Source organism: Secundilactobacillus sp. MJ173 (genome assembly GCF_059704265.1).
The window spans coordinates 1-57,671 of record NZ_BAAKGN010000058.1; the positions used below are offsets into that span (position 1 = coordinate 1).

The following is a 57,671-nucleotide window of genomic DNA, read 5'->3' on the forward strand; positions in this document are numbered from 1 at the left end:
TCAGGAACGCGTCCTGAGATTTCTGAGATCGAAAATTATCTATTTCTTACCATCCGGGGCTGCAACTTCACCAGCAGCTACACGATCTTCTTTGGTTAAGAAGAGTGCGGCGATGATTGTTGCCACAGCAACGATTGCGCCAAGAATGAAGTAAGTGTGTTGGAAACCAATTGAATCATACCAGTTACCAGCAACAGTAGAGAAGATGAAGACGGATATTTGCTTAGCAAAGTTAGAAGCTAGCGCATAAACCGTCGCGTAAACCCGGATATCGAAGGCTCCGGCAATGTACTTCATGATTGAAGTCAATACCAAAGGCATTTCGAAACCAGCTAACAAACGAAGGAAGATAACCCAACCAACACTAGGTGAAAGGGCACTACCAATGATCCGGATGGCCAAGATGCAACCATAAGCAATCAAACCATTACGTGAACCGATCTTGTTAATTAACCATGGCATTGGGAACATGAGTAAGAATTCCAAAGCGATTTGTGCAGTAGTCATATAACTGTATGCAGTAGTACCAGCTGAGGCACTGTTAAAGTAAGTCTTGAAGAAGATGATGAATTGTTGATCAAAAACATCATACAAAGCTGAAGTACCAATGTAGAAGATTGATAGAATCCAGAAGTTACGGATTTTGAAAATTTGACCAATTAAGCCCCAGTTAAGTGAGTCGCTGGTGTCACCTGCAGCAGCAGCGTTTTCCATGTGAATTTTATCACTGAAAACGATGGTGAAGGTTAAAATGGCACCCATAACAGTACATGCCCAGAAAATTGAGTTAGGGCTCCATAGGAAGAGCTTACCACCTAAGAATGAGGCGCAGGCACCGGCTAATGAACCACCCATACGTGAGTGAGCGTATTCAAAACCGTTGGCAAGACTGGCACGTTGAACGTATTGTTCAACAACCGAAACACCACCGTTGAATACGAAACTCAAGAAGATACCAGTTACGACGGCAACTAATGCAGCGTTCATGTGCACTAGTGGCAAGAATAACCATTGGAAATAAGGTCCAATTAAAATAGCAGCAATCGCAATTGTAACTAATAAGTTCTTTCTGAAGACCAATCTATCGGAAATAACCCCAAAGATTGGTTGGAATACTAAGGACATACCGGCCATCATTGAGAATACGAATCCGGCTGTGGTCCCGTTTAGATGGCCAACTTGTTCCATCCAAAGTGTTAAATAACCATTGATAATTTGCCACATGAAGAAGTAAGTAAAGTGGGTGACTGGGAAACCCCAGAAATCCTTCTTTTTACTTGTTTTAGCTGTGTTTTCCAAGATATTTCACTCCTATTCTATTCGTAATTATAAGGAACTGGCTTACCGAAGTTTGGTGTACCATCATCATTCCATGTAAATGGTTGTACCTTAGTATGACGGTTAGGATCGTAAAGCGGATCACCCTTGATTTCGGTATAGTCGCGACAGTGATAAACCATGATGTCAGTTTCGCCATCTTCAGCAACTGTAAATGAGTTATGTCCAGGACCATATTGATGCGTTTCGAGGTCACTTTGGAAAACGGGTTTCTCTGATTTTGACCAGTTAGAAGCGTCCAATAAATCAACGTCATCTTTAACAGTGAGCATACCCATTGCATAGTTTTCATCAGTAGCACTAGCAGAATAGGTTAAGAAATAACGACCATTTCTGTGAATAATAGCTGGTCCTTCGTTAACCCAGAATCCTTTGATTTCCCAATCGAATTCAGGCTTTGATAACATGACTGGATCAGTCTTTAAAGTCCAAGGATTTTCCATTTCGGCGATATATAAATTAGAATTACCGCGAATGGCCTTATCTTTTTGTGCCCAAACATAGTACAGTTTGCCATTTGCTTCAAAACAAGTGGCATCCAATGAAAACGTATCCATGTTTGTCTTCACTTGACCGCGTTCAATCCAGTTATCTTCACTGGTCATTGGATTTTCCTCATCGCATTCAATGCAGAACATCCGATGCTGGAACATCCCGTTTTCATCTAACGCCGTTGTCTCTGCAGCAGCAAAGTAAATGAACCACTTACCATCGATATAGTGGATTTCAGGTGCCCAAATCAATTGACTCATGGGACCGTTTTCATGTTTGCGCCAAATTGTCCGTGGAGCTGCATGTGCTAAACCAGCTAATGTTTTAGCCCGACGGATCTCAATCAAGTTATATGCAGGCACTGAAGCGGTAAAGTAATAATAACCATCAGTGTGTTTGTAAATATAGGGATCCGCACGTTGAATAATCAGCGGATTAATATATTGATTTGTATTCGCCATTTAGATACTCTCCTTAAACTTTTTACTACGTAGTTTGTTGCCCTCTTGTGCACGTGATTATCATATGATGAACGGAAAGCGATTACAATATGGTTTTGGATGTTTTTCCAAACTTTTTGCATTTTAAACAATGAAAATATTTCTTGAAATTCTTTTATCGGGTCATTGTATCCTAACAAAAAGTAATTTAGATATTTTTATACTGATAAATTCAATTTATTAGAAATTATTTATTGAATGATTTTTTCGATTATTCCCGGTATTTTTATTTAAAATGACCTTTAATAATCCCCTAATATTTGGCCGTACTAGATTAATATTCCAAGACAATAGCTATTTAACGGGTATTCAAGTGCAAAATATTCCTGCTTAATCTCAGAAATGGGACAGTTGCCTTAATTAATCACACAATTATTAGAATTATTTTATTTCAATTTATGGGGATGATTTAAAAACAATAAAAACATTGCTATAATGAATGAGGATTCAAATTTGTTCTTAAAGATAAACAAATTGATAATTTAATCACAATCTTTTAAAACATTGGAGGTTACGTTTATGGAATCTGATATCTCAGAAAGCTCACTCCCTGTTTATAAAGCCTTGGCAAGCCCTGTGCGCTTAAAAATCATTCAAGAACTTTCCGTTCGTAAAATGAGTGTCCGGGAACTGGCAGCCGAGCTTGACCTAAGTGGAACGATCGTTCTGCAACACCTTAATAAGCTTGCAGAAGCTGGCATCATTAAGTTCGAGCGGGTTGGCCATAATAAAGTCTCGCGGTTAACAGTTGATAAGATCAACGTCCACTTCCCACAAACCATTTACCCTGAATTCGAGTCCTACAATACACAAGTCCCCGTTGGCCACTTCACTAATTTTTCTGTGGAACCTTCCTGCGGCCTTGCCGGTAAAACAGATTACATCGGTAAGGTGGATAATCCCGCGTATTTTATGGATCCAGATAGAATTTCCGCTGGTATGGTTTGGTGGTGTAACGGTTTTGTTGAGTACCAATTCCCCGATTACCTCACTAAAGACAATAAGTTAGAGATGCTAGACCTATCCATGGAATTAGGCTCTGAATTTCCCTTCTCTAATAACGTTTGGCCTTCAGACATTACCTTCTATATCAATGGGACCGAAATCGGCACCTGGACGGCTCCTGGTGACTTCTCTGATACTCGTGGCAAATACACCCCTGAATGGGTCCCTGACAACGTTAATCAGTACGGTATCATGAAGACACTGCGTTTAACCCACGATGGCAGTTTCCTAGATGGCCAGCCATTTACCGATGTTTCGTTGGAGGATATTGATACCCATAAACAAACATTTGCGGTTCGCTATGGCATTAAAAAGAACGCTAAAAATAACGGTGGTTGCACAATTTTTGGCAAAGGATTTGGCAACTATAATCAAGATATTGAGATGAAACTGTTTTATAGTTAATTTTTCAAGTATCAATGAACCACAAAAACGCCGATAGACTTTCTCAACTCGAGAGTCTGTCGACGTTTTTCACGTTTAATCAATTATTCATTAACCAATTTGTCTTGAAAACTTCTTAAAACCAAACAACTTATCAATTCGTGGGTAAAATTCAGCCGGAATCTCTAAATCAATCGCTTTTAAATTATTTTTCAGTTGTTCGGGTTTGCTGGCACCGGTAATCAAACTGGAAATCCGAGGGTCTCGAAGCGCCCAGGCTAAGGCAAAGGTCGATAGATCCGTATCGAGTTCATCAGCCATCTTAATTAAGCCCTCAACCTTATCCAGGTTATCGTCCGTCAGCAATGCTTTAATCTGGCCTTGATACGTTGCTCGAGAGCCTGCAGGAATCGGCTGCCCCTTTCGATACTTACCCGTGAGCAACCCCTGAGAAAGGGGCGAAAATGGGACGACACCTAACCCTAGCTTACCGCAAACATCCAGTAATTCATGTTCAATATACCGATCAAACATATTGTATTGCGGTTGAACCACTGCCATTGGATGTAAACCACGTTCCTGAATAATTAACTGAGCTTCCAGGATTTGGACTGGGCGCCATTCACTGACACCGTAGTAGAGGATTTTGCCCTGGTCTACCAGATCACTCAACGCCTGCAACGTTTCTACTAAGGGTGTTTCTGGATCAAAGCGGTGCGCGAAGTAGAGGTCTAAATAATCGATTTGCATATTTGTTAAGGAAGTATCAATAGATTCCATGATATGTTTCCGTGACAATCCCCGATCATTCACACCCTTGTCAGTAGGGAAAAAGACCTTACTGGATAACACTAGTTCCTTACGCGGAAACTGTTTTAGTGTCTTACCAAGGAATTGTTCTGCCGCACCACCACTATAGGCGTCAGCGCAATCAAAATAATTAATCCCACTTTCGTACGCCAATTTTATACTCTGAGCAGCTAGCTCCTGTTTATCAGACGCACTAACATCGGTCATCCAGCTGCCTAATGCTAGCTCGCTGACCCGTAATCCTTGCTTGCCTAAATGTCGATATTTCATGTGATGACTCCTCCGATTCCTAAATTTGAATGACTGTACAGCAAAAGCACAGACAATCTCCAAACGGGGATAATGCTGTGCTTCTACTGTGTGTTTTCAAATCATATTATAAATCTCTTTAAGCGATTACTTGATGTTAATTAAATGCAAGTTAACCATCTTAGCGAAGTCTTCCATTTGTTGGGCAGTAATGCCGAATGAGAAGACAGTATGGTGACCACCACCATTTTCAATCCATTGAGTGGCGCCGTTCTTAAGACCGGCCTTTGGTGTCCATAATTGCTTAGCAACAGGCAGCTTTGGTGTTTCATCAGCCTTGTTACCAGCAACTTCGTACATGATCATCCGGTATTCGTCACCGAAGTCAGCTAAGGTAACGTCAATGGCGTCGCCTTCACCACCGGCAAAGACCAAACGAGCTGGGTCTTCCTTACCACCGATGTCCAATGGGTGAACTTCAATCTTAGGCTTGTCAGTAGCTAAGGTTGGGTCAACTTCCAACATATGTGAACCGAGGATTGCTTCGTGACCCTTACGTAAATCAAGGGTGTAATCTTCCATGAAGGCAGTCCGCTTGTTGTGGCTGATGATCTTCATCAAACGATCAAGAGCGGCAGTCTTCCAGTCACCTTCACCGGCGAAACCATAACCTTCAGCCATCAATAATTGAGTAGCCAAACCAGGTAATTCTTTCATACCATACAAGTCTTCAAAGTTATCTGAGAAGGCTGTGTAGCCATGGTCATCCATGAAGCGCTTCAAGCCGAAGTATTCGCGGATCTGGTACTTAACGTGGTCTTCGAAGTAAGCTTCATCGTTATCGCCAGGGTTCATGGTGTAAGTTTTAGCTAATTCATCGTACTTTTGGTCGATATCAGCATCGGAAACCTTGTCCATTTCAGCAACTAAATCACCAACAGCATAGTAGTCAGCGGTCCAGCCAAGTTGGATTTGAGCTTCAATCTTATCACCATCAGTTACGGCAACGTTACGCATCTTGTCACCAAAGAGAACAACTTTAAGCTTAAAGCTTTCGTTGTAAGCAACGGCAACGTCTTGCCAGTCAGCGATTTCTTTTTGAACGTCTTCATCGCCCCACCAGCCGTAAACAACTTTATTGTTTAAACGGAGACGCGCGTTGATAAAGCCGTATTCACGGTCACCATGAGCACTTTGGTTCAAGTTCATGTAGTCCATGTCAATGGTCTGGTATGGGATGTGATCCAAGTATTGAGTAGCCAAGTGTAATAATGGCTTCTGTAATAATTGAGTCCCACGGATCCACATCTTAGCAGGGCTAAAAGTATGCATCCAAGTGATCACACCAGCAACAGAGTCGTCATGGTTGGCATCCTTCATCAACTGAGTAATGTTGTCAGCCGTAGTGGCAGTTAACTTAAATTCAATTGGGTAAGGTAAGTTGCCAGACTTGTTTAACTTATCAACCATATCCTTAGCATCTTTTTCAACGGACTTTAATTGTTCGTCACCGTATAAGAATTGACTACCAGTAACAAACCAAAACTTGTAATCTGGGGTACTTAACATAATAAAAAATCTCCTCTTTTAATTTAGTAACCTGAATTTATGAACGGGCTGCATGGTCTTTTGAATGCGCATTGTTTTGACCATAGTAGGCATTAGAACCATGCTTACGGTAATAGTGCTTATCCAAAAGGTACTGTGGTAATGCAGAACTTTGATGAGTGAGCTGCATGGTATGGAAATCTTCTTCAGCAACGACTTCCAAGACCTTAGAGTTATAAACCGCTTTGGCTGGTGTTGGCCCCCAAGCAAATGGACCGTGTTGGCTAACTAAAGCAGCTGGAACGGCTTCGTAATCTAACCCGCGTTCTTCGAAGGTCTTAACGATCGTCTTACCAGTGTTGCCTTCGTAATCTTCTTCGATTTCTTCCTTGGTTAACGCATCAGCGGCTGGCACATCACCGAAGAACGTATCAGCATGAGTCGTGTTCATTGCTGGAATATCCATCTTAGCTGCGGCAAAAGAAACGGCCCAAGGTGAATGAGTATGAACGATCCCGCCAATCTTTGGAAAATGATTGTACAGGTACGTATGAGTTGGCGTATCACTAGATGGGTTCATGTCACCTTCAACAACTTCACCCTTCAAGTTCACAACAACTAAGTCTTCTGGCTTTAGCTTGTCGTATTCAACACCGGATGGCTTAATGACGAATAAGCCCTTTTCCCGGTCGATACCGGAAACGTTGCCCCAGGTAAAAGTAACTAATCCTAGTTCAGGAAGCTGCATATTAGCTTCATAAACTTCTTGCTTAAGATCTTCTAACATTTAAATTTCTCCTTTTTAAAGCTCGATTGCGTCAACGGCTGCTTTTTCGACTTCAAGGCCCTTCTTATAAGAATCGATGAACTCGTTGTAGCCTTTAACACCATCAGCGTTAGGTGCTATTGTTTCACTTTCTGAATTTGCAAAAACGTGCTTATCCAGGTAATCAGCCAAGCTTTCTGTGTTTGAATCAGTTGATTGCGCCAAAGTATACAATCCTAAGATAGCCATACCCCATGGACCACCCTCACCGGCGTTACTCATAACGGTAATTGGTGTATCCAGGGCATCTGCTAAGACTTGTTGACCGATCTTTGGTGTCTTAAACAAACCGCCTTGCGCAATGAACACATCCGCTTTGATATGTTCGTCGTTAGTCAAAATATCGTTACCGATCTTCAATGGTGCGAAGGCCGAATAGAGATGGGCCTTCATAAAGTTAGCTAAGTTAAAGTGACTGTTTGGCGTCCGAACAAACATTGGGCGTCCTTCTGGCATCTTAGTGATGTTTTCACCTGATAAGTAAGCGTAACTCAATAAGTCACCAGCGTTATCGTCAGCGCGTTCAGTACTGTTGAACAATGCACCATATAAGTCATCGGGTTTCAAATCAATCCCGATTTCCTTGGCAAATTCACCAAATAGCCCTACCCAAGCATTAATATCTGACGAGCAGTTATTGGTGTGAACCATAGCAACTGGTGCGCCATCTGGCGTGGTAACCATATCAATATCTTTATGAACACTATCCATTGGTTGATCCAGCACAATCATTGAAAAGGCCGAAGTCCCAGCTGAAATGTTCCCGGTACGTTCACGGACCGCGTTAGTGGATACCATCCCTGTTCCGGCGTCCCCTTCTGGCGGTGCCATCAATGAGCCAGCTTGAAGCGTACCATTTGGATCAAGCAAGTTAGCACCTTCAGCTGTCAGGTTTCCGGCTGCTTCACCCGCTACTTTAATCTCAGGTAAAATGTCCTTCAAGCTCCAGAAATACTGTTGAACATTACTTTGAGCTTCAAATTTATCAATCATTTTTGCCGAATAAGTTTTAGTATCGGCATCGATTGGGAAAATTCCTGATGCGTCACCAATACCCACTACCTTTTCGCCTGACAGCTTCCAGTGAACGTAGCCAGCCAAAGTGGTCATGAAATCAACGTTTTTAACGTGGGTTTCCTGATTCAAAATAGCTTGATATAAATGAGCAATACTCCAACGTTGTGGAATATTAAAATCAAATAGCTCGGTCAATTCGTCCGCAGCTTGTTCGGTAATGTTGTTGCGCCAAGTTCTGAAAGGCACTAACAGTTTGCCGTCTTTATCAAACGCCATGTAGCCGTGCATCATGGCACTAACGCCAATCACACCGATTTTGGTCAATTCAACACCATAATCGGCTTTGACTTTTTGAACCATTTTTTGATAGCTGGACTGAATACCCTTCCAGATGTTTGAAACCGAATAGGTCCAAATGTTGTTGACCAATTCGTTTTCCCAGGTAAAATCACCGCTAGCAATCGTTGTAAAATCGTCTGTAACAAGTACAGCCTTAATTCGTGTCGATCCTAGTTCGATTCCCAATGAAACCTGCCCATTAGAAATCTTTTCTTTGATCTGGCTCGTTTCCATATCTGATTCCTCCAGATAGTTACTAATTTGTTTAAATTCATTAATAGACTAAATCGCTTACAAATTGAATTTTATTATATTTATGCTAATAAATCAATATGTTTATTATTTATACGTATATAAAGTTCTAAAAAAAGAGCTGAAACGGCTTTAAATCAACGTTTCAACCATTTGACTATTTTTGTTACTTTTTAGTTTCAAACCGCTTTTGCGTCAGAAAATATATCTCATGCGTTGAATCTTAAAATACACAGTAAACACAAGTGTTTGCTTGACCAAACCTCGTTTTTCATGATGGTCATATAATAATGACAATTGACATTTATACGGATGATTACTATTGTTTTATTAGTGCATATCTATGCCAATTGCTTTTCATGCCTAAAAAGGAGTGTTTAATTTTGAAAGCTTATCAAACTGATTTTGACAGCTACAAGGATCAAAAGGTGACTGCTTTTCACCTTGAGAACGATAATGGTGTACGGGTTACAGTACTCAGCCAAGGTGGCATTATTGCCGAAATGAGCGTCCCTACAAAAGACGGTCAGCATAAAAACATGCTACTGGAGTATCCGCATACTGCCGACTATTATGCCAACCCCTTCTACGTTAACATGATGATTGGGACAGCAGCAGGTCGTATCAAAAAAGGCAAATTTACCATCGATGATGAAACCACTAAGGTCACACCAAATGAGGGTCAAAATACCCTTCACGGTGGCCCTAATGGCTTCCACTCAGTTAACTGGGATGGTGAACTTGAATCAAATAGCAGCGATGCCAGCCTTACTCTGACACACCACTTTGACTCAAAACCTGGTGATTTTCCGGCCATTTCTGTAACCGTTACCTATACTTTGAAGAACGATAATACACTGGGTGTTCAATTTACTGGTGAAGCAGACGAAGCCACTATTTTCAACCCAACTTATCATACGTACTTTAACGTTAGTGATGAAGCAACTATCAAAAATCAAACGTTGCAACTCAATAGCCATCGTCACATGGACGTTGACACCGAAAAGATTCCAACTGGTAAAATGCTTGATAACACCAACACTGCGTTTGATTTTACGACCCCACAGAAATTGGGCGTTGCTATCGATAAAATGCAGGATACCACTGAAAAAGGTTTTGACGATATTTTTGAAGTTGAACCTTCTTCAGAGGATCAAACCATTGCTAAGTTATCCGACGACGCTTCAAAACGTGCCGTTACATTACATTCAAGTCGTAATGGATTAGTTGTCTTTACCGCTAACTCATTTACACCAGATATGAACTTAACCCTTGGTAAGGGTGCACCATATATGGGCGTTGCACTGGAAGCACAAAACCTTTCTGACGCCACCCGTTTTGAGAACTTAGGTGACATCACGTTACAACCTGGTGTACCAAAGTCTTACGAAATCAAGTATCAGTTAACCTTCTAAAACAACGATTTTATCCACAACAAAAAAGTTTTGATACTAATTGGCAATAGCCATTAATATCAAAACTTTTTGTTTTAGACTGAATTTACAATCTAAGTGCAAACTTAATTAAAAAAAACACTCATAACCAAGCTCGTCTTAACACTGCTGCCTGTAGTTCTACCCATGTCGCTATTTAGATTTTTCTCAAAAAAGCAACTTACAAAAGTTAACATTTTTTTAGCTTAAACGTAATATCCAGTTAATTTTTAAAGCTTCCAAATTCTAATCTATAATAAGTTAATTCTCTCTTATTTAACGATTTGAAGAATATCATCAGTCTTGGCACGAGGATTCTTTTCAAATTCGTTAATACGATTAAGGTCTTCGTTTTCTTTTGCATAACCCATACCAATCCCCATGAAAATCGCTTCATCTTCAGGAATATCAAATACCTGATGAATTTCTTGTGGGTAGCGAATAAATTCGTAGGCTGGAATACAGTAAACGCCCTGTTCACGTGCAGCTAAGGTAATACCATAGCCAAATGCACCTGCATCGTAGGCAGAGAACATTGTGGCATTTTTAGGAATAGTGATATAGACAATTGCTGGTGCATGGAAATCCCAAGCACTTTCTTTATTGAAACCTAATTTATCAGTTGACCCGTCTTCTGGGAAAGGACTGACATCGCTTGCTTGCCAAAAGTCACGCATATTCGTCCATTCGGCTGCAGACCAGTCTTTATCTGTGAACTGTGGCGGTACAACTTCGGTCCAAGCTTTGGCCTTGTTAGCGACATTGCTGTGATGAGATTCATGCATTTTCTTAGCTGCCTCTCCAGTAACGACGTAGGCCTTCCAAGGTTGGCTATTACACCAAGAAGGTGCCCATTGAGCTTCAGAAATAATGTCTTTAATTAATTTTTCATCAATTTCTTGATCTTTGAATGATCGTGCAGAATGTCGTGCACGTAAAATACTTTCGCTCATGTTGATTTCTCCTTTATTTATAATAAGATGAAATAAATAACATGTTATTGTTTTCACAACTGTATAATATCACTATACAATAATATGTCAATATAAAAAATAACGTGTTACGGTTTTTGATAATTGAATTTTTTGAAATGGATTGTTATCATCACATCATAATAGTAATTAGAAAAAATAAGAGGAAACCTAAAAATGCCATCAATTAAAATAACCTTGAAAAGAAAACAAGCACAGCAAAAAATTTTACAGGCAGCCTTGCCATACATTGAATCTGGAAAATATAATCAACTTTCCATTCGTGAATTCTGTCATGAAATTGGTGTAACGACAGGTATGTTCTATAGATACTATCAAACTAAGTCTGATTTACTGGCTTTTTATGCGATTGACACTTCCAAGCTATTATTTGATTCTTTGAAAGACAACTTTTCAGCCATGTCTTTTCGTGAAAAGTTAATTTCTGTTTGTATGGCAAACATTAAACCACTCCAAACAATGGGACCGGAAAGTCTCTATGTATTCCTAAATGTTAAAAATCCGGAATGTAATTGTGATGTTAGCCGTCAGCTCTTTTGTGATCAGATTAGATATGCGTTTGATTCAACCTATAATGATCATCAGTATGCTGAGGAGGACCTGCTCGATATCAGCAATCAGCTAATTATTCTTGAAAAAGGCATTGTTTATGAATGGTACAGCCGTCAAGATGATCCTACATTTGAGTTAATGACTGTAGCTGAACATTGCTTTAACAAATCCTTGGATGCATACTCATTTTTGAATGATGAAAAATAATAGCATTTACAACAGTAATGTTAGACTTGACACTGTTTGAAATTAAGTAAAAGTAACCAACCCAGCTGCCCTTTTTTGCAAAAACAAAAAGAAGACCCACAACGAGTCTTCCCATTTCGCTTTAATTAATTTTCTTTACCGAGTCACGAACGACCATTTCCGGCTCATATAAAATCGATTCAGCCGGTTTCTTTGCAATGAGATTTACCAGTAACTGTGCGGCGTCATGCCCCATCCGTTCCTTTTCATGAACCATCGTGGTAATGGCAGGATTGATATAACGGACCACATTATAGTCATCAAACCCGGTAATTGAGATATCGTCCGGAATCGACAGGTTCATCGACTTCACCATATCAATCACTCGGATGGCTAACTGATCGTTATAACATACAATCGCTGTTGGCCGATTCTTCGATTGAATCTCATGCTCGATTTTAGTTAGCACCTGTTTAGTGGAATCCATTGACTGATACATAATAATATTACTTTTAAGCGCAATACTAGCATGCTCTTGGTAGGCTTTAATATAGCCGTTCATCCGGTTGACGCCTTGCATATCATCAACTTGAAAGACGCCCAAAATACGCTCGTGCCCTTGGTCGATGAGATAATTCGTTAGCCGTTCCAGCGCACCCTTATCATCAGTGGTTACCGAAGGCGCATGGAGGCTTGGCATATCATATGTCGCATTAATAAAGACCACCGGTAAACCCATCTCACCAATCTTTTCGTATAAATCACGATTAGTTGTGGGTAACGTGCTTTGAGTTGGCTCAATAATCAGTCCAGCCACATCGCTTTGTAACATCGTTGTGAGCGACCGTCGTTCTAATTTAGGATCATTGTGCGTATTCGCTAACAGGATTGAATAGCCGTTATCAGAAATAATCTGATCAGCACCGCTGACGATACTAGGGAAGATGTAATTGGCGATATGTGTCGCAATCACACCAATCATCCGGTTAGAATTTTTCCCTTTTGCGTGTGCGGTTTGCCAGTCGTTCACGTACATACCGCCGCCTTGGATTCGGTAAACGAAGTCTTCGTTCTCCAGATCACCAATCGCTCGACGAATCGTATATCGACTCACGTTAAATGCTTTCATTAATTCAGTTTCGGTCGGTAATTTTTCGCCAATCGGATAGACACCTGACAGGATTTTTTCCTTAACCCCATTTTCCACAATCTCATACTTTGCCGACATACTAAAAACTCCCATTTTAATCTCGCTAATCATCACTTACATTAACAAGTCTTCAATTATTGATTATCAGAAACAATGAACCATTGCTCCGAGTTACCTAAACACACATGATGTAGTATAACAATTTTCCAGTAAAAACACTCGACTTATCAGGTCATTTATCGAAAAATAAAGGGTTATTACTCATCCAAACAGATCGTGAATAATTAAAGAAACCTAGACAAAAATTTCGTCCAAGTTTCTTCGCGATACTATCCACTATGTTAGTTACTGATTTTTCTACGGTGCAGAATCAAAGAATCTACTAGTGTCACGATTCCTAGGATGATCATCGCAATGTCTAACCAGAAATAAATGTTTGTTATCGTCTCATGAATGAGTGTTGATGCAGCAAATCCCATCACAACGAGTGCAATCCAGAATTCAAAATCCTTATAGAACGTCGTATTAAATTTCAGTTGTTTATTATTCATGGTGTAGTAACCCCTTATTTAGACTCATTGAATGCGTTACCACTATTGTGCTTCATTTTTTATACGGACGCAAGTGATTTATTTGTTATGCTGTTACTTGTTAAATACATAAAGCACTGTTATTAAGGCGTTTAAGAGGGAAAATTTATTTGATAAATTCGTTATAATTAAAATTGTTTCAGTAAACTTACACAAAAAGCACAGCCATAAAATAGCTGTGCCATCAAAATCTTGTTGGTTCCAAAAATACTGAACTATTTTACAAATTCGCATTTTTTTGCAACCTAACTCATCTACGTAGTTACTAATCTTCAACCGTTCCGCGACGATTCTGAAGATCTTCTTTTACAGCTGTTTCTTTATTTTCAAATCGAATATAGAGAACCATGATAATCGCTCCGACAATGAAGAATATTGCTGGCAAATAGCTGATACTAAACTTAATCGCTGACAGCGAACTTGCACTTTGCGCTACCCCCGCTTTGTATCCTGCATGGTTGAGAATCATAGATGGTGCCCAACCACCAAGCCCTGAACCTATTTTAATTGCAAAAGAACTTCCAATTGCTGTCAGAAAACCACTAGCTCTGATACCATTTTTCCACTCACCATAATCGACAGTATCTGATAGCATTGCAAAAGGCATTGAAACAGCGATTCCTGTTCCAATTGACGCCACACTCCATGCAACTGCTAAAGCAATCATAGACTGCCCAGTAAATGAAATGAGAACCTGCCCTAGAGCGGCAATGCACATTCCCATGATCATCACATGAGACTTTTTAAACTTCTTAACTAGGAATGGGATTAAAACCATACCCAACATCTGAAACATTACTAATGCGTTTAAGATCGATGCAAATCCTTTGTGTCCCAGATTATATTGGGTGTAATAAACTACAACAGAAGTCCGAGAGGCATTACCCAACCAATAGAATACGAAAACAACGACTAGTATAAACCAAGGCCAGTTGCTTTTGGCAGCCTTAATTGAATCAACGATAGGAAGAGCCTTCTGTGTTGTCGTATTAATCTCACGAGTATCAAAAAAGGCAAAAAGTAATAGAGCAAAACCAGCAATTGCGAAGATAATGGCTGCATATCGCCAACCAGCCAATTCATCGTTCCCACCGAGAAAAGCGACAATGCCAAGAGTAAATGTTGCTGTAATTAAATATCCAATATTACCACCGATCATTCTAGTACTATTCAGCCGAATTCGTTGGTCAGAATCATTTGATAGGTTTGGTAAAATTGAAGTAATTGGTGTGGACATCCCAGTGTAGGAAATTCCAAACAGTAAATATGTGACTAGCGCCCACCAAAATTTTCCAGAAGCACTTAACTGTGGTGACCAGAACATTAAAACGAATAAGATTGCAAAAGGAAATGCCATCCACAAAAAGTAAGGTCGACTCTGTCCCCACTTGGTATGAGTATGATCAATGATGAAACCCCATACTGGTGCATCAAACGCGTCTAATATACGCGCTGCAAGCAAAATTGTACCAGCAGCGGCAACCGTTAATCCAAAGACGTCCGTGTAATAATACAAGATAAAAGTTGTTACCGTACAGTAAAGTAAATTACCTGCAGCATCTGTACTAGCGTATGACAATAATCGGTGAAACGGAATCTTTTCAGTCGATTTTAAAGCATCCGCAACTTTATTAGTCACAATAAACCCTCCATTCATATTTACAACAACATAATGTATTGTTGCTATCCAAACAGCTGAAATCGGTTTCATTCACACGTGTGTTATTCTCGAGATCTTGAGATAAACTAAAAGCTAATCCGCTTTCAACATTAATCTAATGCAATCTTGGATTTTTTTAAATCTAAAAGATGACAGAAAGTTTATAAAATTCAACACATGCCATTGTGGATATTCATTATGAGTCTATGCTAAAGGTAAATTGACCAAAGAAAGTTAGGTGAATAAAAATGAAAGAGTATATATCAATATCTTGTCTGCCAATTCCCACTTTTATTGAGGGTAATCACGTGACGTTTCATAAAGGGAACCTCCACCCAAATCGAACAAACTTGCAATACTTCGTACTAATGTTTATGACCGAAGGATGCCTTTACATTGCTGAAGATGGAAATAATTATTCAATAAAAAAAGGAGAGATGTTTATTCTTCAGCCGCGACATCATCATTATTCTTGGAAGCCTATGGATCAGCAGACTTCCTACTATTGGATTCATTTTTTCGTATCTGGCGAATGGCAACAATCGACTTCTCCTGTATCTTTACATTCAGCCATCGAAGTCCCAACCTTACACTACCGAACGCCTACTTTAACTCTCCACTTACTTAAACATGGCAGAGTACCAGACTTTTCAAAGACTATCGCTGCAACTCAACTTATATTTAATGAAAGTACAGATAATCCAGGCTTTGGCTTTTGGCGTTCTCAACAACTATTCATCGATGTTCTTCAATCAATTCAAGTCCACTCATTAGAAGAGAGCAAGCTAAACACTCTTTCTGCCAAAACTCAACGGTATTTGCGTGATAATTTTAATCGGAAAATTACTAATGAATCACTTGGGAAAATTTTCCATTTCCATCCCAATTACATTTCTCGCGCTCTTAAAGAAACAATTGGCCTAACGCCAAACGAATTCTTAATCCAATATCGAATGGAAGAAGCCGAAAAAAGATTGCTGAATTCCGATTTAACAATTTCAGAAATTGCTGAAAGTATTGGATTTCAAAGCGTTTATTATTTTTCCACTTCTTTTAAAAAATATACTGGATACGCGCCACAAAAATATCGCCGATTAAGAAAAAATTAGTGTGTGTTTTTATAAAATCCAGTTTATTAATTGTATTCACCCAAAAATGTAAGCGTTTATAATCATACTTAAAATATTGTAAATACTAGAATTGAAAGGAAATACATTATGAACTTACATGGACTACTAACATCGCAGAACAGTCGTGGTGCACTGGTAAAATTACAATTGCCCAATGATCCAACCAATATGAACTGGGTGATCGACCCAGAATACTTAGAATCGGTGGGTTATGAAGATAACGATAAACTCTTTGGCGAATTCACCACAACCATTAATGGCCAGACATTCAATAGCATTGATTTCACCCCTGATGTAGCATTCTCGGATACATCCAGTACCGTTTCCTTCAAAATTGAAGACGTCACTGTTTCATTTAAGTACGAACTAACGGAGAAAGGGTTGGTCTGGAAAATAAACATTAAAAACCTCTCAAAAAATCATATCACACTCGAAAATTTTGGGGTTTGGATAAGCTTAGCCTATGTTATGTTTCGTGATAAAAATGTCAAAAGAAACGCCAATCAATCCGCGGCAGTTTTCCCATCAATCTCAAAAAACTTTACTAAACTTGCGGCAGTTAGAAGAGACAATAAGGCTCCAAATTTAGGAGTATATCAAACAGAAGGAAACGTGCTTTCAATTGGCACATATAATGAATATAACAACCGTTTTTTTGAGAATGTATCACCATCTTTAGATGGCATGCTTTTTCATCAAATAATTTTAGCTGGAGGCTATCCGGAACATAATGGGCCCAAACACGATTGGATTTACTCCGAAGAACCCGTTACTTTAGAACCATCTGAATCTCGCAACTGGGAATTTACTCTTACCGCCTTTAAAGACAAAGAAGATTTTTATCAAGTTGGCAAACAATTTGGTCACCCGCATATTTTATATCAACCTCTAGTTTCTACTAGCGCACAAGAAATCATCATTGATCAGAATAGTTCAAATAATTTGGTGTCGGTCACTGATCGTTGTTGCGTAAATGGCAAACTAGTCGAACAGGACCTCTCTAAATTATTAGTAGCTAACAAAATAACCTATGATGTTCAGTATTTGGGCGAACATCAAATTATTTTTGAATTTAAGCAGCATCGGACAGATCAAGTTGTTTTTAACAAAATGAGTTCGGTCAAAGAATTGCTTAGAGACCGTGCAAACTACATTTCAACTCATTCATATGCAGGCGCAAGTGGTGAGCATCCGTATAGTTTTGGGCCCGTTTCTAATCAAGGCGAATCCTTAGGCAAGATGAATTTTGTTTTACAGGAATGTCTTTTAGACCCACAAGTTGAGGATATCAATAAAAAAATTCAGCAAGTAGAAGAAAGTGCAGTTAAGTATGTTCGGCCAAAGTGGTTTGCGGATGGCGACTTTACGAAACCTGCCAAACTTTACGGTACTTTTTATCGGGTCATGGATCTGGAGTATATTGCTCACCTGTTCTTCCTACTCTCACAATGTCAGCCAGAACAGCTGAATTTAAACTCACCAAAGGAATATCTACAATGGGCCGCTACGGTCTTTAACGTCCGCGTCAATCCGGAATTACATGACAATGAACGTGGTAAAGCCGAATCACAAATGCTAGGTCAATACTTTCTCTACATTCATGATTTGCTCAAGGCTTTGAAGAAAAACGGGTTAGATAACGAGTACGAACAAATTTCTAAATATTGGGAAGTTGTAACAAACCGGATTGCTGATGACAGTGCTAACCTGTCCGCTGCAATGACTGAACACTTCTTCGATAATGCTGGCTTTGGTCCAGCTGCTGGTGCGTTGGCACTTTCAGGTCATGATAAAGCAGCTAAAATTTACGGTGAATTATTAAAGGCCAACATTGGATTTAGTAACGACTTCCGTGCTCAAAGTCCAGATCGCTGGTGGGAAGCGTTGTCTTACATGATGCACTCGCTTTGGGGAGGCGTCACCGCGGCTTCTGCTCTCATGACCGGGCGCAAATTAGGTGACGCAGATTTAGTCAATGCTGGACACCGGGCAACTGTAGCGCTGCTTTACATGTATGATTCCAATGCCACAGCAACTGACCGAATTCTCAGTCCTGGAGAAGCGGCATCAACCTACAGTATTGCCGGTCCTAACCTTAACCGGCCTGATTTATCCAGAAACCGATTTGGACAATCAATCTTTGCTTCAGATGGTGGTATCTTTAAAAAGCTCTTCCCCGATGGCTATACCGGTGAAGATGACTGGGACATGGGTGAAGAATTAGTCGCCTATCTCAATGGCTTTGGACAGGAAACGTACGTTTATTCTGACAGAGACCAACTTCATGTGATAAACGGTGTCATTACCAGCCAAACCGAATCCGAAATTTCAATTCAAAGTACTGCTCCATATCCATCACGTTATATCAACCTAGATACCCAGCAAGTATTTGCAAGTCACTCAATGGAAGTTAAGTTTGATAAGAAACAGAACCGTTTTGAATAACTTATATAATAGAAAAATGGACCTGTCGAATATTCGGCAAGTCCATCTTTCTATTTTTAATTATCCGCTACATCCGTAGCCTCAGTGGCTGCCCGACGTTCTGCTAATTCTTCAGTAACCACTGGTTCATGCTTCTCCCACTTACGGTAGAAGATCATGCAAACAATACTCAAAGCATAAATGATGACTGGCACCCAGATAAAAGTGAAGCTGATAGCTGACAAACTTCCAGCCGTTTGAGTTGCTTTGGCAGCGGTAAAGCCGAAACTAGCTAAAATTCTCGCAGCAATAAAAGAACCAATACCGGAACCCATTTGGATACAGAAAGATGCACCCATGGCCGTCAAGAAACCATTAGCCCGAATACCGTTTTTCCATTCACCAAAATCAACAGTGTCACCAACCATGGAGAAGAACATGGTCATTGCCGAACCCGAACCAATGCAAGCCAGACACCAGCCAATTAGACCGAAAGTAACATTATTACCAGCCATGCCAATCCATACTTGACCAACCATGGTCATTGCCAGCATCAAGATTGTTGTTCCCCATTTGTGCAAATACTTAACAACGAATGGAACTGAGGCCATCCCGATGATTTGAATAATTGAAAAACCATTAAAGACTGAAATGAGTCCTTTGTCATTCAAATTATACTGGAAATAATACGGCAGCGCAGCGTTACGTGCTGAATAAGCAGTCCACAGTGCTAAGTTAGCCAAAACAATCAATACCCATGGCCAATTACTCCTAGTAGCTTTAAGGCTCTCACGAATCGTAATGATTTTTTCTTTCCCAATATTCTTTTCACGCATATCCAGGAAAGCAATCATCAAAATAACGAAGGCAATGATCGCATATAACCCAACAGCCAGTGACCAACCTCGACGATCATTCCCATGACCTAGAGCTGACGCCAAAGGCATAACGAAGGTAACGGCAAAGAAGTTCCCAACGTTTCCTAAGACCATTCGGATTGAGTTAGCTGAAGTCCGCTCATCAGAATTAGCTGACAAGTTAGGCAAAACAGACGTAATTGGCGTTGATAAAGCCGTATAAGTCAATTCAGCAATAATGTACATTGCTCCAGCATAAATAATTTTAGCAGTACTGCTTAGTGCTGGTGTGGTGAATAACAGCCAAACTGAGATAGTAAATGGCAATGCCATCCAGAGGAACCATGGCCGATTCTTCCCGTACTTACTATGGGTATGGTCAACCAAAACCCCCATGACAGGTGCCCCTAGAGCATCAATAAACCGGCCAAGAAGCAAGAGTGCACCAGCGGTACCAACGTCCAAACCAAAAACGTTAGTAAAGAAGTACAGCATGTAAGAACCAATCAAAGTATACAACAGGTTTCCTGCCATATCAGTGAATCCATACGTTAATTTTCTGTGAAAAGGTAATTTATCGGAGGCAAGCATTGCCTGTGCTGCCGCGACGTTATGATCTGTATTTGAACTCATTTGTTAAACCCTCCATTCATACATAGATATTGTCGAAAAACGGTCAAATCAATTGTCTATTTCTAATTACTTGTTTGATATTCGCTTTTTACTATCCCTAGCTAAGCTAACATACGTGATAAGCATCAAAGCAGTACCACCAATAATCGTCCACAAATTATTCGGTATCGTATGATCCGCCACTTTCCAAGCGAGTGTAATAAAAGTAATCTGCAGTATCCAAGTGAAAATCGACTGACTTGCAAAAAGTTTTCCAAATAGTCGCATAGGCAAATCTCCTTCAGAGTTCAATTTATTTTAAGGCTTGAAAAGCCGGTTTTAATTCTTCAAAATCCTTCTGGCGAATAAAAATAGGTAATTCATCGATTGGCGTTTCAACAGATATTGTTTGCCCACCCGTAACAAATTCACCAGTATTAGCATTTATCCAATCCGTTCCGTTTGGCAAATAAACTTGGCGTTGTTTCAACTTTTCATATAAAACAGGCGCAATCAAAATTGAATCCCCAAAAAGAAACTCATCTTCAATATTCCAAGCCTGATTATCTTGGCTGAAGTTATAGAATAACGGCCGAATAACAGGTGTTCCTTTTTCATGTGCATTCTTCATTTGAACTTTAATGTAATCCTTAAGATTAGTCCTTAGATTCATGTACTTCTTCATGATCGAATATGTGGCCTCACCATATGCCCATGGCTCAGTGGCGCCACCCGATGGCATTTTCCCGCCGCCTTCATTGCTAAGCGGCTTAGTATGGGGTTCACGATCACCATGCATCCGCATGACTGGACAAAATGTCGCGAACTCAAACCACCGCGTTACCAGCTCACGAAAATCTTCATTATCATCCACACCACCATGGAAACCGCCAATATCGGTAGTCCACCACGGGATTCCTGCAATTCCCATGTTTAATCCAATCGCTAATTGATTTCTTAACGATTGGAAGCTGGAGTCAATATCGCCAGACCAAACTAAGGCACCATATTTTTGACTCCCTGCCCAGGCACACCGAACAAGATTGATAATATTGGTCTTACCACTCGCTTTTTGACCATCGTAAATTGCCTTTGAATACCCAACGGGATAAGTATTGCCAACTTGTAAGTTAGTGCCATTTTGATAACGATAATTATCGAAATCATAAACCGTATATTCCGGTTCAGCTTCATCCAGCCAGAATAGATCAACACCTTTGTCTTGATAGTTTTTCTTCAACAGCTGCCATAAATAATCTTGCGCATCAGGATTAGTAAAATCAACAAACCCATTATTGCCCAAAAAGTTCATGGTGATTGGAACCCCGCGCTCCGTTTGAACTAAATAGCCTTTTTCTTCCATATCTTTATAGTGCGAACTAGTTTCATCGATGGTTGGCCAAACAGAGACCATTAACTTAATTCCCATCTCATGTAATTCCTTAATCATCTTCTCTGGATTAGGCCAGTATTTTTCGTCAAACGTGTATTCACCTGATTTTGGCCAGTGAAAATAATCAATCACAATAACACTAATAGGTAAATTACGCTTCTTAAATTCGTGGGCTGCGTCTAACAACTCCTCTTGCGTACGATACCTCAGTTTACATTGCCAATAACCCATCGCAAAATCCGGCATCATTGGCACTTTCCCAGTCACATCGGCATACTGTTCTTCAATATCACTAGGCTTATCACCACATGTAATCCAGTAATCCATTTCTTTTGTGGCTAGCGAGTGCCATTCCGTAACGTTCTTTGCAAAGTCAACATCACCAATAGCTGGATTATTCCATAAAAAGCCATACCCCTTACTTGAGAGTAAAAACGGCACGCTAGCTTGAGAGTTACGATGTGCCAGCTCTAATTTAGCATTTTTTAAATTTAGAAAATCCTGTTGATATTGCCCCATGCCAAACAATTTTTCATTCGGATCAGATTCAAAACGGACTTTAAGTTCAAAATCACCACCCAAAATCGGTTTAAATTCCCGTGAATCAATATTTAATGCGCTATTAAAATGATTCACTTTTTCTGCATCGATTCCTGCCGACATATCATCAATTCGGTTTCGTTGAAATCCTTTCAAAAGGAGATCACCGTTTTGTTTGTAAAAACTAATATTTTTGAAAGCATCCAATTTGGCTGTTAATTTTCCATTAGTGATTTCCCCACTTTTCTGGGTTTCATTAACGCTCACCGTTGCTTCGTTTTCTGGAATAGACTCCGTTAAAGCATGATTTTCACCAGTATAAGTTGAAAACTTGGTACTCCGAACACGAAAACTATTGTTACCCCAAGGCCGTATTTCCAATAATTCATTTCCGTTTCTTAAGTACAGACAACCATCATCTTCATAAATCATTTTATTAACCCCTTAATGATAAAATTTTATAATTCTCAACTTCATTTAAAATTTATTTAGCAAGCGCTTACATGTTTTATACTATAGCTTTACAAGCAATCTAAAAACTAATAAAATTAGTATAAAGGTATACATATCAAAATTGGAGGTATCTATTTTGAGCGAAAAAGTATACAAATTTTCCTTGTATAAGCCGGTTCAGTTTTTCAAAGCAGGTGAATACTTTGCCAATCGCGGATGGCAACACAAAGATATCATTAACGATGGTGACTACGAATTATTTATTATGCTCTCAGGGACTGCATACATTCAGATAGGTGTCACACAGTACACTCTCAACAAAAGAGATTGCTTGTTGATTCCTCCACACATTCGCCATTTTGGTTATCGAGATTCACCGGACAACACCACTTATTATTGGATGCATTTTTTCCCTAGTGGTACTGTAACCTCCTCCTTTGATTCGAAGCTACCCATTAAAAAAACAGAAGCCGAGATACCTCAATTATTTACAATCACAGACTTTGAAAGATTAATTATCTTAATAAGACAGCTTTTGGACAGTGCCAATGATGAAAAAGCGTCTAAAATTGCTGCCAACTATTTTATTTCAAGTATTTTGATTGAGCTATCTCATCAATATATTTCTGCAATACAACACACTCACAAATCCTCTAGTCGCTTTGAATTAATAAAGAATTGGATTCGAATCCACAGTCACGAAAAGTTGAGTGTGACTCAAATCGCTACGGAGTTTCAAATGACTCCTGTTTATTTAACTCGACTCTTTAAAACTTACGAAAATACAACAACTATCCACTTCATTAATTCAGTAAAGGTTAAACAGGCTGAAGAACTATTGCTTACAACCAACAAGTCTATAAAAGAGATTGCATACGATTTGAACTTCAGCAATGAAAAATATTTTTTACGCATCTTTAAACAAATTACATCTTTAACACCTTCAAATTTTAGGAATTCCTATTCTAAAACCTATCTAAATAATATTGAGGTCGATCCAACCATACCTAAGCCTTGATTATGCAATAACAAAAAAAGCCCATTACTGGGCTTTTTTCGTTATTCTTTACTAAGCCAAACTCTCATAGCACCATCTTCACGGTTTGCCCAAGCATAGTAAGGAACTAACTTGATTTTAGTATCTTCAAGCGTTTCATCCGTTGCTTCGGTATAGAGGTCAGTACCATCTTCATCCATCGTAGGTAATTTGGCATCTACGGTAATAGTGCCCACACCTTCAAGTAAATCCGGTTCAAATTCGTAGCTGGTCTCACTCTTTGTAGAAACTTCGTACTGCCATAATGGCGCCTCATTATCTGCACTCTCAGCACAAAAGACGATTGGGCCGCGTTGAACTGCTAATTTACCAAAGTCAACACTTACACGATTACTTGCCCGCATAAATTTAGTAGCCATATCGAGTGACAAATCAACAGAAACTTGATCTTGGTTAATCGGGATATATAGGTAACCGTCAGTTGCTTTAATATCCTGTACGTCACCATTCACTTTCAATTCATAGTTTGTCTTTGACCAATTTGGTAAACGAATGCCGAACAAGGTTTCAACTTGATTAGGATTAGAAATCTCAAAATGAATTTCTCCACTCCATGGGAAGTTGCTGGTTTGCTCAACCTTCAGACCATTTTCAAACTCAGATTGATTAGCAATAAACTGATTGCTTAAGATTCTGTCTGGTTTAACATCATAGACATATTGATCGAGTGATGTGATCAACCGAGCTAAATTAGCAGGACAGCATGCACAGCCAAACCAATCAGCACGATGAGTCAGGACATGTGACTTTCCAGGATTCAGTGCTGACGCCTGTGGATCGGCTTCAAGCGGATTAACATAGAAGAAGTGTTTCCCGTCCAATGCCATACCAGAAAGTGCACCGTTAAACAGTTCTTTCTCAATGACATCGGCATATTCGCTATTAGTATCTAACAAAGACATTTGCCGAGCAAAGAAAGTTAATCCTACCGAAGCACAAGTTTCACCATACATTGTGTCGTTAGGCAAATCGTAATCATACGTGAACGCTTCGCCAGTGGTGGTTGAACCCACGTTACCAGTAACGTACATCCGACGTTTAACGATATCCTTCCAGAATCGGTGACAAGCTTCAAGCAGCGTTTTGTCATTAGTCAAACGTGCGACATAGGCCATTCCTGTACATAGATAAACGACACGAACCGCATGACCATCAGCTGTCTTCTGATCAGCAATTGGTTCTGCATCAAGATAGTAACGCTCTCCCGCGTCACGCATACCTGGGATAATATCGTTTTCTAGCCCATCGGCTTCATTTTGCTTTTCAAAGAAATCTGGTTCAGTTCCTCGCACCCTCAAAAAGTAAAGTGCCTTATTCAGATAATCTTCGTTATGCGTTACTTCATATAAACGAGATAAAGCCAACTCAATCTCAGGGTGACCATCATAACCATTAATTTGGCCGTCTTCGGTACCAAAACTTCTGACAATACAATCCGCCATTCGCTTTGCAATTTCCAGCGCCTTTTCACTGCCAGTTGCCTGATAATAAGCTACACCAGCTTCGATATAATGCCCCATCGTATAAAGTTCATGCGATTGTTGCAGCCGCTTAAATTTTCTTTCTGGCGCATCAATTTGGAAGTATGTGGACAAGTAGCCATCATCTTCTTGAGCATCGGCAATTAAATCAATCAAATCATCGGTAATTGTTTTTAATGCTGGATTAGGATGATACGAAAATGAATAAGCCGCAGCCTCAAGCCACTTATATACATCTGTATCCTGAAACGGAAATCCATAATGGTGACCTTTCATTTTGCCAGCCGCAATTTTTAAGTTAGCAACCGCATGACTGTTTTTATCTGCGCCTTGAATCTTTTGAGGATCTTTCGACATATTAATATCGGCCTCATCATTCATAACAGCCCATTGATACGGTAAAACCTCAGAAACAACTAATTCCTGGTACCTCTTCCAAAACGGAGAGGTAACGGTCACATGTTGTAAACTGTTACTTGTTAATTTCGTCTCAGACATTTAATTGTCTCCTTTCAATAATTAGGATAACACTGCTTAATTATCTGCAACAACATCTGCTTCATCTGCTGCACGACGTTCCGCTAATTCTTCAGTAACAACTGGTTCATGGTTCTCCCACTTACGGTAGAAGATCATGCAAACAATACTCAAAGCATAAATGATGACTGGTACCCAGATGAAAGTGAAACTAATAGCTGACAAACTACCAGCCGATTGAGTTGTTTTGGCGGCAGTAAAACCGAAACTAGCTAAAATTCTGGAAGCAATGAAGGAACCAAAGCCAGAACCCATTTGGATACAGAACGAGGCACCCATGGCTGTCAAGAAACCGTTAGCCCGAATACCGTTCTTCCATTCACCAAAATCAACGGTGTCACCAACCATAGAGAAGAACATGGTCATAGCTGAACCTGAACCAATGCAGGCCAAGCACCAGCCAATTAAGCCGGAGGTAACATTGCTACCAGCCATACCAATCCAAACTTGACCAATCATTGTTAGCGCTAACATGAGAATGGTTGTTCCCCATTTATGCAAATACTTAACAACAAATGGAACTGATGCCATCCCTAAAATCTGAATGATTGAAAAACCGTTAAAGACTGAAATGAGTCCCTTATCATTCAAATTATACTGGAAATAATATGGTAGCGCGGCATTACGAGCTGAATATGCGGTCCACAGTGCTAAGTTAGCCAAAACGATTAATACCCATGGCCAGTTACTCTTAGTTGCTTTAAGACTCTCACGAATCGTGATAATCTTTTCTTTACCGATATTCTTTTCACGCATGTCCAAGAAAGCAATCATCAAAATAACGAAGGCAATGATTGCGTATAATCCAACAGCCAGCGACCAGCCTCGACGATCATTTCCATGACCAAGAGCTGATGCTAATGGCATAACGAAGGTAACGGCAAAGAAGTTCCCAACGTTCCCTAAAACCATCCGGATTGAGTTAGCTGAAGTCCGCTCATCAGAATTAGCTGACAGGTTAGGCAGAACCGAAGTAATTGGCGTTGATAAAGCCGTATAAGTCAATTCAGCAATAATGTACATCGCCCCAGCATAAATAATTTTAGCAGTACTGCTCAGTGCTGGTGTGGTGAATAATAGCCAAACTGAAATGGTAAATGGTAAGGCCATCCAGAGGAACCATGGTCGGTTTTTACCGTACTTACTGTGGGTATGATCAACTAAAACCCCCATGACTGGTGCGCCTAATGCATCAATAAAACGGCCCAAAAGAAGTAGTGCACCGGCAGTACCAACATCCAGGCCGAAGACATTGGTAAAGAAGTAAAGCATGTAGGACCCAATTAAAGTATATAACAGGTTTCCGGCCATATCGGTGAAACCATAAGTCACCTTTCTATGAAACGGTAATTTATCATTTGCGAGCATGGCTTGCGCAGCTGCAACATTATGATCTGTATTTGAACTCATTGTGTAACCCTCCATCCATAGATTTAAAAATAATTGCTAAAAACAAAATAAACAAAACCTTTTCTGCTACTTGTTGGAAATTCGCTTCTTGCTGTCAAAAGCAAGACTGACGTACGTAACCAGCATCAACACCGTACCACCGATAATCGTCCACAAATTATTCGGTATACTATGATCTGCGACTTTCCAAGCCAGCGTGATAAAAGCTATTTGTAATAACCAAGAAAAAATGGACTGACTTGCGAAAAGCTTCCCAAACATTCGCATGATAGGGCCTCCTTTACAGTTTTATTTTGAATACGCTTTCATATTAACTGTTTCTATATATGCAAGTAAGGTCTATAATTATAAAAAAAGTAACTATTTCCGACTTTTTAAATTAAAAATTAGCGTTATATTGCATTTTTTATATATTAGGTGACTATTTCCGACTTTTCGTTTTGACATCTTTTCATTAAATGCTTAAATTCCCATTTAAGATTGGAGGGTTAAACAATGAATTTTTACTGTTTTAAATTAAACAAAACTGTCTTATATTACAAAGGTGGTGAATTTGTGAGCAAATCAGAATGGATTCATAAACCCATGTATCATAAAGGCGACTACGAAATCATTCTAGGATTAAAGGGCAAAATTCATCTTCAAATTGAAGATGAACCCGTCACTGTTGGTCCCAATGATGTCTTATTAATTCCTCCTTATACCCACTTTCGCGGTTCTAAGCCGTGCAACCAGGTTGACTTTTACTGGCTCCACTTTTTCCCTCAAGACTCACTCTCAAAATTTACAGCAGACGAAAACGAAACTGTTAGCTCTATCATTACAAATTCCGATAACGAGAAAAAGGTGATCTTACCCAGTCAATTTCATTTACACGACTATGAGCATATCACTGTCCTCATGCACCAAATTTTATCCCTTCACACCGAGCTTTCGTACGTCGAAGAACGGGATTTCTTAACGTCTGCGTTATTGATTGAACTTTTTAAATCATATATTGCACAGCATGACCCATCAGACGCCAACAGTCGTATTAACTACTTAAAAGAATGGATTCGGGCTAACATGTCTAGCGAACTGACCGTAGCGGAAATCGCTAGACAAGTTCACTTGAATGTTGATTATTTGACGCGTTTGTTCAAAAAATACGAAGGCATCACAACTTTACAATACATTAATCATTTAAAAATTGAAGTTGCGACGTTATTACTCATCCGAACTGAAATGCCGATTAATGAAGTCGCAGAAAATTCCTACTTCAGTGATCCTAAACTCTTCATGAGACATTTTAAAAACGAAATGGGACTATCGCCTACTCAGTATCGAAATACGTTTAACATCATTCATCACAATAATCCGCATATTGATCCTCAGATTCCCTTGCCGAAACAGCTGTCTGATTCGATTGATAAAATTCCGGTTAACGGCAACGAATAGTGTGAATATTAAGAATTCGTTTCCCTTAATGACGCCAAAATGCTAAATTAGTTACTGGCAACTTTTATCAGATGTTTAAATAATTTTGTAAAGTGGTGAATAAGATGCTATTAGGAAGTATCGAAGCAGGCGGTACCAAGTTCGTCTGCGCAGTAGGTAATGAAGATTACCAAATTAAAGAACAGATTCAATATCCAACAACTACACCAGAAGAGACCATCCAAAGAGCAATCGATTTCTTTAAGAAATTTCCAGACTTACGCGCCATTTCGGTGGCTTCATTTGGTCCCATTGAAATCCGTCCAAAGGCTGCAAAGTACGGCTACATTACTGATACGCCAAAGGTTAGTTGGTCAGACACTAATTTCTTAGGCATGCTACAGGCAGCCTTTGATCTACCAATCTATTGGACCACTGACGTTAACGGCTCCGCGTACGGGGAGTATACGTTAGCACAAGCATCAGATAACCAACTTGATGCCTTAACGTACTACACCATTGGTACTGGAGTCGGCGCTGGAACGGTTTTAAACGGGCAGTTCATCGGGACTTTGGGTCATCCAGAGGTTGGCCATGTTCGGTTAAAACGCCATCCCGACGATATCGATTTTAAGGGCATCTGCCCCTATCATGGTGATTGTTTAGAAGGCTTGGTAGCCGGACCAACGTTTGAAGCCAGGACTGGTAAAAAGGGACAAGATATTCCTTTAACTGATCACGTCTGGGACATTATGGCCTATTACGTGGCACAAGCGGCTCTGCAAACGACACTGCACATCCGTCCGCAGAAAATTGTCTTTGGTGGTGGTGTCGTCAGTGAAACATTCTTACAGAAAGTTCGCCACGAATTCGCAGCACTGATGAATAATTATCAAGACGTTGGTCATTTAGAAGATTACATTACAATGCCCATCGCTGAAAATAACGGATCTGCAACCATTGGTAACTTTGCTTTAGCTTATCGTGAGCTAGTTAAATAATTTGGTCACATAAAAACAGCACGCTAATTTCTAAAAAATTAGCGTGCTGTTTTTTTTGAGCTAAAGTAGCCTCAACTACTTAATATAAGTCGTCTTAAAGTTATAATTAGCACCCGCTGAGTTATAAATTGCGTTCTTCACGTCCCGATTGAAGACCCATGGCGCTGAAGATTGATACAGTGGCGTAATGCCTTGGTCCTTCAACAGAATATTTTGAGCTTTCACCATGTCATCCCAACGTTGTTCAGGCTTGTTGGCATCAGTAGTGGAAGAAGCTTTAACTAACTGGTCATAACTGCTATTTGACCAATCAGAAATGTTACTTGGGTTATGCGTGGTATAAATGTTCAAGAAGGTAATCGGATCAGAGAAGTCCGCAAACCAATTTGCCATGGTAACTTGATACTTCCGGGTTGCTTGGCGTGCTAAGACTGTCCGAGGTGGAATGCTGGAAATAGAAACTTTCAGTCCTGGTAAATTCTTTTCAAAAGCACTTTGGAGATATTCACTCACTTGTTTAGTAGACTCACTGTCACCACACATAATGGTGAATTTAGGATTAGTAATGCCAGTTTCTTTTAGTCCCTGTTGCCATAAAGTTTTGGCCTTGGCTGGATCATACTTCATAGAAGATGGTGCAGTAGTGTCAGAGGTAAAATCTTTACCAGTCTTAGGGTTGGTAGCTAAACCTTTAGAAACGAAATTATTGGTCACGATTGAACCATCGCCAAGGACTTTCTTAGTGATCTGCTGCCGATCCACTGCCATGGAGATTGCTTCACGAATCTTAAGGTTCTGGAATAATTTCATATGCTGATTCAACGCCAGATAATATGCACTTGATTGTGGCCGTGAAATCAAATCTTTATTATTCTTTAGATTCTTCGCCTGGTTACCCGTTAGTGGCGCACCAACTAATTTTTTTGAATTAAATTGATTCAAAGCCGTCTGACTATCTTTAACAACTTGATACTTAATTGAACTCATCTTGACGGCTTTCTTATCCCAGTAATTGTTGTTCTTCTTAAGAGTCCAGGTCGTGCCCGTCCCATTCCAATTAGTTAACTTATATGGTCCGTTGTAAACTAGCCGATCACTTCTGGTACCGTAATTATTGCCATATTTCTCAACCACTTTTTGATCTTGTGGATAGAAGACTGGGAAACCGAGTAATAACTTGAAATATGGGATCTGGTTATTCAAATCAATGGTTAATTGATACTTGCCAGTGGCTTTAATCCCCAAAGTATCAGGTGCTTTCTTCCCCTTGGTGATTGCGTCCGCATTCTTTATGCCGCTGAACAAATACGAATATTGAGAAGCCGTTTTGGGATTAACGGTCCGTTGCCAAGAATAAACAAAGTCTTTGGCGGTCAGCGTATCCCCATTACTCCATTTTGTATTGTGACGGATATCGATAACATAACGACGCCCGTTATTTGATTCGGTCAACTTGGTAGCTAATCCTACCTCTGGTTTACTGTTCTTTCCCAAACGGTATAAACCTTCATTGGTATTGTTTAAAGTATCAAAGGTTCCCAAAGCCGTGGACTTTGAAAGATCCATGGTTGATAATTCACTGTCGGCGGGCATTGTAAATGTCTGCTTCTTATTCGAACTACTACTGCTTGAACCACAAGCACTGAGCAGTAACGCTAGACTTGCTAAGCCAGCGGTAACTGCCCATTTTGGATTAATTTTCATATGCTTTTCCTCCTAGACAACTCAACTAAAGGACAACAACGATTACTCATATTCTATCACAATAATGAGTAAATACACATATCTTTTTAATATTCTTTTAATGTTATAATTTCAATCTGTTCTCAAATTTATCAAAATCGTTTCTAAGAAGTGCAATAGCTTACCTTTAGTATAAGATTTATGATGTTTTTTCCGAAAAACGTAAAAGTTAAAAGTAAATGAGAATTACTATTAAGTTGGGAAACAGTTAATGCTTATTCATTTTAAAAATACACATCATTATTTCTGTTACACACGTACAATGACAGAATATCTGTAATCAAAACAAAATACGCCACAATAGTTAAAAATCTAACCATTGTGGCGCATTTAAAAGTCAGTTGCTATTTTTTATGACCTAGATACTACTTAATATAAGTCGTCTTGTAGTTATAGTTAGCACCCGCTGAATTGTAAACAACGTTCTTCACGTTTTGGTTAAAGAGCCATGGCGCTGAGGATTGATACAGTGGTGTAATCCCTTGATCCTTCAACAGGATATTCTGGGCTTGAACCATATCTTGCCAACGCTGCTCTGGCTTATTAGCATCCGTGGTTGAAGAAGCCTTGATCAACTTATCGTAGGTACTGTTTGACCAGTCGGAAATGTTGCTTGAGTTACCTGAGGTGTAAATGTTCAGGAACGTGATTGGGTCAGAGAAGTCCGCGAACCAGTTAGCAAAGGTCACTTGGTAATTCCGCGAAGCTTGACGTGCCAAGACAGTCCGGAATGGAATGTTAGAAACGGAGACTTTTAATCCTGGCAAGTTCTTTTCCAATGAGTTTTGCAGGTATTCAGTGACTTTCTTACCAGCATCGCTATCAGCACCTAAAATCGTAAATTTAGGGTTAGTAATACCCGTTTCCTTAAGTCCTTGTTGCCATAACTGTTTAGCCTTGGCAGGATCGTACTTCATAGAAGCAGGCGCAGTAGTGTCGGCTGTAAAGTCTTTACCCGTCTTTGGATTAGTAGCTAAACCTTTAGAAACAAAGCTATTATTGACGATTGAACCGTCACCCAAGACTTTCTTAGTCAATTGCTGACGATCAACGGCCATAGAAATGGCTTCACGAATCTTCAGGTTCTTAAATAACTTCATGTGCTGGTTCAAAGCCAGGTAGTAGCTGCTTGACTGTGGCCGTGAAATTAAGTCTTTATTATTCTGGAGGTTCTTCGCTTGGTTACCTGTTAATGGCGCACCGATTAATTTCTTTGAATTATATTGATTCAAAGCCGTTTGGTTATCCTTAACAACCTGGTACTTAATAGCACTCATCTTAACAGCTTTCTTGTCCCAATAACTATTGTTCTTAGTGAGCATCCAGGTTGTACCAGTACCATTCCACTTAGTTAGCTTGTATGGCCCGTTATAAACCATTCGGTCACTTCTAGTCCCATAACCATTGCCATATTTATCGACAACTTTTTCATTTTGCGGATAAAAGACTGGGAAACCTAACAGTAATTTGAAGTAAGGGATTTGATGATCAAGATCGATGGTCAATTGATACTTGCCTGTGGCTTTAGCACCAAGTGTACTTGGGGCCTTTTTACCATTAGCAATCGCATCGGCATTCTTCATCCCACTAAACAAATAACCGTACTGTGAAGCCGTTTTTGGATTCAAAGTTCGTTGCCAAGAATAAACGAAGTCTTTGGCAGTCACCGTATCACCATTACTCCACTTGGTATTGTGGCGAATATCGATCACATAGTGTCGACCATTGTTACTTTGAGTCAACTTAGTGGCCAAAGCCGTTTCGGGTTTACTATTCTTGCCCAAACGGTATAACCCTTCATTCGTGTTATTCAGCATATCAAAAGTACCTAAGGCAGTGGATTTCGACAGATCAACTGTTGTTAATTCACTATCAGTTGGCATTGTAAAGGTCTGTTTCTGACTTGAACTGCTGCCAGAACCACAAGCACTGAGTATTAACGCTAAACCTGCTAGGCTGGCGCTAACTGCCCATTTTGGATTGAACATCATATTCTTTTCCTCCTAGACAACTCATCTAAAAATACAACAACGATTACTCATATTTTATCACATTTATGAGTAAATACACATATATATTTAAGGTTTATTTAATATAAATGATTATTCGTTCATTAATGAAGTGTCTAGAAGTCCCCAATATCGACCTCTTGCTCATAATAACAGCTTTCTGTTATGCTTTATAAAAAAGAAAGGTTGCAAGAAAATGAGAAACCTAAATGTCCCACTCATCGCCCAACGGCCCGAGTTACCTACTGGCTGTGAAATCACCGCCGTAACCATGCTGCTACAATACACCGGGGCTCAAGTTGATAAAGTACAGTTAGCTAAGGAGATGCCTTATGATGACACCGATTGCAATAAAGGGTTTGTGGGTGATCCCTTTACGGAAAACGGTAATAGCATTTATCCCCCAGCGTTAATCAATTTAATCTCTAAGTACGCCGGACACGCAACGGACTTAACTGGCGCTGATTTAGCCACTTTAAAGGCCCAAATCGATCAGGGTCGCCCCGTTGTTGTCTGGGTCGGTGAATTCGACGGGTTTCATACCCACGCCTTGGTTTTGATTGGCTATGAAGATGATATCGTCATCGTGAACGATTGCTGGACTAACCAGACTGAAAAGTTATCCAACCAGCAATTCACTGAAATTCGAGCAAATTTGGACAATCGTGCAATCACCATTTAAAACAGTGACTAAAAAGAACCATTGATCAGCCGTCTTATTCCTAACGGTGACCAATGGTTCTTTATTTAAACTTTAAAATCGTCTGATCGTCCTCATCCGCCAAATAAGCTCGGCCGGTATTTTTGACAACCACGTATTCTGGCAAATGCTGATTGAGCTGTTGCTTGAACATGCTTAATAGCTCATCAAATGAAATCTCAGTTTTACCCTGCTGGTACAGGTTCTGTACGAAACCGTCGTATTCATCTTCAATGAATTCGCTGATACTGCGTACGTTTGAATAACTTGGCGGGTTATTCCCCTTTTTATAGAAATCCTTAGTACTTGCAATTTCTTTATCCAAAATGTCTCTGGATAACCCCATGACCTCGATCATCTTTTCGGATGAGGGCAAGTCGAATTTCTCAACAATTTCTTCGGGTTCCACGTTAGGTTGAGGCATTTATCAATCACTTCCAGGTTCTTATTTAAATTCATCAGGTAGTTATACTAACGAGTTGTTAGAAAGTCACGGTGGTTTAAGCAATCCGAATGGCAAGACGCGTGTTTTGAACGCCAAACACGGTGCGTTGACAGAAACGGTTCATCACTGTTTTTAGAAAAACAGCCACAATCTCAGCTAACTGGCGGGAGTCATGGCCGCTAATCGTTGGCTGATGATATTGAATCGTTAAGATTGCCCGGTGATGTTGGTGATCAGCGCGCACTGCTGCCAACTTAGCCGTTCCCTTCTGGTTTCCAACAGCGTAAGGCACATCCGTATGCCACTCATCCGTCCATGGACTCTGTGACAGTAACAGTTCGTGAATAGCCAATTCCAACTGTTGACCAGTAGTAGGGTGCCGTTGATTACAACGATCCAGCCAGTCAATATAAACGGGTAACTGAAAAACAAATGTTGTATTGATATGGCTCCCCTACTTTCCTTAAACTCATTAATGCACAAAGTATACTACCTGAAGCTAAAATAGCGATAAGAAATTCGTCATCTTTAATTTAAATTAAAAACCTGATCTTTCAGTGATCAACAAATCTTGGGTATCCGACAAGCCTTTATTCAGCAACTGACAACTTGGGATATTCACTCAGAAACTGGGCAACGGCACCAATCAGATTAGACGCGTTGCAGAACTTGCAACGATCAATCTCCGTCGTTACCGTGGCGCCCTTTTGCTGCAAGAGTCGGCTCGTTTGATCACGAATCATCGCCAAGAAATCGTCCCGGACAGATATGCCGCCACCAATCAATAACCGATCAGGATTGAAACTGGTGATTAAATTATAAGCTTCAATACTCAACCAGTGAATCATCTCCTCGATACACTTCTGAGCTAATTCATCACCCGCTTTGGCGCGTTCAAAAATTTCACGTGCGTCCACCGGTTCTGGTGCCTGACTCAGTCGCGTATATTTTCTCGCCATTTTAACCGGCGCACCCAATTCACTCAGCGTCTCATTTTGCTCATTCATGATACTATAGCCAAATTCGCCCATAAAATAATCACGCCCGGTCAGCAGATGACCATCTTGAACCAGACTGCCACCGATACCCGTTCCGATAATGAGCAAGGCAACTGAGGAGACATCCTTTGCGTTACCAATCCAGGATTCAGCTAAGCCGGCACAGTTCGCATCATTTTGAATCGTGACGGGTAGTTTGAATTGCTGGCTCAATTCCTGACGAATAGGAAAACCGTTGAGATAGGAAACTGCGCTGAGCCCGGAAATTTCACCAATTTTCGTATCCACACCGCCAGGTAAACTAACGGCGACTCCCTGGATTGGCTGATTGATCTTAGCTGGCAGGCTTAACAGTGCCGCTAGCATTTCTGACCACGTTTTTGGTGTTTTAAAGCTACCAGAATGCGTTAACTTTTGGTGCCAATAACCATATTTAACTGAGGTACCGCCAATATCGATTGCCAGTAAGCGACTATCATCTCGTTGTGTCATCACTATCATCACCTAAATCTTCACCATGAGTTGAAATGACCTTTTGATACCAGTAAAACGAATCTTTACGGTAACGTTTCATAGAACCGCTGCCATCATCATTGCGATCAACGTAAATGAATCCGTAGCGCTTAGACAACTGACCAGTGCTTGCTGAAACAATATCGATGGCACTCCATGGTGTGTAACCCATCACGTCGACGCCATCATTGTTAATAGCCAATTCCATTTGTTTAATGTGATCCCGCAAATACTTAATGCGGTAATCATCGTGAACTTGGTGATTGGCTTCCATCTGGTCAATAGCACCAATGCCGTTTTCAACGATGAACAGTGGCAAATGATACCGATCGTTCATCCAGTTTAAAGCGTAGCGCAAACCTTTAGGATCGACCTGCCAGCCCCAATCAGATTGCGGGACAAACTTATTCGTTACCAAATCTTGGGCTTCGTTATAGGAATAATAGTCGTCTTCATCAGGCTTAGCTGCCGTCGCAAAGGACATGTAATAACTAAACCCCAGGTAGTCAACGCACCCCTTCTTCAAACTAGCGAGATCTGCAGCCGTAATATCTAAGTTGAATTTTTTGGCAGTCTGATATTTACGCAGCCAACTTGGATAGCTGCCTTCTACCTGCACATCGGAGAACCAGAACCTGGCCTGCATCGCCCGTTGTGCTTTCAAGACGTCATCAGGTTTATCCGTTTCTGGGTAGACTGGTGAAAAGGCAACCATGGCTCCCACTAATAAATCAGGGTTTAATTGATGCGCGAAGGCAACTACTTGCGCACTGGCCACAACTTCATAGTGCGCAGCTTGATACATCACGGCTTCTGCGTTCTCACCTTCATGGACCTGAACGCCTGAATTAGTAAAAAGCGTAAATGCCCGATCATAATTCGTCTGGTTATTGATTTCATTAAAGGTCAACCAGTACTTAACTTTATGTTGATACCGGTCGATCACTACTTTCGCAAATTTAACAAAAGCGTCCAAGACTTTTCGACTACGAAAGCCGCCGTACTCTGTTACCAAATGATAAGGCATCTCAAAGTGTGACAGTGTCACAACGGGTTCGATATTGTACTGATGACATTCGTCAAATAACCGGTCATAAAACTGTAAGCCAGCTTCATTAGGCTCATCTTCATCACCGTTAGGGAAAATTCTGGACCACGCGATGGACGTCCGGAAACACTTAAAGCCCATTTCCGCAAACAACTTAACGTCACCAGGATATTGATGGTAAAAATCAACACCTTCGTGATTCGGGTAAAACTCACCCGTCTTAACCCCGTCCGTGATGCGCCGTTCATCGAAACTACCAGCTGCAGTCATCACGTCCGCAACACTTAATCCTTTGCCGTCAATGTTATAGGCGCCCTCGGCTTGGTGAGCGGCAATCGCGCCACCCCACAAAAAGTTTTCTGGTACTTGCATATTTTTCCTCCTAATTATCGACAAAAAGAAGCCCAAATACCTATCTCTGTGGGTATCTGAACTTCTTCGAAAAACGTTATAAACAATCTAATGAATCATACTAATGATGGAAGATCAATCTGATGCCATTCATATGCAGAACGGTATGGATTGCCATTGAAGCACCTCCGAGTAACGTCGCATAATGCACATCTTTAGACATGACTAATGGCGGAACCAGTGGTAAAAAGGTTAACTTCATTTGAATGTTCTTCAAGATTTCTGGCAGACTGTCGATCAACGGTGAGTTATAGAAAATCATTTGCGGATCATATGCGGAAATCAAATGACTGGTCACGATGGCTAAATAGTAACAGAACTCGTCAATCAACTTCGTAATCTGGTCATCATGGTCCTTATAGTCCTCAATTAACATTGACAGACTATAAGCCTTGTTTTTCTTAATCACCCGTGCTTTGTTAATAATCGCGTCTAGGGACCATTCTGAATTAAAAGTTGGCAACTTCGTCAGTTGATGGTGCTTCTCTGACGGATTTGAAATCAGCATTCTGCCAATTTCACCAGCTTGACCATAATTACCCGTATACAGATGGGCATTAATGATCACACCCGCACCAACCCCTTCGTGAATGTTAAAGGAGACGAGGTTTTGCAGTTCCTGCTTACTGAAGTCTTCTTCAAAAATGGCCGATAAATTGGCTTCGTTTTCAACGATCACAGGCACATGGTAGTTATCCTGAAAATAATCAACGAGATTAACATCGTCGTAATCGACAAATTCCGAATTCACAATTTGGTTTTCATAGACGACGCCAAAGACTGCGATCGAGATTGCCTGCAAGCCATTAACAAAGTGAAAGTCTGGCAGTTGCTCTATCAGTTCATCCATCTTCTTCAAAATAACCGAAATCGGCTGATGATTAATTGGTTCAACATTATACTCCAAAACTCGCCCATCAAACCTAGTTGCCAGCATCTCAATCTGAGACCCTGAAATACTAAAGTTAACGGTATAGCCAAACTCAGCGTTGTACTCCACTAATTCTGGTTTTCGGCCACTGCTACCACTCATTGATTTTCCCTCACCTAGGCTCTTAGCCAGTCGCTGTTCCAATAATTGACCCACAATATCGGAAACCGTCACCTTATTAAGCCCAACTTTTTGGGAAATTTCATTACGTGACATCGGCCCATTATTGATAATTTCGGCCAGTACCGAATGCTCGTTATGATCGCGCATAATGTCTTTGTTAATTATCATCCGAATCGCTCATTTCTCATCAATATTATGCTTCAGCATTTTCCTTAGCATGCTTTGCAGCTAAATCGCTTTGCATCTTCTTTTCAATTCCATCTACATGATAGAACAATAATGCAATGGCGGATAGTGCAAATCCGAGAAGTGGTACCCAGATGTAGTTCATTTCAATACCGTGTAGAGCTGAAGCGCTTTGGGCGTGGTTAGCAACGTAACCAGTTGATGAAAGGATTGCACCAGTGATGGCACCACCGATACCCATACCAAGCTTAGCTGAGAAACTTGAGAATGAAGTAACGATACCTTCTGCACGAACACCGTTCTTCCATTCACCATAGTCAACGGCATCGGCCAACATAACGGCGATCAAGCCTGAAACATAACCAGTACCTAAGTAACCAATGATGGTAGCAAAGACGATCATCCCAACACTCAGGTGTGAAGCACCTAAGTCCAACAGAAGTTGACCAACACAAGCTAACAGCATCCCACCAAGCATGGTGTTACGCTTACCGATCAGTTTAGAGGTCAATGGTGTCAAAACAACGGCAACCAAAGCAACTAATTGTAAACTCAATACCAATGAAGCTAAACCTGCATCGTGCATGTTGTACTTAAAGAAGTAAACAGTAACTTGTGAACGGGTTTGCATCCCTAACCAGTAAATGAAGTTAATGAAGATGATGATTGCCCAAGGCCAGTTCTTCTTAAGCGCTTTCAAAGATTCCTTAATTGGAATTGATTGACGTGAGCTCTTAGTTTGAACCCGTTCGTGAGTGTTCTTGAAGACGACAGCAAATATCAAAACAACAATGATACCAACGATCAATGCCCAAATGAACCAGCCACGTTTGCTGGTAGTGGAACCACCACCGAGCCATGCAACCATTCCTAAGGTGATACCAGTGATGATAGTTGCACCGGCTGTACCCATGAATTGACGGATGGTTGACAAAGTGACACGTTCTTGAGGATTACTTGTTAATGATGGCAAAATCGAAGTAATGGGAATGTTAACTGATGAATAGAGAATATCAACACCAATATAAGTAACGTATGCCCAAATAAGTTTACCGGTCAGGCTCAAATTTGGTGTGGTAAAGACCAAGACACAGAAGACGGCAAATGGTATTGAGAACCATAACCAGTACGGCCGACTCTTCCCATATTTAGTATGGGTATGATCAATCATAATCCCCCAGAATGGACCATCAAAGGCATCCACGATCCGGGCAACTAAAAACAGTGTCCCAACTGCAGCGGCACTAATACCGAAAGTATCAGTGTAGAAAATCATTAAATAAGTTCCCACCATTTGGAATGACAAGTTGCAAGCAAAGTCACTCAAACTGTATGAGAAACGCTCTTTCCATGGCACCTGATTCTTTTGTTCGGGTGCTACGTCAGTAACATTTTGGCTCATAATCAACACCTCGTTGAATTTTATTATGATTATTAATAAGTTCAACTTTCGAACTAAATGTTACTGTAACCGGTTTCAAATGTCAATAGTCTTTTAAGCCACAACAAATTTATGTTGCTTTTTATTACTATATATAACGCCCTGTAGCATATAAATATTCAATTTCAATTCATGAAAGCGTTGACAAAACCTCAAAATGACATTACACTGAATTTGATTATTAATAAGTTCAATTTCTAAACTAACGTAATAGAGGTGCTTTTTCCATGAAGTTTACGAATGGTTATTGGTTAGACCGACCTCAATATGAGATTCAGTCGCCAAAGGAAGTTTTCGACGTCAAACAAGACGGCGATAAATTAACACTTTACGCTCCGTTCAAGTACATAAACGAACGTGGTGATGAATTAAATTTAGGGATGTCGACGATTGAACTCACATCCCCAATGGAAGGCGTTATCGGTGTTAAGTTAATTCATTTTGACCAACCTGATAAGACTCCTTCATTTGAACTGGAAAATGAACATCCAAATGTTAAGATCACGACTAATGATAAGGAAATTTCTTATCAATCTGGTGATTTGGCTGTTAAAGCACCATTTAAGGGTCACTTCGAACTTGATTTCCAACGTAATGGTAAGACGATTACCAAATCGATGGAAAAGGCTGAAGGGGTTATCTTAGACAAGTCAACTGGCAAACACTACATGAGAGAACAACTTTCCATGGGTGTTGACGAACTGGTTTACGGTCTTGGCGAACGTTTCGGCTCTCTTGTTAAGAATGGTCAATCTGTTGACATCGTTAACAAAGATGGTGGTACTGGTTCTGAACAAGCTTACAAGAACATTCCTTTCTACTTAACTAGTGAAGGTTATGGAGTCTTTGTCGACCAACCTGAAACCGTTTCCTTTGAAATTGCTTCAGAAAACGTTGACCGAACTCAATTCAGTATTGAAGGCCAATCAATGCAGTACTACGTCATTGACGGCCCTACTCCAAAGGGCGTTTTGGACAAGTACACTCGCCTCACTGGTAAGATTTCACTCCCACCAGCATGGACATTCGGTCTTTGGTTATCAACTTCATTTACGACTGATTACAGTGAAGAAACCGTCCTTAAGTTTATCGACGGCATGGCTGAACGGAAGATTCCGTTGGATGTCTTTCACTTTGATTGCTTCTGGCAAAAAGGGTTTGAATGGTCAACACTTCTGTGGGACCGCGATCAATTCCCAGATCCAGAAGGTTTGATCAAGAAGGTTCATGATCGTGGCGTTAAAGTTTGTGTATGGCTTAACCCGTACATTGCTCAAAAGTCACCTCTGTTTAAAGAAGGCAGAGATCATGGTTACTTAATCAAACGTCAAGATGGCAATGTCTGGCAATGGGATCTCTGGCAAGCTGGTAACGGCTTCGTTGACTTCACTAACCCAGACGCTGTTAAGTGGTACCAAAGCAAGCTAAAAGACCTATTGGATATGGGTGTTGATTGCTTCAAGACCGACTTTGGTGAACGAATCCCTGTTGAAGATGCTGTCTTCTTCGATGGTTCAGATCCTAAGCGCGAACATAACTACTACACTTACCAGTACAACCAGGCTGTTTACAGCATCATTGCACAAGAAAAAGGTAAGGACGAAGCCGTTGTCTTTGCACGTTCAGCAACAGTTGGTTCTCAAAAGTACCCAGTTCACTGGGGCGGCGATTGCTTGAGCCGTTACAAGTCAATGTCTGACTCTCTGCGTGGCGGACTTTCCTTCTTACTTTCAGGATTTGGCTTCTGGGCTCATGATATTAGTGGATTTGAAGAACAAGCTACGCCAGACCTTTACAAGCGTTGGACGCAATTTGGCCTCTTGAGTTCTCATTCACGTTACCATGGTTCAGGTCAATACAAGGTTCCGTGGATCTTCGATGACGAAGCGGTGGAAAACACTCGTAAATTCGTTAACTTGAAGCTTTCACTCATGCCTTACATTTACGACGAATCTGTTAACACTCATGAAACTGGTACACCATTGATGCGACCACTCTTCCTCGAATACACAAACGATCGCAACACCTACCATCTTGAACAACAATACATGTTAGGTAGCAAATTAATCGTTGCTCCTATCTTCAACGCTGAAGGCGATGTTAAGTACTACTTGCCAGCTGGTAACTGGACTAACATCTTGACTGAAAAGAGCTATCACGTTGAAAGTGGTAAGTGGTTCTCAGAAAACTACGATATGCTCAATCTCCCATTATTAGCTAGAGATAACAGCATTATCCTGCGTCACCCTGGTGCAAAGCATGCGCAATACGACTACACAGACGCTCCTGACATCAACATCTACGAATTAGCTGACGGTAACACCGCTACTACTCGCGTTGTTGATCAAAAAGGTAAGCCTGTTGGTAGTGTTAAGGCACAGCGCCAAGGCAACACCTTAACGGTCACCTCAGACGGCTTGAAGGGTACCTCAACGGTAAACTTCCATGCTGATGGCGAAGTTAAGAGCTTCAAGTTAAACGGTGGTTCAGGTAACTTCACCCTTTAATTTGAAACTATAGCAATACAACTCACACAAAGACATCCTTTCATTAAATTGAAGGGATGTTTTTATTTGGAAGCAACTATCTCCCCCCTATCGATAGTTCCAAAAAACCGGCTTAATAAGGATTCTGCTATGCTTCAAACCCAATACAAAAGCACCAGCACAGCCGCTCACAGACGACTATGCTGGTGCTTTATTTAATTCTTAAACATGACGCTTAATTAATATTAGTTATTCCGCCGGTATTCAAGCAGCTGTTGGCTGATGCCCTTAGTTTGCTCATAAACCTGTGTGTAAATCTTGTGCAACTGATCATACTTCTTAGCATTATCAGGGTTTGGCAGGTAAGTCTTACCAAAGTGAACGAACTTTTCAGCACATTCGTGGAAGTCTTTGAACCAACCTAAACCAACAGCGGCGATCATTGCGGCACCCATACCAGGCCCCTGCTCGTTGGTTAAGCTGACAACCTTCTTATTGAAGATATCAGCTTGAATTTGCAGCCACAGAGGGCTCTTGGCACCACCGCCGATAGCAACAACCGTATCAAATTGCTTATCGTTCTCGTCGTAGATATCCATGATATCCTTGAATGAGAAGATGATGCCTTCCAGAACGGCACGAACGAAGTCGGTCTTCTTGTGGGTACCATCCACACCAGTAAAGCTCCCACGGATGTCAGCATCCGCGTGCGGTGCCCGTTCACCGACGATATAAGGCGTGTAAAGAAGTCCGTTGGCCCCCACTGTGGATTCAGCAGCACTAGCCACCATGTCGTTAAACGAATCATCTTTGGCGAAAGTCCGTTTGAACCAGTTCAGTGAATAACCGGCAGCCAAGGTAACACCCATTGAGTAATAAGAATCCGGAATAGCGTGATCTTCAAATTGAAGCACACCATGATAATCAACAGTTGGGTCTTCCTCATACTTCAGTACAACACCAGAAGTCCCAATGCTTGAAAGCACCATGTTAGGTGACAGGATACCTGCACCAACAGCACCAGCAGCGTTATCAGCTGCACCACCGAAGACTTGCGTGTGGGTATCTAGTCCGGAGAAGATTGCATAGCTGCTTGAGATCGTACCTGCTGAATCAATCGACTTCATCAAAGGTGGACACATGGACATTGGAATATCGAAGGCGTCACAGATTGTTTGGCTCCACTTGCCGTCCTTAACGTCTAACAAAACAGTACCGGTAGCGTCTGAGTAATCCATACCAAGCTTGCCGGTCATCCGATACCGAACGTAATCTTTTGGCAGTAAGAAGGTCTTAGCTTGTGACCAGATGTCTGGTTCGTTTTCCTTAACCCACAGCATCTTAGGTAAAGTAAAGCCTTCAAGGGGCTTATTCTTGGTAATATCAATAAACTCTGAACCCAGTTTGGCCTCAATTTCGCGACACTGTTTGGTTGTCCGGGTATCGTTCCAGAGAATAGCAGGCCGCAAAACTTGGTTATTTGCATCCAGTAAAACTAAACCGTGCATTTGACCAGAAAAACTGATCCCTGAAATTTCTTCAGGCTTAATGTGATCGTCCAAAATTAATCTTACAATGGCCACAGTGGTCCCTGATACCCAGTCTTCTGGATTCTGTTCACTGTACCCTGGCCGTGATTGGATCAATGGATAGTCGAAACTTTGCTGAGCAACGATTTCGCCATCACGGTTCATTGCTGAAACCTTAACAGCACTGGTGCCCAAGTCGACTCCTAATACATATTCGTTCATGATCTCGCTCCTTTATAACTATTATAACAATCAAAAAAAGCAGTCAGCAGACAATCGGTCCACTGGCTGCTTCTTTAAATCACATTATTTGCCTAAAACGTTAACAATGTAATGGTTGATGGTATCTTTGATTTGTTCCAAGTGATCTGAAGAAGTTGCGGCACGTAATTCAGCTTGGGTCTTGTCAAGTGAGTAATCTTCAAGGGTCTTGAAGGTTGCCTTACCACTTTCGATGTCGGCACCAATGCCTGAATCGTATGAGCTGTAACGTTCCTTAACGATGTTTTCAAGAACGCCGTCTTCCTTCATCTTTGCAGCAACACGTAAGCCGGCAGCAAAGCTATCCATACCTACAATGTGACCGTAGAATAAGTCATTTGCTTCGAATGATGAACGACGAGGCTTAGCATCGAAGTTCAAACCACCGCGAGGGCCGATACCGCCGTTTTCAAGAACTTCGTACATTGCTGCAGTAGTCTCGTAAAGGTTTGAAGGATATTCATCAATATCCCAGCCGATCAACTTGTCACCTTGGTTGGCATCCAATGAACCAAGTAAGCCAGCTTCACGGGCAACACGGATTTCGTGTTGGTAAGTATGACCAGCTAAGTTAGCATGGTTGCCTTCCAAGTTCAGCTTGAAGTCTTTATCCAAGTCGTATTCCTTCATGAATGCGATAGTGGTAGCAGCATCAAAGTCGTATTGGTGAGTCGTTGGTTCCTTTGGCTTTGGTTCGAGCAACATTTGTGCATCGAAGCCAATTTCGTTAGCGTAATCCTTAGCCATGTGGAATAACTTAGCAGCATGTTCTTGTTCAAGCTTCATGTTGGTGTTCCAAAGTGATTCGTAACCTTCACGGCCACCCCAGAAGACATAGTTTTCAGAACCGACACGCTTACCAATTTCCAAACTGTGCTTCAATTGAGCAGCAGAGTAAGCAAAGATGTCAGCGTATGGTGAAGTACCAGCACCAGCAACGAAACGAGGGTTAGTGAACATGTTTGAAGTGTTCCATAATACCTTCATGCCAGTGGTCTTTTGGTTTTCAACGATCCGGTCAACGACTTTGTCCAAGTTAGCGTTGGTTTCACGTAAAGTGTCGCCTTCTGGAGCTAAGTCACGATCATGGAAGCAAAGGAAGTCATTACCTAATTTGTCGTAAAATTCAAATGCGTAATCAACCTTAGCTAATGCGTTGTCCATTGGATCAGTGTACTTGTCGTATGGACGCATTGCAGTTCCGTCACCGAATGGGTCTACCAAACGTTGATCGAATGTGTGCCAGTATGCTACAGAGAACCGTAACCAGTCACGCATTTTCTTACCGCCGACAACTTCGTCTGGGTTGTAATAGTGAAATTCAGCACCAGAACTTAAATTTGAGTTACCAACATACTTAATCTTATCCATGTCCCATAGTTGTTCAGCCATGAAGAAGCCTCCTAAATTTTTTAAAATCAAATCATCAATTAATTAGTTTGTTCAAACAACCAACTCACAAGATATAGTATAGCGCTTACATACAAAAATACAAGCCCTTTCATTTTTTTAATGTGCTTAAATTCCCAAAAAAGCGATAATATCGGGATTACACCGACCAAAAAAATTCAGGAAGCTCTGTAAGAGATCCTGAATTCCACATTACAATACGGTTGTTTGTGCTTCAAAGTTCAAGTTAGCATCTTCCATTCCCAATGCTTCACGTGTGACTAAGGCACAGCCACCCAGCAGCGTTGCGTAATGAGAGTTATGGGTTAATTTGACTGGTATCAGTATAGTTGGCGCCATTTTAGCATATACCGCCTCAATTTGCGGTTCCAGTTCCGGTAACGCTTCTAATAGTGGCGAGTTCAAGAAGACAATGTCTGGATCAAAACTATTGGCAACGTTGTAAATAATCTGAGCAACGCTTGTCACGAAGCCCCTTAAAGCCACCTTAGTTGCGTCATCACCCTGCTTAAATAGCTGTACAACGTCCTCACGGGACATGTTCTCAGCATTCTTCGCAGCCTGAACCTGCGTAATAATAGCATCTTCGGAACAAAAATCTTCCACTTTTCCGGGCTCGTCAGACCAGTTACCATTAATCAGGACCGATCGCCCAATTTCGCCTGCTTCACCGTGGGTACCACGATGCAACTTTCGATTGATAATCAGCCCGGCACCGATCCCACGGTGAATACTGATTGTTACCATATTTTCTAACTGTTCATTGGTCTTATTAAAATCCCGTTCATACACCGCTGAAACGTTAGCTTCGTTTTCCAGTAAAACTGGCACCTGGAATTTTCTCGTATAATAATCGGCTAAATCCACCTTTTCCATATCCAAGAAAGGCGAATAAGTCACCGTATTTTGATCAACAGTCCCGTGAATGGCAAAACTGATTCCCAACAAGCCGTGACTTGTGTTATCCTGACTTGCTACACTTTCTAATTCATGGTTAATCAACGGTAAAATTTGTTTTAATGTCAATCCCTTAACATTAACTTGTTTGTATGACAGAACGTCACCAGATAAGTTGTTTTGCATCACGTGTAAGTGACGGTAACCAAAATCAAAGTTCATGGTGTAGCCGTATCGCCTGTTAATCGCTAGTAAAACCGGTTTACGACCGCCAACGTTCGATGCGTCCCCTTCACCAAGTTCTTCAACGTAGCCCTGTTCTTTCAAATCTCTGTACAGAGAGGAAACCGTGGACTTGTTGAGTGCTAAGTTTCGGGAAATTTCAATTCTCGAGATTGGCTGATGGTTAAAAACTTCGGCAAGCACCGACTGAATATTTTGTTGATGTAACTGCATTCTGTTACGGATTGCACTCGACAATACGTTCCCCTCCTTTGGCTATAAGTCCATTCTATTGTACACTATTGTTAAATAGGTCAACAACATTCGTTATTACATTTTCTATAGAATACCTGAAAATGAGTGCTTCAACAATCAAAAAAACTTTAATACAGAAAAAAGGAGTCTCCAATGAAAATTGCAGAATTTGGCGTTGAAAACTGGCTTAACCAGTGGGAAAAAAGCGCTAAATATGATATCTCTCAAAGTACCATCGATTCAATGACCATCGCAGAATTACTTAAAATGACTGGTGATGATGAAAGCGTCCTTTACGACCAATTATCACATACCAAAATGAACTATGGCTGGATCGAAGGCTCACCAGAATTCAAAAACCTAGTTAGCGGGCTTTATGATCATGTTCAGCCAAGTCAGGTGCTCCAAACTAACGGGGCAACTGGCGCTAACTATTTAGCACTCTATTCGCTGATTGAACCTGGCGACCACGTCATCAGCGAATATTCCTCCTATCAGCAGTTGTACGATATTCCGCGGTCACTGGGCGCTGAGGTGGACTTTTGGCATATTCATGAAGCGGACGACTGGTATCCAGATATTAATGAACTGAAAAAGCTCATTCGGCCCAACACCAAAATGATTTGCTTGAACAACGCTAATAATCCAACCGGTACCTTACTGAATAAAGCCTTTTTACAGCAAGTTGTCGATTTAGCCAAAACGGTTGACGCGTATATCTTAATTGATGAAGTTTATCAGCCACTAGACGACTTTGAGAACTTTACTTCCATCGTTGACCTTTACGACCGTGGTATCGCCACCAACTCCCTATCAAAAACTTATTCCTTCCCCGGCGTTCGCATCGGCTGGACTGTGGCTAGCGATGAAGTCACTGACTTATTTAGAAAGTACCGCGACTACACCATGATCTGCGGCGGTGTCTGGAACGATGTTTTAGCGGTTTATATTTTGCAGCATCGAGATCAGATATTGGCACGTAATCGCAAGCTGGTGTTAAATAATCTTGGAATCTTAAAGGACTGGGTGGTTTCTGAACCCCATGTCAGTGCCGTACTACCTCAAGCTGTTTCTACTTCCTGCATCAAAATCGACATTCCGGAAGCTACTGAAAGCTTCTGTTTACGATTACTCAAAGAAACCGGCGTTTTATTGGTACCAGGAGAGCGTTTTGACTTGCCAGGACACGTTCGATTAGGTTATTGTACTGATGAAGTCACTTTGAAAAAAGGACTTAGCAAGTTATCAGAATTTCTGCGTCAATTTGACTAAACATTCGGAGGCAATCATATGGCAGCAAACGAAGCGTTACTCATTATTGATTATACGAACGATTTTGTACATGACGACGGTGCCCTGACTTGTGGTAAACCTGGGCAAGTTTTGGAACCAGCAATTATTAACTTAGCCGATCAGTTTGAAGCTGACGGTAGCTGGGTGATTCTACCCACAGACGTTCACAAACCCAACGACCCGTATCATCCTGAAACCAAGTTATTTCCACCGCATAACGTTCGCGACACTTGGGGCCGTGAATTTTACGGTCAGCTCAAGCCGTGGTTTGAAGAACACCAAAATGATGAAAAGGTTTATATGTATGACAAAACCCGTTACAGCGCCTTTGCCGGAACCGACTTAGACATCCGCTTACGTGAGCGGCACGTTGACACAGTTCATCTTGTAGGGGTCTGCACCGACATTTGTGTACTTCACACCGCCGTTGATGCCTATAATCTGGGCTATCATATCATTGTTCACAAGGATGGCGTAGCAGCCTTAACACCAGCCGGACAAGACTGGGCATTGGGTCACTTCGAACACGTCCTTGGCGCAAAAATTGAGTAGAAAAGAGTTTGGGTATGCAACCGTACTTTAACAAAGTCACTCAGGCCGGTTATGATAAAATTGCCGCTGAAATCGAGGCAGTGAAGAAAGAACGTCCTGCACGAATCAAGGCACTTTCGGCGGCCCGCGCGCTGGGTGATTTATCTGAGAATGCTGAATACAGCGCAGCTAAGCGCGACTTGCGTCATTTGGAAAGTCGCCTGCGTTACTTAGAAAAACAACTCCGATACGCACAGGTGTATGAACCTGCTGATAACGCTGTGATTGAAATTGGCAAGAGCGTTACGCTGCAGTTCGAAGATGACCAATCAGAAGAGACCTTTGAACTAGTGGGCAATCCTGAAGCGGATATCGATCACAATAAGGTTTCACTCTCATCGCCGATTGGACAAGCGTTGCTGAATCATACTACTGATGATGTCGTGACGATTAGCTCGCCTAATGGGAGTTATCAGGTGAAGATTTTGCGTGTTGAGAAAAGTTAATGGCAATAAAAATAAGGTATTTGGACTAACTATGGTTTGTTAGTTCAAATACCTTATTTATTTTACATTGTTTAATCGGGCTACACTGAGCAGAGAGCGGAGTGTAAGTCAGCTTCTAAATTCAGTTTTTTGGCGTCATAGCCTAATTGGGCTCCAGCGGGCAGAGAGCTGCATGTAAGGGACTTCAGCCATAAATCCAAGTTCGGGATTTTTTGCTTGCGCTTCCTTGCTTCATAGCCTAATCAGGCTCCAGCGGGCAGAGAGCTGCATGTAAGTCAATTCCGGCATAAATCCAGACCCGGGATTTTTGCCGGAACCGTCTTACACTCCGCTCTCTTAACGCCCGCTTCCGCACCTTCTACGCCGTTGGATCCACCTTTTTCTCCACCCAGCCCAAAACTAGGTCAAGAATAATCGCCATCAACGCGGTTGGTAACGCCCCCGCCAAGATGATGGCCGTCCCATTCGTGGCATTTGTCCCCCGAATGATGATGTCCCCTAAACCACCGGCGCCCACGAAGGTCCCGATAGCGGTAATCCCAATGGCCAGCACTAGCGCATTTCTCAAACCAGCCATGATCACGGACATGGACAACGGAATTTCCACCAATCGCAGTAACTGCATCCGGGTCATCCCCATACCAGTTCCCGCGTCCAGCAATGCCGGGTCAACGTTTCGCATCCCCGCATCCGTATTCTTGATGATTGGCAGCAGCGAATATAGGAACACCGTTACAATAACAGTGTTAACTCCTAAACCTAAACCAATCATGATGATCGACAACATCGCCAATGATGGGATGGTTTGAATCACGTTAGCAATCCCAATCACGATCCCATTCAACTTTGTATGATGAGCGATGAAAATCCCAATCGGTATCCCAACAATGGCAGCCAGCAGCACACCATAAATTGAAATTAAGAAGTGACGGCTAAACTGGGAGAGCACGTATGCCCCATTATGACTATAGTAATAAACTAGCTGTTCCCATAGATTCATCTTCGCCATTAATTGCCACTCCCTTCAAAGTAATGATGTTGTTCAAGAAATTGCTTAGCAACCACTTCCGGCTCCATCAAGTCATTATCAACTTTATAGTTAAGCTGCTGCATGGTCTTCAAATCAATCTTGCCGCTTAGCTTATTAATAACTGGCTTCAGTTCTGGATGTTGCTTCAAAACTTTGTTGGTTGCCACGGCACTTGCCGTGTACGGTGGGAAGAAGTGCTTGTCATCTTTTAGCATCTTCAAGTTATAGCTACCGACACGCCCATCAGTTGAGTACCCTAAAATCGCATCCATTTTATCGTTAGCAACCGCATCATAAACCAATCCGATTTGCATCGGATGAACCGCGCCAAACTTGTAGCCATACACCTTCTGGAAACCATCATAGCCATCGCCTCTTCGGTTAAGCCATATTTGGTCGATACCAACGTTCATCTTACCAGCAACCGCTTTAAGATCGCTGACGCTATTCAAATGATACTTTTTGGCAGTCTTTTGGGTCACCATCCAAACATACGTATCCGCGAACCCGTATGATTTGAAGTAAGTCATATGATATTTATCGTTAAAGTACGTTTCAACCTTTTTAGTAGCCTCTTCTGGGTTACGATCAACTTTTCGATTCATAATGGTCGTTAAATCAGTCCCAACATATCGAATCGCCGAAATATCAGCCTGATCATTTTTTAACGCATTAAAAGAAACGTTTCCTGAACCCAAATTATTAATAATGGTCGTGTGTAACTTCGTATCATGCTGAATCATGTCTTGTAACATATAGGACATAATCTGCTGTTCAGTGGTGTTTTGTGAGGCAATCCGAATCGTGTCGCTACCGCTTCCAGCTAATCCGGGAAAGCCGCAGCCGGCTAATCCAATCACACACAGTAGGGAGAAGCCCAACATGATTAGCCATCTTTTGATGTTTTTCACGTTTTCCCCTCCTATCCTTCTGATGTTCTTGGTGTTAACGCTGCTTCGACTTTGCCTAACAGCCAGTCAACCACCAGCGCCAAAATAATCACCGGAATTGAACCGCCAAGAATCAAATCACTACGGTACAAGTTCAAACCGTTGAAAATAAAGTCACCCAGTCCGCCAGCACCAATATATGATGCTAAGGCTGCCCAAGCGATAACATACGTAGCCGATAATCTAATACCTGACATAATCACCGGCGCAGCCAACGGGACTTCCACCTTAATGATGGATTGCCAACTGGTCATTCCCATACCCTTCGCGGCATCCTTCAAGGTTGGATCCACATCGTTCATACCAATATAGGTATTCCGTAAAATTGGTAGTAACGAATAAATAAACAGGGCAACGATCGCCGGTTTAGCACCGATTCCAAAAATCGGAATCATAAAGGCTAATAGCGCTAATGCAGGAATGGTTTGAAGCATACTAGCAATGGAAACCACGATGCTTGCCGTTCGCTTAGTTCGCGTCAAAGCCACCCCTACTGGCACCGCCACAATGATCCCTAAACCTAGAGAAAGACCAGAAATGTAAAGATGCTGCCAGGTTTTACCCAGCAAAGACAGTCCGTAGACCGCTAAAAAGTGCATCATTTAGCGTCACCACCTTGATCTGCAGTTGCTGCATCAGTCTCGGCATCCTCGCTATCGTCCTTTTTATCTTCATCGCCCCAAAGCGCATCGTAAACAATATCAACTAGCGCCGCACGGGTCACGATTCCGACTAAATGGTTATTGTTATCAACGACAGGAACGTTCTTAAAACCGCGTTTCAAAATTCGCTCAACCGTATCTCGAACCAAAGAATCTGACTTAACGTAGAACACATCGTTATGCATGACATCGCCAACACTAGTAGCCGTTTTAAAGTTATAATCGATATCTTCAATATCAAGATACCCCTTCAAAGTACCGCCATCGTCAGTCACTAACAGCGAATCAACTCGCCGATCATGCATTAACTTCAAAGCTTCCTTCAACAGACGATCAGGTGTGATTGAAGCCACGCTGGTCAGCATAACCTGACCAACTGTGGTGATGCTTGGACGCGCTTGAATCAGACGATCCTTACCAATCAGGTTTTCAACAAATTCGTTTGCAGGGTGGCGTAAAATCTCGTCAGGTGACGCCACCTGCATGATTTTACCGCCATCCATCACAACGATTTTTGTAGCCAGTGTTAAAGCTTCATCCATATCATGGGTCACAAAAATAACCGTCTTACCCAGTCGAGTCTGCAGATCTTTAATCAGATCTTGTAGTGATTCACGGGTAATCGGATCCAAAGCCCCGTATGGTTCATCCATTAAAATGATATCTTGATCAGCAGCTAACGCCCGGACAACCCCGATTCGTTGTTGCTGACCACCAGAAAGTTCAGAGGGATAACGATCCAAAAACTCCTCTGGCAAATCAACTAACTTAATCATTTCCTTAGCGCGTTCATCCATCTTAGCTTGTGGCCACTTGAGTAAACGTGGTACCAAGGTAATATTTTGACGAATCGTCATGTGTGGCATTAAACCAATATTTTGAATCACGTAGCCAATCTTTCGGCGTAATTTCACTGGATCCATTTGACTAATATCTTGACCATCAATTTTAATCGTGCCAGATGTTTGCTGTAACATCCGGTTAATCATCCGCATAGTTGTTGTCTTACCAGATCCTGACGTCCCAATGAAGCATACGAATTCGCCCTTTTCAACTTCTAAGTTAAAATCCTCCACGGCAACTTTACCGCCACTGTATGTCTTGTTGAGATGTTCCATTGATAAATACATCGGTTTTATCCCATCCTCTCTGTCTCAATTTTGAACAACTGTCTTAAAACATCTAAGTCAATTGTAACACTTAGGTCTTACGACATGCATTTTCCGGTACTCTACCCGTTTCCCACTTTTCGCGGTAAATAGCCTATTTAAGCTTAAATGTTAAATTAAAGTAAGCGCTTTTATTGCCTTTTTAGAAGAATCAGATATAATTAAATTGTACACAACTTAATTCTCTGAAATGAGGTAATCTAAATGGCAAAAAAGCTCTATACCACAACGATGACAAACAAAGGCGGCCGTTCTGGTGAAGTATGGTCCAACGACCGCAAATGGGATTTTAAAATTGGCACCCCTGGCGTGGATAAAGACACTACCAACCCTGAACAACTCTTTGCGGCAGGGTTTGCTTCCTGTTTTAACGGTGCCTTAGACATCGCCTTACAGCAGGCTGGTGTGACTGGCGAACCCACTGTTCGCGCAAAAGTCTCCCTATATCAAGAAGGCGATGAACCCGACTTCCATATCGGTGTAGACTTGTTTGGGCATATCGAAGGCCTGAATGAAGCTGATACGAAGAAATACATGGCAATTGCGGAAACCATTTGCCCTTACGCTAAAGCAACCCGTGGCAATATTGAAGTAACGATTAACGTTGAATAGTTCCGAACCACACTGAAAAGCTGACCAGTAGTCGTTTGAGACTGCTGGTCAGCTTTTGTGCTGGATCAATTTTTTTAGATTGTGCAAAATAACATTGCTGAAATTAATTAAGTTATTTAATACTTGAAATCATTATACTTTTAGCGGCTCATCAGTTCCAATTGGTTTTCACATGCCGGATAATTGCGAATACCCAATAATGAAAGGGCTTGCATTTTATAGTTAAGGTGGTTATACTATCATTTGGTTAGTTGCTTCTGTAAACCAACTTATCAAGAATCAGCCCACACTGTTTCTATATTATTTTTATTATTGTTGTTTTGTAAGCGGTTACTGCCATTATTAGTCACACAACGTAACCATCATTTATTTGATAGGAGGATCTGTCTATGTCGAATGCAGGTACTAAGACCCAACATCATATGCCAGTTGGCATTATCTACTTCTTTGGTGCTTTAGGTGGTCTGTTGTTTGGGTACGATACCGGTGTTATTTCCGGTGCCATGTTATTCATTGGTCACGAGTTAAACATTGCAAATGGTTCATTTCAATACGGTTTCTTAACCGCATCTACTTCAATTGGTGCCGTCTTTGGTGCCGCCTTTATCGGGCCGTTGTCCGATAGGTTTGGGCGTCGTCACTTGTTGATCACCGCCGCAATCATCTTCTTCTTTGCAGCCTTAGGTTCAGCCTTTTCACCTGAATACATTGCCCTTGTTTCTTTCCGGTTCTGTTTAGGTATCGCCGTTGGGGCCGCATCATCATTGATTCCAACGTACTTAGCTGAACTTGCTCCAGCTGAAAAACGTGGTGGTGTCGGGTCGCTGTTCCAATTAATGGTTATGACCGGTATCTTCTTCGCTTATGTCTTTAACGAATGGTTCTCACCACAGGGTGGTTTAAACCTTTCTGAAAGTATCAGTTGGCGGTGGATGTTAGGATTAGCTGCTATTCCTGCAGCCCTTCTCTGGATCGGTGCCATCTTCTTACCAGAATCACCACGGTTCCTTGTTCGGAAGAATGATGAAGCACAAGCACTTTCCGTTCTGCGTCAATTTAACCCAGACGAAAAAGTGGCTCAAAAAGAACTGAGTGCCATCAAGGTTCAAGCTGCTATTCCTTCTGGCGGTTGGAAAGAACTCTTCGGACCAGTTGCTCGTCCAGTTCTCGTTATGGCCGTTGGGTTAGCTATTTTACAACAAGTCATGGGTTGTAACACTGTTCTCTACTATGCACCAACCATCTTCATTTCAGCTGGGTTCAGTACCCACTTTGCTCTTCAATCACATATCGTTATTGGTATCTTTAACGTGATTGTGACTGCTGTTGCCGTAAGTATCATGGATAAAGTTGATCGTAAAAAGATGTTGACTGGTGGTGCTATTGGGATGGCTGCTTCATTGTTCGCTATGTCAATCGCCATGTTAGCCTTACACGCCGGTGGTGGTAACTTAGGTTCATGGATCGCCGTTGTTGGTTTAACCCTTTACATCGCCTTCTTCTCAGCAACTTGGGGCCCCGTAATGTGGTTAATGATTGGTGAAGCTTTCCCATTGAACATTCGTGGGTTAGGTAACTCATTCGGTGCCGCAGTTAACTGGTTCGCTAACTTCTGTGTTTCCGAAACCTTTACTGTTTTGCTAGTTGCCTTCGAACCAAAGGGTGTATCAAACCCAGAAGGTCAAGGTATCGCCCGTCTGTTCTTAATCTACGCCCTCTTCTGTGTATTCGCCATCTGGTTCGTGCACAAGAAGGCTATTGAAACTCGTAACCGTTCACTTGAAGATATTGAAACAAGTCTTCGTGAACGTGCTGCTGAAAAGGGCTTTGATCCAGAAACTGGTCAACCCAGATAATTAATTTTAAATCCTAATATAAGAAGTTCCAGGCTGTCATCATCAATCAGTCTGGAACTTTTTTGTAACAAAGACACGTTAAATACCGGTTTTAAAACTAAATATTGTCATATAACTTAATCTCATGGTAATTGTTAGTTAACATAAATGAAACATTCCCCGTGTATGCTGGTCAATAGTGATAAACAAATAAGGGGATTTTTAAATATATGTCAAAAGCGAATATAAAAATAAAATTAGCAGCGTTCTTCTTGATTTTCGGATTCGCCTTTGGAATGGGCACCGACGTTACATCAAGCATCACTGCGCAACCACAAACCACGACAGCACAAGCCTCAACTAAGGTGACTGCTAGCCAAGCAAAACAAATTGCTAAAATCAACGCTAACTTATCTAAAACTCAAAAAAAGGCCAAGAACTGGATCGCTTATCGCGAATCTCGTTATAACTACTCAGCTCGTAACGGAAACTGTTATGGCCGTTATCAATTACTGAAGTCTTACCTTCATGGTAACTATAGCCCAGTTAACCAAGAAAAAGTTGCTAACAAATATGTCAGCAGCCGTTATGGTTCATGGACAAAAGCTAAAAAGTTCTGGCAAGCACATCACTGGTACTAATCATACCGGTTCAGTCGGATTACATATAAAAAACTCAGACACTTCTCGTGAGGTGCCTGAGTTTTTTATATCTCATCATTTTTTTAGTTGATCGACTTTCTTAGATAGCTGCGACACTTCTTGCGTTAACTGTTGAATCTGCTGTGTTAAAGCCTCGTTTTGCTGCTGTTGCGCATCAGCCTGTCCCGTTCGATCCGTGAAGAAGTCGGTAATCGTACTGGTCAGCAAACCAATAAAACCGACACCGCCAAGCATTAAAACGGTGGCAATCAATTTCCCCCAAGCGGTATGTGGCGAATCATCGCCATAACCAACGGTCGTCGCTGTGGTAATCGCCCACCATAACGACTCCGAAAGTGTCTGGTGTTCGACGATAGAAAATAGCAGCGCGCTCAGGCAAATAATCACCACACTGATCGTAAAGAGGTAAATAAACCCGGTATCATAGGTAAATCGGTGAAACTCGCGGGTCCATTTACCCGAAATGCCTAACCGCCAGAAGACGTGGTGCGTTCGAATCATGCGAAAGATTCTTGCTAGCCGAAAAAGTGAAAACGCTGGGTGCATGGGTAAAATACCTAACAAATCAAAAGCGTTATTAATCAGGAACCATTTGCGGTTCTTGGTAAAAATTAACCTGATGACGTAATCAACGACAAAAAATACCAATAATCCTTGATACATGATCCATCCAGTCAAACCGACTTTAACGTGCAGCATCATCAAACCAGCCAGAATACTGGAGACAACCGCTAAAATAGCAACAAATATATGATAAATGACAAGCCATTTTGCTTGTTGCTGCTTTGTTGCGTTACGCATGACTACTTACCCTCCGTACCGTAAATCGTCTTTAGTCCGCCAATATCACCGGCTGATAAGCTCGTGTTTCCTTGATCCACTGGATACATCACTGAATTACGGTAACGACTATGATCTAGCCCTAGCGCATGCCCCAATTCATGAATTGCCACTGATTTTCTCATCGAAGCAGCCGGATAGTATGCGTTAAGTCCAGCACGGGCATGGTTGGCGGTATAAGCGTTCCAGCCAGTCTGCTGAATAATTTGCGGACCACCATGGCCTGATTCAATCATGGTAGTGGTGTTGCCACTATTTGCCATTTGCTTAGAATACTCGAAAAAAGTCACCGAATTCTGCCGGTCAGTACCATCGCCCGGTACCAGTTTAACGATACCC

The 57,671-nt window shown here is 41.3% G+C and carries 49 protein-coding genes (1 of these 49 running past the window's edge); 16 read left to right on the forward strand and 33 right to left on the reverse strand.

The genetic code is table 11. The features are described from left to right. Positions 1-39 precede the first annotated feature (39 nt). Both AC6H04_RS08395 and AC6H04_RS08400 read right to left on the reverse strand, forming a co-directional pair. Positions 40-1,299 (reverse strand): oligosaccharide MFS transporter, encoded by a 1,260-nt coding sequence (locus tag AC6H04_RS08395; RefSeq protein WP_497571230.1) that lies wholly within the window; start codon positions 1,297-1,299, stop codon positions 40-42. A 17-nt stretch (positions 1,300-1,316) separates the two neighbouring features. Beyond that, complete coding sequence (locus tag AC6H04_RS08400; protein WP_497571231.1) at positions 1,317-2,291, reverse strand: glycoside hydrolase family 43 protein; 975 nt, start codon at positions 2,289-2,291, stop codon at positions 1,317-1,319. Between the two features lie 558 nt (positions 2,292-2,849). Here AC6H04_RS08400 and AC6H04_RS08405 point away from each other — a divergent pair. Next, entirely contained in the window at positions 2,850-3,740 is an 891-nt protein-coding gene (locus AC6H04_RS08405) for an ArsR/SmtB family transcription factor (protein ID WP_497571232.1), read from the forward strand. 90 nt (positions 3,741-3,830) lie between these two features. Here the strand turns inward: AC6H04_RS08405 and AC6H04_RS08410 are convergent, their stop codons facing one another. From AC6H04_RS08410 to AC6H04_RS08425, 4 genes are all read right to left on the reverse strand, one after another. Then, positions 3,831-4,799, reverse strand: coding sequence for an aldo/keto reductase family protein (locus AC6H04_RS08410; RefSeq protein WP_497571233.1), 969 nt, complete (start codon positions 4,797-4,799; stop codon positions 3,831-3,833). Between the two features lie 126 nt (positions 4,800-4,925). Beyond that, positions 4,926-6,347 (reverse strand): L-arabinose isomerase, encoded by a 1,422-nt coding sequence (gene araA, locus AC6H04_RS08415; RefSeq protein ID WP_497571234.1) that lies wholly within the window; start codon positions 6,345-6,347, stop codon positions 4,926-4,928. A gap of 37 nt (positions 6,348-6,384) precedes the next feature. Then, positions 6,385-7,113, reverse strand: coding sequence for an L-ribulose-5-phosphate 4-epimerase (locus tag AC6H04_RS08420; RefSeq protein ID WP_497571235.1), 729 nt, complete (start codon positions 7,111-7,113; stop codon positions 6,385-6,387). Between the two features lie 15 nt (positions 7,114-7,128). Further along, positions 7,129-8,742 carry a xylulokinase gene (locus tag AC6H04_RS08425; protein ID WP_497571236.1) on the reverse strand — a complete coding sequence of 538 codons (1,614 nt, stop codon included), beginning with the start codon at positions 8,740-8,742 and terminating at the stop codon, positions 7,129-7,131. A 401-nt stretch (positions 8,743-9,143) separates the two neighbouring features. Here AC6H04_RS08425 and AC6H04_RS08430 point away from each other — a divergent pair, with 401 nt between their 5' ends. Further along, complete coding sequence (locus AC6H04_RS08430; protein WP_497571237.1) at positions 9,144-10,175, forward strand: aldose epimerase family protein; 1,032 nt, start codon at positions 9,144-9,146, stop codon at positions 10,173-10,175. 290 nt (positions 10,176-10,465) lie between these two features. Here AC6H04_RS08430 and AC6H04_RS08435 read toward each other — a convergent pair whose 3' ends face one another. After that, a complete protein-coding gene (locus AC6H04_RS08435) occupies positions 10,466-11,146 on the reverse strand; it encodes a nitroreductase (RefSeq protein WP_497571238.1) in 681 nt (226 codons plus the stop codon). Between the two features lie 195 nt (positions 11,147-11,341). Between AC6H04_RS08435 and AC6H04_RS08440 the strand changes: the two genes are divergently transcribed. Next, positions 11,342-11,944, forward strand: a complete 603-nt coding sequence (locus tag AC6H04_RS08440; RefSeq protein ID WP_497571239.1) for a TetR/AcrR family transcriptional regulator — start codon at positions 11,342-11,344, stop codon at positions 11,942-11,944. Positions 11,945-12,065: 121 nt separating this feature from the next. Here the strand turns inward: AC6H04_RS08440 and AC6H04_RS08445 are convergent, their stop codons facing one another. The 3 genes from AC6H04_RS08445 to AC6H04_RS08455 all read right to left on the reverse strand — a co-directional run bounded on the left by AC6H04_RS08445 (position 12,066) and on the right by AC6H04_RS08455 (position 15,302). Beyond that, positions 12,066-13,151, reverse strand: a complete 1,086-nt coding sequence (locus AC6H04_RS08445; protein WP_497571240.1) for a GntR family transcriptional regulator — start codon at positions 13,149-13,151, stop codon at positions 12,066-12,068. Positions 13,152-13,414: 263 nt separating this feature from the next. Next, on the reverse strand, positions 13,415-13,624 hold the full coding sequence (locus AC6H04_RS08450) for a hypothetical protein (RefSeq protein WP_497571241.1): 210 nt from the start codon (positions 13,622-13,624) through the stop codon (positions 13,415-13,417). A 304-nt stretch (positions 13,625-13,928) separates the two neighbouring features. Beyond that, on the reverse strand, positions 13,929-15,302 hold the full coding sequence (locus tag AC6H04_RS08455) for a glycoside-pentoside-hexuronide (GPH):cation symporter (RefSeq protein WP_497571242.1): 1,374 nt from the start codon (positions 15,300-15,302) through the stop codon (positions 13,929-13,931). A gap of 269 nt (positions 15,303-15,571) precedes the next feature. Here AC6H04_RS08455 and AC6H04_RS08460 point away from each other — a divergent pair, with 269 nt between their 5' ends. Next, on the forward strand, positions 15,572-16,432 hold the full coding sequence (locus AC6H04_RS08460; RefSeq protein ID WP_497571243.1) for a helix-turn-helix domain-containing protein: 861 nt from the start codon (positions 15,572-15,574) through the stop codon (positions 16,430-16,432). 108 nt (positions 16,433-16,540) lie between these two features. After that, positions 16,541-18,898 carry a hypothetical protein gene (locus AC6H04_RS08465; RefSeq protein WP_497571244.1) on the forward strand — a complete coding sequence of 786 codons (2,358 nt, stop codon included), beginning with the start codon at positions 16,541-16,543 and terminating at the stop codon, positions 18,896-18,898. A gap of 56 nt (positions 18,899-18,954) precedes the next feature. Here AC6H04_RS08465 and AC6H04_RS08470 read toward each other — a convergent pair whose 3' ends face one another. The 3 genes from AC6H04_RS08470 to AC6H04_RS08480 all read right to left on the reverse strand — a co-directional run bounded on the left by AC6H04_RS08470 (position 18,955) and on the right by AC6H04_RS08480 (position 22,711). Further along, complete coding sequence (locus AC6H04_RS08470; protein ID WP_497571245.1) at positions 18,955-20,367, reverse strand: MFS transporter; 1,413 nt, start codon at positions 20,365-20,367, stop codon at positions 18,955-18,957. Positions 20,368-20,433: 66 nt separating this feature from the next. Then, positions 20,434-20,634 carry a hypothetical protein gene (locus AC6H04_RS08475; RefSeq protein ID WP_497571246.1) on the reverse strand — a complete coding sequence of 67 codons (201 nt, stop codon included), beginning with the start codon at positions 20,632-20,634 and terminating at the stop codon, positions 20,434-20,436. 25 nt (positions 20,635-20,659) lie between these two features. Continuing rightward, the gene (locus AC6H04_RS08480; protein WP_497571247.1) at positions 20,660-22,711 is read right to left on the reverse strand and encodes a glycoside hydrolase family 31 protein; all 2,052 of its coding nucleotides are present in this window, start codon (positions 22,709-22,711) and stop codon (positions 20,660-20,662) included. Between the two features lie 157 nt (positions 22,712-22,868). Between AC6H04_RS08480 and AC6H04_RS08485 the strand changes: the two genes are divergently transcribed. Then, positions 22,869-23,750, forward strand: a complete 882-nt coding sequence (locus AC6H04_RS08485; RefSeq protein WP_497571248.1) for an AraC family transcriptional regulator — start codon at positions 22,869-22,871, stop codon at positions 23,748-23,750. A 41-nt stretch (positions 23,751-23,791) separates the two neighbouring features. Here AC6H04_RS08485 and AC6H04_RS08490 read toward each other — a convergent pair whose 3' ends face one another. The 3 genes from AC6H04_RS08490 to AC6H04_RS08500 all read right to left on the reverse strand — a co-directional run bounded on the left by AC6H04_RS08490 (position 23,792) and on the right by AC6H04_RS08500 (position 27,484). Continuing rightward, positions 23,792-25,768 (reverse strand): glycoside hydrolase family 127 protein, encoded by a 1,977-nt coding sequence (locus AC6H04_RS08490; RefSeq protein WP_497571249.1) that lies wholly within the window; start codon positions 25,766-25,768, stop codon positions 23,792-23,794. 36 nt (positions 25,769-25,804) lie between these two features. Continuing rightward, positions 25,805-27,217 (reverse strand): MFS transporter, encoded by a 1,413-nt coding sequence (locus tag AC6H04_RS08495; protein ID WP_497571250.1) that lies wholly within the window; start codon positions 27,215-27,217, stop codon positions 25,805-25,807. A gap of 66 nt (positions 27,218-27,283) precedes the next feature. Further along, positions 27,284-27,484: a hypothetical protein gene (locus AC6H04_RS08500; RefSeq protein ID WP_497571251.1), complete on the reverse strand. Its 201-nt coding sequence runs from the start codon at positions 27,482-27,484 to the stop codon at positions 27,284-27,286. A 288-nt stretch (positions 27,485-27,772) separates the two neighbouring features. Between AC6H04_RS08500 and AC6H04_RS08505 the strand changes: the two genes are divergently transcribed. Together AC6H04_RS08505 and scrK are read left to right on the forward strand one after the other, a co-directional pair. After that, positions 27,773-28,654 carry an AraC family transcriptional regulator gene (locus AC6H04_RS08505; protein WP_497571252.1) on the forward strand — a complete coding sequence of 294 codons (882 nt, stop codon included), beginning with the start codon at positions 27,773-27,775 and terminating at the stop codon, positions 28,652-28,654. A 104-nt stretch (positions 28,655-28,758) separates the two neighbouring features. Beyond that, positions 28,759-29,634: a fructokinase ScrK gene (gene scrK, locus AC6H04_RS08510; protein ID WP_497571253.1), complete on the forward strand. Its 876-nt coding sequence runs from the start codon at positions 28,759-28,761 to the stop codon at positions 29,632-29,634. Between the two features lie 75 nt (positions 29,635-29,709). Here scrK and AC6H04_RS08515 read toward each other — a convergent pair whose 3' ends face one another. Together AC6H04_RS08515 and AC6H04_RS08520 are read right to left on the reverse strand one after the other, a co-directional pair. Next, on the reverse strand, positions 29,710-31,338 hold the full coding sequence (locus AC6H04_RS08515; protein WP_497571254.1) for a peptide ABC transporter substrate-binding protein: 1,629 nt from the start codon (positions 31,336-31,338) through the stop codon (positions 29,710-29,712). Positions 31,339-31,742: 404 nt separating this feature from the next. Further along, positions 31,743-33,365: a peptide ABC transporter substrate-binding protein gene (locus AC6H04_RS08520; protein ID WP_497571307.1), complete on the reverse strand. Its 1,623-nt coding sequence runs from the start codon at positions 33,363-33,365 to the stop codon at positions 31,743-31,745. Positions 33,366-33,582: 217 nt separating this feature from the next. On the opposite strand from AC6H04_RS08520, the gene AC6H04_RS08525 reads away from it, so the two are divergent. Further along, positions 33,583-34,068 (forward strand): C39 family peptidase, encoded by a 486-nt coding sequence (locus AC6H04_RS08525; RefSeq protein WP_497571255.1) that lies wholly within the window; start codon positions 33,583-33,585, stop codon positions 34,066-34,068. Positions 34,069-34,129: 61 nt separating this feature from the next. Here AC6H04_RS08525 and AC6H04_RS08530 read toward each other — a convergent pair whose 3' ends face one another. The 6 genes from AC6H04_RS08530 to AC6H04_RS08555 all read right to left on the reverse strand — a co-directional run bounded on the left by AC6H04_RS08530 (position 34,130) and on the right by AC6H04_RS08555 (position 40,143). Then, positions 34,130-34,510 carry a hypothetical protein gene (locus AC6H04_RS08530; RefSeq protein ID WP_497571256.1) on the reverse strand — a complete coding sequence of 127 codons (381 nt, stop codon included), beginning with the start codon at positions 34,508-34,510 and terminating at the stop codon, positions 34,130-34,132. Between the two features lie 76 nt (positions 34,511-34,586). Next, positions 34,587-34,883: a hypothetical protein gene (locus AC6H04_RS08535; RefSeq protein ID WP_497571257.1), complete on the reverse strand. Its 297-nt coding sequence runs from the start codon at positions 34,881-34,883 to the stop codon at positions 34,587-34,589. Positions 34,884-35,121: 238 nt separating this feature from the next. Then, on the reverse strand, positions 35,122-36,021 hold the full coding sequence (locus AC6H04_RS08540; protein ID WP_497571258.1) for an ROK family protein: 900 nt from the start codon (positions 36,019-36,021) through the stop codon (positions 35,122-35,124). Continuing rightward, positions 36,005-37,462: a 6-phospho-beta-glucosidase gene (locus tag AC6H04_RS08545; protein WP_497571259.1), complete on the reverse strand. Its 1,458-nt coding sequence runs from the start codon at positions 37,460-37,462 to the stop codon at positions 36,005-36,007. Before AC6H04_RS08545 ends, AC6H04_RS08540 begins: the two co-directional genes overlap by 17 nt. 100 nt (positions 37,463-37,562) lie before the next feature. After that, positions 37,563-38,723 carry an ROK family protein gene (locus tag AC6H04_RS08550; RefSeq protein ID WP_497571260.1) on the reverse strand — a complete coding sequence of 387 codons (1,161 nt, stop codon included), beginning with the start codon at positions 38,721-38,723 and terminating at the stop codon, positions 37,563-37,565. 25 nt (positions 38,724-38,748) lie between these two features. Beyond that, positions 38,749-40,143: an MFS transporter gene (locus AC6H04_RS08555; protein ID WP_497571261.1), complete on the reverse strand. Its 1,395-nt coding sequence runs from the start codon at positions 40,141-40,143 to the stop codon at positions 38,749-38,751. A 266-nt stretch (positions 40,144-40,409) separates the two neighbouring features. Here AC6H04_RS08555 and yicI point away from each other — a divergent pair, with 266 nt between their 5' ends. Beyond that, positions 40,410-42,689: an alpha-xylosidase gene (yicI, locus tag AC6H04_RS08560; protein WP_497571262.1), complete on the forward strand. Its 2,280-nt coding sequence runs from the start codon at positions 40,410-40,412 to the stop codon at positions 42,687-42,689. Positions 42,690-42,913: 224 nt separating this feature from the next. Here yicI and xylB read toward each other — a convergent pair whose 3' ends face one another. The 3 genes from xylB to AC6H04_RS08575 form a co-directional block, all read right to left on the reverse strand. Beyond that, the gene (gene xylB / locus AC6H04_RS08565) at positions 42,914-44,419 is read right to left on the reverse strand and encodes a xylulokinase (protein ID WP_497571263.1); all 1,506 of its coding nucleotides are present in this window, start codon (positions 44,417-44,419) and stop codon (positions 42,914-42,916) included. Between the two features lie 84 nt (positions 44,420-44,503). After that, positions 44,504-45,850 carry a xylose isomerase gene (gene xylA / locus AC6H04_RS08570; protein ID WP_497571264.1) on the reverse strand — a complete coding sequence of 449 codons (1,347 nt, stop codon included), beginning with the start codon at positions 45,848-45,850 and terminating at the stop codon, positions 44,504-44,506. A gap of 210 nt (positions 45,851-46,060) precedes the next feature. After that, the gene (locus AC6H04_RS08575; RefSeq protein ID WP_497571265.1) at positions 46,061-47,245 is read right to left on the reverse strand and encodes an ROK family transcriptional regulator; all 1,185 of its coding nucleotides are present in this window, start codon (positions 47,243-47,245) and stop codon (positions 46,061-46,063) included. 150 nt (positions 47,246-47,395) lie between these two features. On the opposite strand from AC6H04_RS08575, the gene AC6H04_RS08580 reads away from it, so the two are divergent. Genes AC6H04_RS08580 through greA form a run of 3 tightly spaced genes read left to right on the forward strand, consistent with a single transcriptional unit; the run spans position 47,396 to position 49,572 of the window. Continuing rightward, positions 47,396-48,514, forward strand: a complete 1,119-nt coding sequence (locus AC6H04_RS08580; RefSeq protein ID WP_497571266.1) for an aminotransferase — start codon at positions 47,396-47,398, stop codon at positions 48,512-48,514. 18 nt (positions 48,515-48,532) lie between these two features. After that, complete coding sequence (locus AC6H04_RS08585; protein WP_497571267.1) at positions 48,533-49,087, forward strand: cysteine hydrolase family protein; 555 nt, start codon at positions 48,533-48,535, stop codon at positions 49,085-49,087. A 14-nt stretch (positions 49,088-49,101) separates the two neighbouring features. Next, positions 49,102-49,572: a transcription elongation factor GreA gene (gene greA, locus AC6H04_RS08590; RefSeq protein ID WP_497571268.1), complete on the forward strand. Its 471-nt coding sequence runs from the start codon at positions 49,102-49,104 to the stop codon at positions 49,570-49,572. 358 nt (positions 49,573-49,930) lie between these two features. Here the strand turns inward: greA and AC6H04_RS08595 are convergent, their stop codons facing one another. From AC6H04_RS08595 to AC6H04_RS08610, 4 genes are read right to left on the reverse strand one after another with little or no spacing between them, the layout of a single operon-like run. Continuing rightward, positions 49,931-50,581: an ABC transporter permease gene (locus tag AC6H04_RS08595; RefSeq protein ID WP_098823646.1), complete on the reverse strand. Its 651-nt coding sequence runs from the start codon at positions 50,579-50,581 to the stop codon at positions 49,931-49,933. After that, positions 50,581-51,513 (reverse strand): osmoprotectant ABC transporter substrate-binding protein, encoded by a 933-nt coding sequence (locus AC6H04_RS08600; protein WP_497571269.1) that lies wholly within the window; start codon positions 51,511-51,513, stop codon positions 50,581-50,583. The genes AC6H04_RS08595 and AC6H04_RS08600 overlap by 1 nt, the downstream gene beginning before the upstream one ends. An 11-nt stretch (positions 51,514-51,524) precedes the next feature. Then, on the reverse strand, positions 51,525-52,154 hold the full coding sequence (locus AC6H04_RS08605) for an ABC transporter permease (RefSeq protein ID WP_497571270.1): 630 nt from the start codon (positions 52,152-52,154) through the stop codon (positions 51,525-51,527). Continuing rightward, positions 52,151-53,344: a betaine/proline/choline family ABC transporter ATP-binding protein gene (locus AC6H04_RS08610; RefSeq protein WP_497571271.1), complete on the reverse strand. Its 1,194-nt coding sequence runs from the start codon at positions 53,342-53,344 to the stop codon at positions 52,151-52,153. The genes AC6H04_RS08605 and AC6H04_RS08610 overlap by 4 nt, the downstream gene beginning before the upstream one ends. A gap of 243 nt (positions 53,345-53,587) precedes the next feature. Here AC6H04_RS08610 and AC6H04_RS08615 point away from each other — a divergent pair, with 243 nt between their 5' ends. From AC6H04_RS08615 to AC6H04_RS08625, 3 genes are all read left to right on the forward strand, one after another. Next, on the forward strand, positions 53,588-53,995 hold the full coding sequence (locus tag AC6H04_RS08615; protein ID WP_497571272.1) for an Ohr family peroxiredoxin: 408 nt from the start codon (positions 53,588-53,590) through the stop codon (positions 53,993-53,995). A 389-nt stretch (positions 53,996-54,384) separates the two neighbouring features. Then, the gene (locus AC6H04_RS08620) at positions 54,385-55,851 is read left to right on the forward strand and encodes a sugar porter family MFS transporter (RefSeq protein WP_497571273.1); all 1,467 of its coding nucleotides are present in this window, start codon (positions 54,385-54,387) and stop codon (positions 55,849-55,851) included. A gap of 275 nt (positions 55,852-56,126) precedes the next feature. Next, positions 56,127-56,471 (forward strand): aggregation-promoting factor C-terminal-like domain-containing protein, encoded by a 345-nt coding sequence (locus AC6H04_RS08625; protein WP_497571308.1) that lies wholly within the window; start codon positions 56,127-56,129, stop codon positions 56,469-56,471. A gap of 75 nt (positions 56,472-56,546) precedes the next feature. Here AC6H04_RS08625 and AC6H04_RS08630 read toward each other — a convergent pair whose 3' ends face one another. Both AC6H04_RS08630 and AC6H04_RS08635 read right to left on the reverse strand, forming a co-directional pair. Continuing rightward, the gene (locus AC6H04_RS08630) at positions 56,547-57,293 is read right to left on the reverse strand and encodes a potassium channel family protein (RefSeq protein WP_497571274.1); all 747 of its coding nucleotides are present in this window, start codon (positions 57,291-57,293) and stop codon (positions 56,547-56,549) included. 2 nt (positions 57,294-57,295) lie between these two features. After that, positions 57,296-57,671, reverse strand: partial view of a M57 family metalloprotease gene (locus AC6H04_RS08635; RefSeq protein WP_497571275.1) — the 3' portion only. The gene runs 314 nt beyond the window's last position; the window shows 376 of its 690 coding nt (coding positions 315-690); its start codon lies beyond the right edge, outside the window; it ends in the stop codon at positions 57,296-57,298.

What these genes read in the sequence shown, in the direction of transcription:
- AC6H04_RS08480 (WP_497571247.1), bottom strand. Translation starts at nt 22,711, where the DNA reads ATGATTTATGAAGATGATGGTTGTCTGTACTTAAGAAACGGAAATGAA.
- AC6H04_RS08420 (WP_497571235.1), bottom strand. Translation starts at nt 7,113, where the DNA reads ATGTTAGAAGATCTTAAGCAAGAAGTTTATGAAGCTAATATGCAGCTT.
- AC6H04_RS08475 (WP_497571246.1), bottom strand. Translation starts at nt 20,634, where the DNA reads ATGCGACTATTTGGAAAACTTTTTGCAAGTCAGTCGATTTTCACTTGG.
- AC6H04_RS08550 (WP_497571260.1), bottom strand. Translation starts at nt 38,723, where the DNA reads ATGATAATTAACAAAGACATTATGCGCGATCATAACGAGCATTCGGTA.
- AC6H04_RS08530 (WP_497571256.1), bottom strand. Translation starts at nt 34,510, where the DNA reads ATGCCTCAACCTAACGTGGAACCCGAAGAAATTGTTGAGAAATTCGAC.
- AC6H04_RS08440 (WP_497571239.1), top strand. Translation starts at nt 11,342, where the DNA reads ATGCCATCAATTAAAATAACCTTGAAAAGAAAACAAGCACAGCAAAAA.
- AC6H04_RS08620 (WP_497571273.1), top strand. Translation starts at nt 54,385, where the DNA reads ATGTCGAATGCAGGTACTAAGACCCAACATCATATGCCAGTTGGCATT.
- AC6H04_RS08580 (WP_497571266.1), top strand. Translation starts at nt 47,396, where the DNA reads ATGAAAATTGCAGAATTTGGCGTTGAAAACTGGCTTAACCAGTGGGAA.
- AC6H04_RS08445 (WP_497571240.1), bottom strand. Translation starts at nt 13,151, where the DNA reads ATGTCGGCAAAGTATGAGATTGTGGAAAATGGGGTTAAGGAAAAAATC.
- araA (WP_497571234.1), bottom strand. Translation starts at nt 6,347, where the DNA reads ATGTTAAGTACCCCAGATTACAAGTTTTGGTTTGTTACTGGTAGTCAA.
- AC6H04_RS08515 (WP_497571254.1), bottom strand. Translation starts at nt 31,338, where the DNA reads ATGAAAATTAATCCAAAATGGGCAGTTACCGCTGGCTTAGCAAGTCTA.
- AC6H04_RS08405 (WP_497571232.1), top strand. Translation starts at nt 2,850, where the DNA reads ATGGAATCTGATATCTCAGAAAGCTCACTCCCTGTTTATAAAGCCTTG.
- AC6H04_RS08540 (WP_497571258.1), bottom strand. Translation starts at nt 36,021, where the DNA reads ATGACACAACGAGATGATAGTCGCTTACTGGCAATCGATATTGGCGGT.
- AC6H04_RS08610 (WP_497571271.1), bottom strand. Translation starts at nt 53,344, where the DNA reads ATGTATTTATCAATGGAACATCTCAACAAGACATACAGTGGCGGTAAA.
- AC6H04_RS08400 (WP_497571231.1), bottom strand. Translation starts at nt 2,291, where the DNA reads ATGGCGAATACAAATCAATATATTAATCCGCTGATTATTCAACGTGCG.
- scrK (WP_497571253.1), top strand. Translation starts at nt 28,759, where the DNA reads ATGCTATTAGGAAGTATCGAAGCAGGCGGTACCAAGTTCGTCTGCGCA.
- AC6H04_RS08470 (WP_497571245.1), bottom strand. Translation starts at nt 20,367, where the DNA reads ATGAGTTCAAATACAGATCATAACGTCGCGGCAGCACAGGCAATGCTT.
- AC6H04_RS08490 (WP_497571249.1), bottom strand. Translation starts at nt 25,768, where the DNA reads ATGTCTGAGACGAAATTAACAAGTAACAGTTTACAACATGTGACCGTT.
- AC6H04_RS08450 (WP_497571241.1), bottom strand. Translation starts at nt 13,624, where the DNA reads ATGAATAATAAACAACTGAAATTTAATACGACGTTCTATAAGGATTTT.
- AC6H04_RS08585 (WP_497571267.1), top strand. Translation starts at nt 48,533, where the DNA reads ATGGCAGCAAACGAAGCGTTACTCATTATTGATTATACGAACGATTTT.
- AC6H04_RS08460 (WP_497571243.1), top strand. Translation starts at nt 15,572, where the DNA reads ATGAAAGAGTATATATCAATATCTTGTCTGCCAATTCCCACTTTTATT.
- xylB (WP_497571263.1), bottom strand. Translation starts at nt 44,419, where the DNA reads ATGAACGAATATGTATTAGGAGTCGACTTGGGCACCAGTGCTGTTAAG.
- AC6H04_RS08435 (WP_497571238.1), bottom strand. Translation starts at nt 11,146, where the DNA reads ATGAGCGAAAGTATTTTACGTGCACGACATTCTGCACGATCATTCAAA.
- AC6H04_RS08595 (WP_098823646.1), bottom strand. Translation starts at nt 50,581, where the DNA reads ATGGCGAAGATGAATCTATGGGAACAGCTAGTTTATTACTATAGTCAT.
- AC6H04_RS08605 (WP_497571270.1), bottom strand. Translation starts at nt 52,154, where the DNA reads ATGATGCACTTTTTAGCGGTCTACGGACTGTCTTTGCTGGGTAAAACC.
- AC6H04_RS08465 (WP_497571244.1), top strand. Translation starts at nt 16,541, where the DNA reads ATGAACTTACATGGACTACTAACATCGCAGAACAGTCGTGGTGCACTG.
- AC6H04_RS08525 (WP_497571255.1), top strand. Translation starts at nt 33,583, where the DNA reads ATGAGAAACCTAAATGTCCCACTCATCGCCCAACGGCCCGAGTTACCT.
- AC6H04_RS08555 (WP_497571261.1), bottom strand. Translation starts at nt 40,143, where the DNA reads ATGAGCCAAAATGTTACTGACGTAGCACCCGAACAAAAGAATCAGGTG.
- AC6H04_RS08615 (WP_497571272.1), top strand. Translation starts at nt 53,588, where the DNA reads ATGGCAAAAAAGCTCTATACCACAACGATGACAAACAAAGGCGGCCGT.
- greA (WP_497571268.1), top strand. Translation starts at nt 49,102, where the DNA reads ATGCAACCGTACTTTAACAAAGTCACTCAGGCCGGTTATGATAAAATT.
- AC6H04_RS08520 (WP_497571307.1), bottom strand. Translation starts at nt 33,365, where the DNA reads ATGTTCAATCCAAAATGGGCAGTTAGCGCCAGCCTAGCAGGTTTAGCG.
- xylA (WP_497571264.1), bottom strand. Translation starts at nt 45,850, where the DNA reads ATGGCTGAACAACTATGGGACATGGATAAGATTAAGTATGTTGGTAAC.
- AC6H04_RS08495 (WP_497571250.1), bottom strand. Translation starts at nt 27,217, where the DNA reads ATGAGTTCAAATACAGATCATAATGTTGCAGCTGCGCAAGCCATGCTC.
- AC6H04_RS08425 (WP_497571236.1), bottom strand. Translation starts at nt 8,742, where the DNA reads ATGGAAACGAGCCAGATCAAAGAAAAGATTTCTAATGGGCAGGTTTCA.
- AC6H04_RS08630 (WP_497571274.1), bottom strand. Translation starts at nt 57,293, where the DNA reads ATGCGTAACGCAACAAAGCAGCAACAAGCAAAATGGCTTGTCATTTAT.
- AC6H04_RS08545 (WP_497571259.1), bottom strand. Translation starts at nt 37,462, where the DNA reads ATGCAAGTACCAGAAAACTTTTTGTGGGGTGGCGCGATTGCCGCTCAC.
- AC6H04_RS08410 (WP_497571233.1), bottom strand. Translation starts at nt 4,799, where the DNA reads ATGAAATATCGACATTTAGGCAAGCAAGGATTACGGGTCAGCGAGCTA.
- AC6H04_RS08500 (WP_497571251.1), bottom strand. Translation starts at nt 27,484, where the DNA reads ATGCGAATGTTTGGGAAGCTTTTCGCAAGTCAGTCCATTTTTTCTTGG.
- AC6H04_RS08625 (WP_497571308.1), top strand. Translation starts at nt 56,127, where the DNA reads ATGGGCACCGACGTTACATCAAGCATCACTGCGCAACCACAAACCACG.
- yicI (WP_497571262.1), top strand. Translation starts at nt 40,410, where the DNA reads ATGAAGTTTACGAATGGTTATTGGTTAGACCGACCTCAATATGAGATT.